The sequence below is a fragment of the Fictibacillus nanhaiensis genome, assembly GCF_023715445.1.
Taxonomy (GTDB): Bacteria; Bacillota; Bacilli; order Bacillales; family Fictibacillaceae; genus Fictibacillus; species Fictibacillus nanhaiensis_D.
The window spans coordinates 1496667-1542717 of the sequence record NZ_JAMBOD010000001.1 but is presented as its reverse complement, the minus strand read 5'-3'; the positions used below and the strand labels follow the sequence as shown (position 1 = coordinate 1542717).

Annotated in this window: 48 protein-coding genes and 1 pseudogene (1 of these 49 running past the window's edge); 37 read left to right on the top strand and 12 right to left on the bottom strand. The window is 40.0% G+C overall.

Features of this window, described 5'->3' with window-relative positions:
* Positions 1-240: 240 nt before the first annotated feature.
* A complete protein-coding gene (locus M3196_RS07975; RefSeq protein WP_251321678.1) occupies positions 241-2043 on the bottom strand; it encodes an ATP-binding protein in 1803 nt (600 codons plus the stop codon).
* A gap of 153 nt (positions 2044-2196) precedes the next feature.
* On the opposite strand from M3196_RS07975, the gene M3196_RS07970 reads away from it, so the two are divergent.
* From M3196_RS07970 to M3196_RS07900, 15 genes and pseudogenes are all read left to right on the top strand, one after another.
* Entirely contained in the window at positions 2197-3117 is a 921-nt protein-coding gene (locus tag M3196_RS07970; RefSeq protein ID WP_251321677.1) for an ROK family protein, read from the top strand.
* Positions 3118-3254: 137 nt separating this feature from the next.
* Positions 3255-4103: a DegV family protein gene (locus M3196_RS07965; protein WP_251321676.1), complete on the top strand. Its 849-nt coding sequence runs from the start codon at positions 3255-3257 to the stop codon at positions 4101-4103.
* A 48-nt stretch (positions 4104-4151) separates the two neighbouring features.
* Positions 4152-5648, top strand: a complete 1497-nt coding sequence (locus tag M3196_RS07960) for a DEAD/DEAH box helicase (RefSeq protein WP_276531262.1) — start codon at positions 4152-4154, stop codon at positions 5646-5648.
* Positions 5645-6355, top strand: a complete 711-nt coding sequence (locus M3196_RS07955; protein ID WP_251321675.1) for a ComF family protein — start codon at positions 5645-5647, stop codon at positions 6353-6355. Before M3196_RS07960 ends, M3196_RS07955 begins: the two co-directional genes overlap by 4 nt.
* 80 nt (positions 6356-6435) lie before the next feature.
* Positions 6436-6831 (top strand): TIGR03826 family flagellar region protein, encoded by a 396-nt coding sequence (locus tag M3196_RS07950; RefSeq protein ID WP_251321674.1) that lies wholly within the window; start codon positions 6436-6438, stop codon positions 6829-6831.
* Between the two features lie 89 nt (positions 6832-6920).
* On the top strand, positions 6921-7184 hold the full coding sequence (flgM, locus tag M3196_RS07945) for a flagellar biosynthesis anti-sigma factor FlgM (protein ID WP_251321673.1): 264 nt from the start codon (positions 6921-6923) through the stop codon (positions 7182-7184).
* Positions 7185-7197: 13 nt separating this feature from the next.
* Positions 7198-7656: a flagellar protein FlgN gene (locus tag M3196_RS07940; protein ID WP_251321672.1), complete on the top strand. Its 459-nt coding sequence runs from the start codon at positions 7198-7200 to the stop codon at positions 7654-7656.
* A 20-nt stretch (positions 7657-7676) separates the two neighbouring features.
* Entirely contained in the window at positions 7677-9137 is a 1461-nt protein-coding gene (gene flgK / locus M3196_RS07935; protein ID WP_251321671.1) for a flagellar hook-associated protein FlgK, read from the top strand.
* A gap of 9 nt (positions 9138-9146) precedes the next feature.
* The gene (gene flgL, locus M3196_RS07930; RefSeq protein ID WP_251321670.1) at positions 9147-10025 is read left to right on the top strand and encodes a flagellar hook-associated protein FlgL; all 879 of its coding nucleotides are present in this window, start codon (positions 9147-9149) and stop codon (positions 10023-10025) included.
* 66 nt (positions 10026-10091) lie between these two features.
* On the top strand, positions 10092-10643 hold the full coding sequence (locus M3196_RS07925) for a DUF6470 family protein (protein WP_251321669.1): 552 nt from the start codon (positions 10092-10094) through the stop codon (positions 10641-10643).
* 35 nt (positions 10644-10678) lie between these two features.
* Entirely contained in the window at positions 10679-11122 is a 444-nt protein-coding gene (fliW, locus tag M3196_RS07920; protein WP_251321668.1) for a flagellar assembly protein FliW, read from the top strand.
* A gap of 2 nt (positions 11123-11124) precedes the next feature.
* Entirely contained in the window at positions 11125-11352 is a 228-nt protein-coding gene (gene csrA, locus M3196_RS07915; RefSeq protein WP_251321667.1) for a carbon storage regulator CsrA, read from the top strand.
* Positions 11353-11497: 145 nt separating this feature from the next.
* The gene (locus tag M3196_RS07910; RefSeq protein WP_251321666.1) at positions 11498-12214 is read left to right on the top strand and encodes a flagellin; all 717 of its coding nucleotides are present in this window, start codon (positions 11498-11500) and stop codon (positions 12212-12214) included.
* Positions 12215-12560: 346 nt separating this feature from the next.
* A pseudogene (locus tag M3196_RS07905) lies at positions 12561-12674 on the top strand (flagellin); the annotation flags it as partial.
* A 390-nt stretch (positions 12675-13064) separates the two neighbouring features.
* A complete protein-coding gene (locus tag M3196_RS07900; RefSeq protein ID WP_251321665.1) occupies positions 13065-13418 on the top strand; it encodes a hypothetical protein in 354 nt (117 codons plus the stop codon).
* 273 nt (positions 13419-13691) lie between these two features.
* Here the strand turns inward: M3196_RS07900 and M3196_RS07895 are convergent, their stop codons facing one another.
* A complete protein-coding gene (locus M3196_RS07895) occupies positions 13692-14450 on the bottom strand; it encodes an endonuclease (RefSeq protein WP_251321664.1) in 759 nt (252 codons plus the stop codon).
* Between the two features lie 155 nt (positions 14451-14605).
* Here M3196_RS07895 and M3196_RS07890 point away from each other — a divergent pair, with 155 nt between their 5' ends.
* On the top strand, positions 14606-14914 hold the full coding sequence (locus M3196_RS07890; RefSeq protein WP_251321663.1) for a DUF5658 family protein: 309 nt from the start codon (positions 14606-14608) through the stop codon (positions 14912-14914).
* Between the two features lie 40 nt (positions 14915-14954).
* Here the strand turns inward: M3196_RS07890 and M3196_RS07885 are convergent, their stop codons facing one another.
* Complete coding sequence (locus M3196_RS07885; protein ID WP_251321662.1) at positions 14955-15434, bottom strand: hypothetical protein; 480 nt, start codon at positions 15432-15434, stop codon at positions 14955-14957.
* Positions 15435-15538: 104 nt separating this feature from the next.
* Between M3196_RS07885 and M3196_RS07880 the strand changes: the two genes are divergently transcribed.
* The gene (locus M3196_RS07880) at positions 15539-15778 is read left to right on the top strand and encodes a hypothetical protein (protein WP_251321661.1); all 240 of its coding nucleotides are present in this window, start codon (positions 15539-15541) and stop codon (positions 15776-15778) included.
* A 52-nt stretch (positions 15779-15830) separates the two neighbouring features.
* Here the strand turns inward: M3196_RS07880 and M3196_RS07875 are convergent, their stop codons facing one another.
* Positions 15831-17741 carry an acyltransferase family protein gene (locus tag M3196_RS07875; protein ID WP_276531261.1) on the bottom strand — a complete coding sequence of 637 codons (1911 nt, stop codon included), beginning with the start codon at positions 17739-17741 and terminating at the stop codon, positions 15831-15833.
* Between the two features lie 268 nt (positions 17742-18009).
* Between M3196_RS07875 and flaG the strand changes: the two genes are divergently transcribed.
* The 4 genes from flaG to M3196_RS07855 are packed head-to-tail and all read left to right on the top strand — an operon-like array spanning position 18010 to position 20619.
* Positions 18010-18348, top strand: a complete 339-nt coding sequence (gene flaG / locus M3196_RS07870) for a flagellar protein FlaG (RefSeq protein WP_251321660.1) — start codon at positions 18010-18012, stop codon at positions 18346-18348.
* Positions 18349-18369: 21 nt separating this feature from the next.
* Positions 18370-19836 carry a flagellar hook-associated protein 2 gene (locus M3196_RS07865; protein ID WP_251321751.1) on the top strand — a complete coding sequence of 489 codons (1467 nt, stop codon included), beginning with the start codon at positions 18370-18372 and terminating at the stop codon, positions 19834-19836.
* 31 nt (positions 19837-19867) lie between these two features.
* Entirely contained in the window at positions 19868-20269 is a 402-nt protein-coding gene (fliS, locus tag M3196_RS07860; RefSeq protein ID WP_251321659.1) for a flagellar export chaperone FliS, read from the top strand.
* Positions 20209-20619 (top strand): flagellar protein FliT, encoded by a 411-nt coding sequence (locus M3196_RS07855; RefSeq protein ID WP_251321658.1) that lies wholly within the window; start codon positions 20209-20211, stop codon positions 20617-20619. The genes fliS and M3196_RS07855 overlap by 61 nt, the downstream gene beginning before the upstream one ends.
* A gap of 169 nt (positions 20620-20788) precedes the next feature.
* Here the strand turns inward: M3196_RS07855 and M3196_RS07850 are convergent, their stop codons facing one another.
* Positions 20789-21052 (bottom strand): YqhV family protein, encoded by a 264-nt coding sequence (locus tag M3196_RS07850; RefSeq protein ID WP_251321750.1) that lies wholly within the window; start codon positions 21050-21052, stop codon positions 20789-20791.
* A gap of 294 nt (positions 21053-21346) precedes the next feature.
* Between M3196_RS07850 and M3196_RS07845 the strand changes: the two genes are divergently transcribed.
* Complete coding sequence (locus M3196_RS07845) at positions 21347-21544, top strand: cold shock domain-containing protein (RefSeq protein ID WP_066245425.1); 198 nt, start codon at positions 21347-21349, stop codon at positions 21542-21544.
* 62 nt (positions 21545-21606) lie between these two features.
* On the opposite strand, the gene M3196_RS07840 is transcribed toward M3196_RS07845, so the two are convergent.
* A complete protein-coding gene (locus M3196_RS07840) occupies positions 21607-22065 on the bottom strand; it encodes a GNAT family N-acetyltransferase (RefSeq protein WP_251321657.1) in 459 nt (152 codons plus the stop codon).
* 192 nt (positions 22066-22257) lie between these two features.
* Between M3196_RS07840 and hpf the strand changes: the two genes are divergently transcribed.
* Together hpf and M3196_RS07830 are read left to right on the top strand one after the other, a co-directional pair.
* The gene (hpf, locus tag M3196_RS07835) at positions 22258-22812 is read left to right on the top strand and encodes a ribosome hibernation-promoting factor, HPF/YfiA family (protein WP_251321656.1); all 555 of its coding nucleotides are present in this window, start codon (positions 22258-22260) and stop codon (positions 22810-22812) included.
* A gap of 296 nt (positions 22813-23108) precedes the next feature.
* Complete coding sequence (locus M3196_RS07830) at positions 23109-23591, top strand: DinB family protein (RefSeq protein ID WP_251321655.1); 483 nt, start codon at positions 23109-23111, stop codon at positions 23589-23591.
* Between the two features lie 28 nt (positions 23592-23619).
* Here M3196_RS07830 and M3196_RS07825 read toward each other — a convergent pair whose 3' ends face one another.
* Positions 23620-25482 carry a dihydroorotate dehydrogenase gene (locus M3196_RS07825; RefSeq protein ID WP_251321654.1) on the bottom strand — a complete coding sequence of 621 codons (1863 nt, stop codon included), beginning with the start codon at positions 25480-25482 and terminating at the stop codon, positions 23620-23622.
* A gap of 221 nt (positions 25483-25703) precedes the next feature.
* On the opposite strand from M3196_RS07825, the gene M3196_RS07820 reads away from it, so the two are divergent.
* A complete protein-coding gene (locus tag M3196_RS07820; RefSeq protein WP_251321653.1) occupies positions 25704-27329 on the top strand; it encodes a long-chain fatty acid--CoA ligase in 1626 nt (541 codons plus the stop codon).
* Between the two features lie 228 nt (positions 27330-27557).
* Here M3196_RS07820 and cspC read toward each other — a convergent pair whose 3' ends face one another.
* Together cspC and M3196_RS07810 are read right to left on the bottom strand one after the other, a co-directional pair.
* Positions 27558-27758: a cold shock protein CspC gene (gene cspC / locus M3196_RS07815; protein ID WP_066292827.1), complete on the bottom strand. Its 201-nt coding sequence runs from the start codon at positions 27756-27758 to the stop codon at positions 27558-27560.
* Positions 27759-27912: 154 nt separating this feature from the next.
* Entirely contained in the window at positions 27913-28506 is a 594-nt protein-coding gene (locus M3196_RS07810; RefSeq protein WP_251321652.1) for a hypothetical protein, read from the bottom strand.
* Positions 28507-28718: 212 nt separating this feature from the next.
* Here M3196_RS07810 and secA point away from each other — a divergent pair, with 212 nt between their 5' ends.
* A complete protein-coding gene (gene secA, locus M3196_RS07805; protein ID WP_251321651.1) occupies positions 28719-31235 on the top strand; it encodes a preprotein translocase subunit SecA in 2517 nt (838 codons plus the stop codon).
* A 139-nt stretch (positions 31236-31374) separates the two neighbouring features.
* A protein-coding gene (prfB, locus tag M3196_RS07800) for a peptide chain release factor 2 (RefSeq protein WP_251321650.1) occupies positions 31375-32473 on the top strand; the annotation gives its coding sequence in 2 pieces (ribosomal slippage) (positions 31375-31437 and positions 31439-32473; 1098 coding nt in all).
* A 354-nt stretch (positions 32474-32827) separates the two neighbouring features.
* Here the strand turns inward: prfB and M3196_RS07795 are convergent.
* Positions 32828-32980 carry a hypothetical protein gene (locus tag M3196_RS07795; protein WP_251321649.1) on the bottom strand — a complete coding sequence of 51 codons (153 nt, stop codon included), beginning with the start codon at positions 32978-32980 and terminating at the stop codon, positions 32828-32830.
* Positions 32981-33339: 359 nt separating this feature from the next.
* Here M3196_RS07795 and M3196_RS07790 point away from each other — a divergent pair, with 359 nt between their 5' ends.
* The 3 genes from M3196_RS07790 (at position 33340) to tatC (ending at position 36030) form a co-directional block, all read left to right on the top strand.
* Positions 33340-34971 carry a PhoX family protein gene (locus M3196_RS07790; RefSeq protein ID WP_251321648.1) on the top strand — a complete coding sequence of 544 codons (1632 nt, stop codon included), beginning with the start codon at positions 33340-33342 and terminating at the stop codon, positions 34969-34971.
* Between the two features lie 30 nt (positions 34972-35001).
* Positions 35002-35187 (top strand): twin-arginine translocase TatA/TatE family subunit, encoded by a 186-nt coding sequence (gene tatA, locus M3196_RS07785; protein WP_197129014.1) that lies wholly within the window; start codon positions 35002-35004, stop codon positions 35185-35187.
* A 96-nt stretch (positions 35188-35283) separates the two neighbouring features.
* Positions 35284-36030, top strand: a complete 747-nt coding sequence (tatC, locus tag M3196_RS07780; protein WP_276531306.1) for a twin-arginine translocase subunit TatC — start codon at positions 35284-35286, stop codon at positions 36028-36030.
* Positions 36031-36066: 36 nt separating this feature from the next.
* On the opposite strand, the gene M3196_RS07775 is transcribed toward tatC, so the two are convergent.
* Together M3196_RS07775 and M3196_RS07770 are read right to left on the bottom strand one after the other, a co-directional pair.
* Positions 36067-37311, bottom strand: a complete 1245-nt coding sequence (locus M3196_RS07775; RefSeq protein ID WP_251321646.1) for a helix-turn-helix domain-containing protein — start codon at positions 37309-37311, stop codon at positions 36067-36069.
* 421 nt (positions 37312-37732) lie between these two features.
* Complete coding sequence (locus M3196_RS07770; protein WP_251321645.1) at positions 37733-38710, bottom strand: nuclease-related domain-containing protein; 978 nt, start codon at positions 38708-38710, stop codon at positions 37733-37735.
* Positions 38711-39148: 438 nt separating this feature from the next.
* On the opposite strand from M3196_RS07770, the gene M3196_RS07765 reads away from it, so the two are divergent.
* The 7 genes from M3196_RS07765 to M3196_RS07735 form a co-directional block, all read left to right on the top strand.
* The gene (locus tag M3196_RS07765; protein ID WP_251321644.1) at positions 39149-40021 is read left to right on the top strand and encodes a YitT family protein; all 873 of its coding nucleotides are present in this window, start codon (positions 39149-39151) and stop codon (positions 40019-40021) included.
* Between the two features lie 579 nt (positions 40022-40600).
* On the top strand, positions 40601-41287 hold the full coding sequence (gene ftsE, locus M3196_RS07760) for a cell division ATP-binding protein FtsE (RefSeq protein WP_251321643.1): 687 nt from the start codon (positions 40601-40603) through the stop codon (positions 41285-41287).
* Positions 41277-42170, top strand: coding sequence for a permease-like cell division protein FtsX (ftsX, locus tag M3196_RS07755; protein ID WP_251321642.1), 894 nt, complete (start codon positions 41277-41279; stop codon positions 42168-42170). Before ftsE ends, ftsX begins: the two co-directional genes overlap by 11 nt.
* Before the next feature lie 64 nt (positions 42171-42234).
* Positions 42235-43443 carry a murein hydrolase activator EnvC family protein gene (locus tag M3196_RS07750; protein ID WP_251321641.1) on the top strand — a complete coding sequence of 403 codons (1209 nt, stop codon included), beginning with the start codon at positions 42235-42237 and terminating at the stop codon, positions 43441-43443.
* A 135-nt stretch (positions 43444-43578) separates the two neighbouring features.
* Complete coding sequence (locus M3196_RS07745; RefSeq protein ID WP_251321640.1) at positions 43579-45036, top strand: S41 family peptidase; 1458 nt, start codon at positions 43579-43581, stop codon at positions 45034-45036.
* A 98-nt stretch (positions 45037-45134) separates the two neighbouring features.
* Positions 45135-45314: a hypothetical protein gene (locus M3196_RS07740; RefSeq protein WP_251321639.1), complete on the top strand. Its 180-nt coding sequence runs from the start codon at positions 45135-45137 to the stop codon at positions 45312-45314.
* Positions 45311-46051: the 5' portion of a PDZ domain-containing protein gene (locus tag M3196_RS07735; protein WP_251321638.1), read on the top strand. It continues 459 nt past the right edge of the window; 741 of the gene's 1200 nt are visible here — the first part of the coding sequence; its start codon is at positions 45311-45313; its stop codon lies off the right edge, out of view. The genes M3196_RS07740 and M3196_RS07735 overlap by 4 nt, the downstream gene beginning before the upstream one ends.

Here is a 46051-nt window from a genome sequence, read left to right as displayed (position 1 = left end):
AGCTTCAAAAACTCGTTCCATGGTCAACAGATCTACCCGAATCATGTTATTTAGCTAATCATAAGGAATAACAAAAGTTTAAATGATCCACACCTTGAAAAGCAGGTGTGGATCATTTTACGCTTACAGTTTATTAGCCATTTTCGTGGATTCGTGTAAATTCTCGTGAGATTAAATCAAAATCTCGTAAGAATATCATCCTTTTTCGTGAAATTATGAGCTAGACTTCATAATTACCCACTATACTAAGCTCGTTTCAAGCAATTCTGCTTCTTTGTTTGCAACATTCGCCGGAAATTCAATAGAAACAGTCGTGCCGCAGCCTTCTTTTGACACAATATTCATCTTTCCGCCATGATACTCAACGATTTGGTAACAGATCAGGAGGCCAAGACCAGGATTTCCTTCCTTTGTCGTATAAAACGGCTGGCCGATCAAAGGCAAAATGTGATCAGGAATTCCGTGACCATCATCTTTTATGATGATCTGAAGGGCGCTATCACCCTGTTGAAGTGATACAGAGATCGTTCCCCATGAAGGGGTTGCTTCCACCGCATTCTTAAGTACATTTAAAAATAACTGAGTCATTAGGTTTCCTTCACATTTAAAATAGACAGGTTTACCCGGCAGATCCAAATTAAAAGTAGGTGTACGAGAGTCTATATCATCCTTTAAATATTTTATGGAACAATTGATGACATCAATTAAATTATGTTCGTGCTTGATGATCATATGAGGCTTCGCCAGGATCATAAGCTGGCTGATGATAAAATTAATTCGCTCGGTTTCCCGCAGCATGATTCCTAAAAAGTGATCCTTTTCGTTAGAAGCATAATGTGATTTGAACAATTGTGCAAAGCCTTTAATGGAAGTTAACGGATTACGGATTTCATGGGCAAGTCCAGCTGCAAGTTCACCGACGTAAGATAACGTTTGCGCGCGTTGCTTAAAGTTCTGAGCCTCATTAATAGCTGTCATGTCTTTTGCGATGCCAATAACCGCGGTAATCGTATTTTTGATAGAGTAAGGAATACTTGTAATTTCAAGTTCCACTTCATGTCCATCCTTATGGTAAATGGTCAATGGATGCTTAACGGTCTCGCCTTGCATGACTCTTTTTAAAAAAGCGAGGGAAATCTCTACATCCGTTTCTTTTAACAGGCTGGTATACGGCATTTTTTGAAGCTCCTCGAATGAGTAGCCCGTAATCGTTTCAATGGAATGATTAGCTTTAATAAAGTTTCGGTCAGGTCCGATTACAAAAACCCCTTCAGGATTTAGGTCGAAAAGGGAATTATACCGATGTTCACTTTCAAGGAGGTCTATACGCTGCTGAACGATCTTTTTTTGATCAAGCTGTTCTAATATATATAATATCAATACGATAGTCGTTGCGCCCAATACAAGTAAAGTAGTGAGGATATTGATGTTTGTAAGTGGAAACTCGTTGTGCCAATTAAAAGTAGGTGTACTGCCTACTAAGGCCATCTCGCCGATATAATGCATGAGACTGACTCCGCTTGTAAAGGACAAACTTGCCAAAGTCATTCTCAATTTAAACGGGTTCAATAGTAGAATTTGAAAACCGATCCAAGAAAAAAGAAATGCTGTACCGACAGATAAAAAGATCAAAACTGGGTCTGTCTGTAGGGGCATATGAATATGCATAGACAATATACCAATTGTATGAACCGAAATGATCCCAAAAACAAAAGTAATAACAGGCGTTAAAAGTTTTTTCTGTTGTTTTTGCAAGTTATACTGAAAAAGATAGAAGGAAACATAGGAAAAAACAACGCCTACCACAAAAGCTGATATCATAGTCAGCAGGTCATAGACAAACGGGACAGGACTTTGAATAGAAAGCATTCCCATGTAATGTGTAGCCCATAAAGCTAAACCCATTGTCACGGAACCTATTATTAAAAATCGTTGCGGTGTTTTATGTTCTCCTGAATTTCTTTGTGCCCATTCAATAGATATAAGGGAGAAGAGAAAACAAACGAAAAGAGATAATACTACTATATATAGATTATGGTCCAATAGTCCCGTCCCTCCTTTAATTCTTAGGTCACATTGTAAATTCTTCCATATCCGACAATATCCTTCTTTGTTCGGAAAATTTTTTTTGATAAGTTTAATCTTTATTGTGTTGAATAAAACAGAAGGTGTATTTATTAGAGAGTGGTGAAACCTTTGGAAACGAAATACATATTAGCGGCTGATGTTGGGGGAACAACCATCGAATGTGGTTTGTTTGAACGTAATGGAAAGCTCCTGAGTAAAAAAACACTTATAACAAGTGATGTGATCAAGTCGGACGTTGCAGAATGTATAGCAGACGAGATGAAACGTACATTGAACGATCACGGAATATTATTGGACGAAGTGTGCTGTATCGGTCTAGGGGTCCCTGGATTAGTGGATGCGACAGGAATGATTTTGAAAGCCCCGAGCTTAAAGTGGAACCGTTATCCATTGGGTGAAAAATTGAATCAATTGCTTCGTATTCCGGTGTATGTTGGAAACGATGTAAACACAGGTCTTTTAGGAGAAGTGGAAAACGGAAATTTGCAGAATGTTAAGCATGCCGTGTATTTTATGATCGGAACGAGCATCGGAGCCGGTTTGCTCATAAACGGAGAAATTTATGAAGGAAGCCGTTTTTCTGCAGGTGAAGTCGGCTTTATCGTGACGAATTACGATGTTTTGAAGGACGGATTCACACCGGCCCGGCCGGGATACGGCTATTTAAGCACGCAGGCAGGCGGGTTTGGAATGGCTATAAAATATTCACTTGAAACAGGAAATGACGTCCCAACTAAACAGTTGTTTAAGTTAGCTGAGAATGGAGATGAAACGGCTGTGAAAATTATAGAAGAGGCAGTTAAACATCTAACAACAGCAATCATAAATCTATCAGCCATCTTAAATCCGGAAGTCATTCTGCTTGGAGGCGGGGTTGGAACTGAGCTTCACCCTTACTTGGAAAAAATAGAAGAGAATCTCGAAAAATACGTGCCGGTTAAGCCTGAATTGAGAATATCGACTATGCAAAATCGCTCCGTTTTGTACGGTGCTTATGCGTTATGCAGAAAACAGTTAGATCAGTCCTGAAAAAGGGTTAAAGGATACTGGTGACACTACGAGAATATAAAACGGTAGGGAAACTATATTTAAGTGAATTCGTTTACGCGATGGTGTAGACTGTTTAAAGGTAACGAAAACTTTTTTCATAGAGAGGAACTAAAAACATGAGCAAGGTAGCCGTCATTACAGACAGTACTTCATACATACCCGAGCACATCCGAAGCGAAAAAAACATTGTAATGATTCCGCTCAACGTTATTTTCGACAATGAAACATACAAAGAAGAAGCTGAAATAAAAGTAGATGACTTTTATGAAATGGTCAGCCGTGAAGAGAAGCTGCCGAAAACATCACAGCCAGCGATTGGTGAATTAGTCGAGCTATTAGAAGAACTTTCTAAAAACTACGATGAAGCAGTTATGATTACATTATCAAGCGGCATCAGTGGAACGTACCAAAGTGCGGTCGCTGCCGGTGAAATGGTAGAAGGAATCACACTTCATGTATTTGATTCAGAAATCAGCTGTTCACCTCAAGCATTTTATGTGTTCAAAGCAGCAGAACTGGCGAATGAAGGTGCAAACGGATACGAAATTATGAATGAACTGTTGCAGATGAAAAGTAACGGTATTCCGGCGTACTTTTTGGTGGATGATCTGAATCACTTGCACCGTGGAGGCAGAATGAACACAGCACAGCTTTTTGTAGGAAATCTGCTGCAGATCAAGCCAATCCTTCATTTTGTTGATAAAAAAATCGTTCCTTTTGAAAAAGTCCGAACGAAAAAGAAAGCCTTAAAGCGTATTTTCGATCTGATGGATGAAGATTTGAAAGCAGTTGAAAAAGTGACGATCAGTGTGATCCACGCAAAACGTGAAGATGAAGCTGTTGAAATTGCAGAAGAACTTCGTGGAAAGTTTGTTAATGCAGATGTATCAATCAGCTATTTCGGCCCCGTAATCGGTACCCACCTGGGTGAAGGATCACTCGGAATCACCTGGATAAAAGAATAAAATTGGAGAGAAAAATATGCATTCTCTAACACATCAGGAGACAACTCAATGAGGTTTGTCTCCTTTTTATTAAACAATCGTTTAACCATTGCCCCTGAAAGATTTATGAAAGACCCTGATTTAAAGCCAGTTCCGTTTAGTGAGCTTCCCGAAATTGAACCCCAGCCTCTGAATTCCGCGTATAAGTTTGATGAAAAACTTAAGCAACTCCTCTTTGGCAAGATGCTTCTCCTTGATGAAATTCCTTTTTCTTTAGAAGAAATTCATGAGCATTATGAAAATGGATATTTAGGTTACATTGCTGGGATTATGAAAACGAAGTATGGCTGGAAATGTAATCGATGCGGAAATGAGAAAGACCGTTTGTTTGCTTCGTTTTCGTGTTTTCGATGCAAAAACGAAAAATGTGTTTATTGCCGGAACTGTATCATGATGGGTAGGGTGAGTATGTGCACTCCGCTTCTTTCATGGACAGGTCCGAAAGTGAAATGGGATTCCGAAAATGAGTTAGTGTGGCAAGGAGAATTGTCGGCAGGTCAGCAAGTTGCTTCTGATCGATTTGTCGAATCAGTCGGAAAAAGAGGAGAACTGCTGATTTGGGCTGTTTGTGGAGCAGGGAAAACAGAAGTGCTTTTTAAAGGAATTGAAAAAGCTTTGAAGATGGGACTTCGGGTTTGTATCGCAACTCCCAGAACCGATGTGGTTCTGGAACTCACTCCACGGCTAAAGGCTGTTTTTCCAAATACCGTGATCGCCTGTTATTATGGCGGATCAGAAGAACGTGAAATACCTGCCCAACTTGTTATTACAACAACTCATCAGCTGTACCGGTTTAAACACGCGTTTAACGTTATGGTCGTCGATGAAGTCGATGCCTTTCCCTATTCCTACGATCAAACCCTTCAGCATGCGGTGTCATGTGCGGTCCAACACGAGCATCTTTTCATCTACCTGTCAGCAACACCTTCTCGAAAAATGAAAAAAGCCGTTAAACAGGGACAACTATCTTGTGTGAAAATACCAATCAGATTTCACGGATTTCCTTTACCGGAACCGAAAATGGTATGGAGCGGTGAGTGGAAGAAACGTTTGGAAAGAAGAAAGTTGCCTCCAGCTTTTGTGGCATGGATAAAGGAACAAGCTGCCAGCAGAAGACGGGCGATGATTTTTGTTTCTTCTGTATCCATTATAGAAAAGGTTACTACGATCATTCAAAAACATGTAGATGTATCGGTCGATTTTGTTCACGCTGAAGATCCACTCAGAAAACAAAAAGTTGAACAGTTCCGGCAAGGGGAAATACAACTATTAGTCACAACAACGATTTTAGAAAGGGGAGTAACGGTTCCTTTTCTTGATGTAGCTGTATTGGGGGCTGATCATGAAGTGTTCACAGAAAGCGCACTCGTCCAGATGGCAGGTCGTGCTGGGAGAAGTAAAGACGATCATATCGGGCAGGTGTTATTTTTTCATTACGGGAAATCATTAAGCATGTTGAGTGCCATTCATCATATAAGGGAAATGAATAAGGAGGCCAAGTTATGAGTTATTGCTTGTTTTGTCACGTATCGTACACCGATACATGGTCATGGGCGTCATTGCTTGGTTTGTCATCCGCACCATTACTGTGCCAACCGTGTGAAAGGAAATTAACGTTGATACAAGGTGATATTTGTAGAATATGCGGTCGATCGTTTTCATTATTTCCCGAGGAATATCGACAAGGTGATTGCTGCTACGACTGCATTCGTTGGGAGGAAGATGAAGAATGGAAGGGAGTTTTGCAGCAAAATCGGTCACTTTATGTCTATAACGATTTCCTGAAAGAAGTGATCGCAAAAATTAAATATCGCGGGGATGCTGAATTGATTAAGGCATTTTATCCAGTTGCCCATACGAATATGAAAAGCATTTCCCAGAATGCAGTTATAGTTCCGATACCATTAAGTAATGAACGTCAGTATGAAAGAGGCTTTAACCAGGCTGAGTTATTCGCTTTAAGTATGAATCGGAATGTTAATCTGCTATTAAACAGAAAGACGCATGAAGAAAAACAAAGTAAAAAAACGCGTAACGAAAGAATGGAAAAGAAAAACAACCCTTTTGTCGTGGAGGAACCATCTAAAGTAAATGGCAAAAGAATAGTTTTAGTGGATGATGTATACACGACAGGCACCACATTAAGGTATGCGGCTAAAGTCCTGATCGAAGCAAAAGCAAAAAACGTGTCATCAATAACACTGGCGAGATAAATAAAGCGAATGTCCCGTTAAAACCTTCTTTGCATTTTCCGATATAAAGAAAAGATAGAAATGCTAAGGAGCGGAACTTTATGGGTGATTTAATGAACTGCCCGCAGTGCGGAAAACTTTATATCAAAAGGATTCGTAATACTTGTGATGCCTGTTATTTTGAAGAAGAACAGCAATTTGACAAAGTTTACCGATACATCAGAAAGAGTGAAAACCGAAATGCGACAATTGTTGAAGTTAGTGATGCAACAAAGGTCTCTGAAAACAAGATTATTTATTTTATCCATCAAGGGAGAATCCGTGTTAAAGGGTTTCCGAATTTCACTTATCCTTGTGACGGATGCCAGAAACCAATAAATGATGGACGGCTTTGTCAGCAATGTAAAGATAAGCTTAAATCAGAACTTTCCATTGAGGATTTTATCAAGAAAAAACAAGAAGAAGCATTACCTTCTTACCATACCGATGACAATTAACCTAATTTCGTTTCACACTTTAAAGATTTTCAAGCTTTTACCGATATAATGAATAAGAGAAAACAGTCTCTAAACGAGGTGACTATATTATGCGTATTAATCATTTTAATTCTATACAAAACAATCCTTACAAAAATCAGGTGCAGGATATGAAACAAGAAAAGATGCAGTCTAACTTCAAAAAAGATGAACTGCAAATTTCAGATGAAGCAAAAAAATTATTATCTTCCTCTAAATTTGATCAAGAGCGTGCTGAAAAAATAAGTGAAATAAAGAACCAAGTAGATAAAGGAACGTACAAAGTTAATGTTTCTGAAACGGCGAAATCAATTATTAACTTCTGGCAAAAGTGATAGGAGGTCATTCATGGAAACGGCACAAATGACATCTTTACTTGAACGTTTGCTTACTTCCCATGAAGAACTTCTTGCGTTAGGAGAACGGAAAACAGAAGTTCTTAAACTTGGGGACATGAAAGCACTCGATGTTCTATTAAAAGAAGAAGATCTTCAAGTAAAAAAACTGCAGCTGATTGAAAAAGAAAGAATGCTTAAGTTTACGAATGTGACACTTGGGGATGTTCTGGAGCAAGCGGATGAAGCTGATAAAGTAAAACTGCTTCACCTTCAAGATCAGCTGATTCAAACCTATGAAGCATTGAAAAGCAGAAACGAATTGAACCAGGAATTATTGGAGCAATCCCTGCAATACGTGAACATGTCTTTAAGTATGGTTCAGCCGCAAAGTGAACCATCAACATACAGCAACACAAAAAAGAACCCTTATGCGAATCAATCTTCTTCACTTTTTGATTCGAAAGCTTAAACCTTACGGAGGATATTACTATGCGCTCAACTTTTCATGGATTGGAAACAGCCCGCCGCGGGATGTTCACCCAGCAATCTGCATTGCAAACAACAGGACACAACATAGCAAATGCAAATACACCAGGGTACACTCGTCAGCGTGTTAATTTTGTACAAACTGAGCCATACCCAGCAGCATCTAGAAACCGGCCGAACATTCCTGGACAGATGGGTACAGGCGTACAAGCTGGTTCCATTCAACGTGTGCGTGAAAGTTTTTTAGATGTTCAGTTTAGAACGGAGAATAATAAATTTGGACATTGGGAAACGAGAAGCAACGCAATAGCAAAGATGGAAGACATTTTAAACGAACCTTCTGATACAGGCTTATCAAAAACGTTGGACCGTTTCTGGCAATCACTACAAGACTTAGCGGTTCATCCTGAAGATGAAGGAGCACGTTCCGTAGTTCTCCAACGAGGTATTGCACTTTCCGAAACTTTTAACCACATGTCAACTTCTCTAGACGGAATCAGAAAAGATATGGGATACCAGGCAGATGTAACAGTTAAGGATATCAACTCAATTATTGATAAAATTAATGATATTAATATCCAGATTTCAGAAGTTGAGCCACATGGATATTTACCGAATGATCTATACGACAAGAGAGATAGTTTAGTAGACCAGCTTTCAGGTCTAGTAAATATTAAAGTTGAGCGGGTTCCAACCGCCGATCCTAGTTTGATTGATCTTAATTTTAATCCGGATGGAAAGTATAGGATTCATCTGTTAGATGATAAAGGCGCATCACTTGGATTATTGGTAGATGCCGATACGAATACCATTACAGAAATTAATAGCATATTAGATCCAAGCACAGGTGAATTAACCACACTTACATTCGGAGGAAATAACCTTTTAGATGGAAGTGTAAAAACACAAGGTAAATTACAATCATTAAGAGATGCATATCATGAAACTTATCCTGATATGATGAAGAATTTAGACGATTTAGCTTATAAGTTTATACAAGCGTTTAATACCCAGCATAATTCCGGGGTCGGCTTAGATGGAGCTGCTTCTGGTAACTTTTTTAACCCTGGAACACAAATAGGCGCTGCCAAAAATATGAAAGTAATCTTAATCGATGTGAAACAAATAGCTGCTGCATCATCAGGCGGGAAAAATGGTGATGGATCCAATGCATTGAAACTTGCTGATGTAAGGGACGATGTTAATTTCCAAAGTACATATGAAGGATATATCGGTTCCATGGCAGTTGACGCTCAAAAAGCTGTAGGAATGAGTACAAACTCTATTGTCTTACTAGACTCGGTTGAAAAGAGAAGACAGTCAATTAGCGGTGTTTCATTGGATGAAGAAATGACAAATATGATTCAGTATCAACATGCGTATAATGCAGCAGCACGAAACATTACAGTTGTTGATGAAATGTTAGATAAAATCATTAATGGTATGGGTGTCGGAGGAAGGTAGGTGTAAATAATGCGTGTAACACAATCAATGTTATCGAATAACATGCTGCGTCATATTAGCCAAAGTTATGAAAGAATGGCCAAGACACAGGAGCAGCTTTCGACCGGTAAAAAAATCAGCCGTCCATCAGACGATCCAGTTGTAGCCATGAAAGGGATAGCATATCGAACAGATTTAACAGAGGTAGAACAATATAAACGAAACTTATCGGAAGCATATAACTGGATGGAGAATTCGGATGCTGCACTTGATAAGGCAACAAGTGTACTTCAAAGAATACGGGAACTAACTGTCCAAGCTAATAATGGAACTCTTGAAGAATCCCAAAGAGGCATGATAGGAAAAGAAATTACTCAATTAAAAGAGCATTTAGTTTCAATTGCAAACACAAAAGTGGCAGGAAAATATATCTTTAATGGAAACGATACTACAAACCCTCCAGTTTCATCTACAGGAGGAACTGTTACCGTTTCGACTAACAATAAACCTGTAAATATTGAAATGTCGAATGGGATTGAAGTTCCTGTTAATATTGATCCAACTAAAGTATTTAATGATAACCTATTTAATGATTTAACCGATCTAGAAGATTCACTAAATGGGAAGAACACTATGCCTGTTGGAGACTTTCTTGATAAACTAGATACAAATATTAATAACCTTGTAGCTGAGCGTGCAGAGTTAGGTGCCCGTTTTAATCGGGTGGAACTGATTGATGCTCGTGTTAGTGAGCAAGAAGTCATCGCAAACCGAATTCTATCTGATAATGAAGATGCGGATATTGAGCGTGTTATTACAGACTTAAAGATGCAAGAAAGCTTGCATCGTGCTGCATTAGGGGTAGGTTCTCGCATTATGCAACCAACACTTATGGACTTTTTACGATAAATCTAAGAGAGCTATCCTCGTGATAGCTCTTTTCTTGCAATAGACACTTTTTTAGGAGGGCATCTCATGAACGTTCCTCAAATTAGATTGGAATCAATTTCTGCTAAAATTGGATTAACAATTTATAAACCAGTACAAGAAATTCAACAGCAACCCGCAGACTTAATGATTAAGCAACCGAAGGCAGAGTTGCAAATTGACCGTACCCCTTCACAACTAACGATCGATCAAACCGAAGCTTGGGCAGATATGGATTTGAAACATATTTCTCGTAGAATAGAAGAATTTGCACAACAAGGGTACGAGGATTGGCTAACAGGACTTGCCAGAATGGCTCAAGAAGGGGATGACCTCATGAAGATCGAAAACGGGGGTAATCCGATTCCGGAACATGCGAAAATAAACAGTGGAAGTCCAATCTATGAATTTAATATTGGTTTCATACCCTCGGCTAACAGTGTAAAAATAAACTATCAGCCAAGTATCGTGAAACTAAATTGGCACACGCATAAACCGGAAATAGATATTAAAGTTAATAAACCTGTCCATCAGTATACACCTGGATCGGTAAATATTGATCTAATTCAAAAACCTTCACTATTGATTGATTTCGTTTAATTACATGTTGATGAAAAAAGTAAAGGATGGCGGCTATGATACTTTATACAAAGTTTGAAGAAACAATTGAAATTAACGAATCGGATATTTTACATTTTGCACATGGATTGCCGGGATTTGAAGATGAAAAACAGTTTATCCTTCTTCCGATGGAAGGGACCCCTTTTTCAACACTACAATCTGTTTTCACAAAGGACCTCGCATTTTTCACAACAAATCCATTTCTTTTCTTTAAGAAATATGATTTTGAATTACCAGAATCCGTTCAAGAACAATTAAAGATCAAAGAGGAATCAGATGTGCTGGTTCAAGTTATCTTAACTATTCAAGAACCTTTAGATAAGTCCACTGCAAATTTACAAGCTCCAGTCGTAATTAATGTGAATGAAAACCTTGCAAAACAAGTGGTATTAACAGATAACCGATATAAAACAAGACATGAACTTTCAGAATCTAGTCTATTAGGGCAGGAGGGTTAAGCATGTTAGTATTAACCCGCAAATTACAAGAAGCCATTAAAATTGGTGATGATATTGAACTAACTGTGTTGTCTATTGATGGAGAACAAGTAAAGTTGGGAATTTCTGCACCTAAAAACATAGAAATACATCGTAAAGAAGTGTTTCTAGCTATTCAACAAGAAAATAATAAAGCTTCCGATACTTCGATAAATGTCTTTCAACAATTAAAAAAATTAAAAAAGATTTAAATCTAGTTAAACAAGTTTCTTTTTTTTCCGATATTAATAATGTAGAAACAAGCAGTACTTTTAACGGCCGTAAAAGTAAGGCGAGTTTCAATAAAGAATCCAACCACAAGGACGTGGGAGGAACACATTCAAGGAGGAAATTAAAATGAGAATTAACCACAATATCGCGGCGCTTAACACGCACCGTCAGTTGAATACTGCAAACAATGCACAATCAAGTTCTATGGAGAAATTATCTTCAGGTCTTCGTATCAATAAAGCTGGAGATGATGCGGCTGGTCTAGCAATCTCTGAAAAAATGCGTGGACAAATACGTGGACTTGAAATGGGTTCAAAGAATGCTCAAGATGGTATTTCAATGCTTCAAACAGCTGAGGGAGCACTAAATGAAACGCATTCAATTCTTCAGCGTATGCGTGAACTTGCTGTTCAATCTTCGAATGATACGAATATAGCTGAAGATCGTGCTGCTCTGGATAAAGAGTACCAAGCATTAGCTACGGAAATCACTAGAATTTCTGATGATACGGAATTTAATAAACAAAAACTTTGGGATGGAACTACAACGGCAGTAGATTTCCAAGTAGGACCAAATGCTGCACAAAAAATCACATATACTTTTGAAGACATGGATGCTGCAACAATTACAGGTGGGGTTGGAGACTTATTAGATAAAACTAAATCACAAACTGCAATAGGCGCATTAGATACTGCAATAGCGAAGGTTTCTACTGTTCGTTCTGCATTAGGTGCTACCCAAAATCGTTTAGAGCATACTATCAATAACTTGAACACATCTTCCGAAAACCTAACTGCAGCGGAATCTCGTATCCGTGACGTAGATTATGCTTTAGCTGCTTAACAGCAGTGACAAGCACAGTCGTCCTGGCTGGTAACGGCTAGTGATTATTATCGGGTGAATTGCTGGAAAACCCTTAGAGCTTTTCTTGCCACAACGTAGTTGGAAACGACAAGCGTGAAGGCTTGAAAAAAGAAAAGATTGGGTAATCAGCAGCCAAGCTCCTTTCTTGAAAAAGTGGAGAAGGTTCAACGACTAGGATAGACCATCTAAGGCTTAAGCTATGGTGATGAAATCCGTAGGTGAAACAATGTACATCAGTATTGTGAATCCGAAGTGCCCGACCCCTACTAGAATACTAGAGGGTGAAGATATAGTCTGGTCATTTATGAAAGTAAATGTTCGCACGATGGCGAAAGAAATGATGAACCAAACAAAGAATTCTATTCTTTCTCAAGCAGCACAAGCAATGTTGGCTCAATCTCAACAAACACCTCAAGGAGTTTTACAACTCTTAAGGTAATGATGAGAAGGGCGTCTAACTTGGTAACGAGTTAGAGTACCACTGGGTGAATTGCTGGAACTTCCTTAGAGCCTTTTATCCCACAACGGGACTGGAAACGGTGAGCGTGAAGGGTTGAAAAATAAGAGGATTGGATAATCAGCAGCGAAGCTCCTAAGAGGAAACTCTGGAGAACGTTCAACGACTAGGAGATACTGTCTAAGGCAACTGCTATGACAATGAACTCCGTAGGGCGGTAACAACCGTTCGAAGTGCCCAGCCCCTTAAATGTAAGGGTGAAGATATAGTCTGTTCTGCAGTTGAAAGACGCAGCGGCAAAGCAAGCCAACCAACAACCACAAGGAGTTCTTCAACTTCTTCGTTAATAGTTTGATAGAAAGAGGCTCTAGTTTGCTAGAGTCTCTTTTTGACTTTCTAGAAAGAAGGGATAAAATGTTACTACACACAAAATTAGTGAATTTATTTGCAACTTTAAATAACTTGTTGAGAATTGAAATACAAGAAATAGACAATAGAATGCCACCTCTTAATAGTCCAAAAACTAACGTTGTTTATGAGGGGATAACAGATGTTAATAAATGTGTTGCCATTGTTGAGCATGAATTTGAAAGATTAGAATCAATGGGCTATGAACCAATTATTAATGTTTATAACCAAAATAAAGAGATAAATAAACTCTATGAACCGACTGAAAAAATAAGAAAATCAATAAAATATTTGATAAATATCTATATAAAAAATTGATATCTGCATTTAGCAGTTTTGAAAAATCATTGAAATCCAAAGCTCTAGGCAATAAATTGATCTTAAACTTTTATAAGACCTTTATCAGGGTCTTTTTTAGTTAATAAACACCAATGAACAATCTCACTCAGTTTTAACCCGGTGATAGTTCGGCATTTCTGTAAATCAGACAAATGATTTTCTAGCAGGGTCACCTGATAACTAAAATTATTGTGTTTCTTCAGTGCTAGGTCATTTAATATTCCTAAATACAAATCAATATACTTTGTATCATCACACAATATCAATCTTATCTTTTAGTGAAAATAAAGCTTCATGAATTTGCTTAGTAGGAAAAGTTAGGTTAATAGGAAGGTAGATTGTGGTTCTCTTAGGGGCAGTTATTTTGGTTATTGAACTTTTTTGTAGCGTTTTTCTATACATACAATGGACGAGGTAGGGTTGTACTAACCTTAAGAAGTAGTAAATCTGCATTTTGTTATAAATTATTAATCGGTTGGCATTATCTGCCTTCAATTCTAACTGGAATTTACCTTTTAAAAGCAGGGATAAATTCTTAATTTCACTGGTGTTAAATGATTCAGTTGAGAGGATAATTTTAGTGGGTTGATCGTTTTCTATTTTTAAATGGCCGTCATCCATAAACCACCAGGCTAAAGATTGTCTTGTGAAATTAGTTTGTAAGAGGTGAAAAGGAATGGTTTTAACACCTGAGGGATACCAGAGTTGTTTTAATAAATCTAACGCTTTATGTGTATGAGATTGAGCATAATAGATTTCCGTAAATCCATTGGTTACTCGAATATCGTTAACTTTTCTATATTTTATGGAAGGAAAAGAAAGAAATGGTGCTAATTGATCACGAGAATGCTGACACCACTCTTTATCTTGTACTTTATGAGAAAACCGCAATCTTGGACGTTTGTTTTTCTCAATTGTTAAGTTGCCATCTCCCAATAATTTTCCGATTAACATAGCTATTACATGGGAAGGTAACAGAGTATTTAATTGTTTTACTAAAGAGGATTCCATGCTTATTTCAAACCTCCTCTACAAGAATATATGTTCGTAATAATTGTAGCACATTTTCATTGGTTCATTCACTCATAAAAAGACTTTTTACTACAAAATCACACATACTAACAAGCATCATTTGGATATACTCCTAATAGGAGAGGAGGCATACCATGAAAACACCGTATCAAATCCAGCCTCATTTTTGGATCTGCATGGGATTAGGTATTTTAAATATGGTGGATGCGATTGTCACACATTTTTTATTGATAAATGGAGCAAGAGAACTCAATCCTTTAATGAATGCTCTATATGCTTATCATCCTGCCATGTTTTTAATTTTAAAGTTCATTTTCTCCATTGTTGTCATTTGGTTTGGATTCATTCCCGTCCATAAAAATGTTAAAAGGTTGAGTGTCCCTGTACTGATTATTTATTTTGTTGTCGTTGCGTGGCAGCTATTCTTATTCTTGTCGATATAAAAAGTCTTTCCGAAGTTAGGAAAGACTTGATGTTATTGCTTTATTGTATTTCACGCTTCACAACCGACACTGCTAAATCTTTTACAATAGGAAGTCCATCTGGCGGATTCTTAATGAGATTAGGATTATAAATCACTCTCAGTCTGGATTCAGATGGAGAGATGTTATGCTGATTTTCGGCGTAATCTTCTTCATATCCTATGAGGAGCTGTCCCCAATAGATCGGATTTCCACGGCTAACTGAACCTTTTGTTGCGTTCAATACTACTTTTCTTCCAAAGATACCTCCTTGAATTTCTATGTTTGATGCTACGCCGAAAATCTCCATTAATTCTTCAGAATAGACAAAACCTAGGATGATATTCGGTTCATCGCCATAAACGTTCATATTTGAAATTTCGATTGCATCTTTTCCAAAAACGACAAGCGAGGATTCTGTTCCATCATCTTGCAGTCCTTCTATCCTAGAAAAACGTATTGTGGTTTTTCTTGTTACATAGATGGTAGAGTTGAATTTCACGTTTGCTCTTATAATTTCCAGGTCTCCATCTACATATATAGGGCCATCGATTTCGAATTTTTGATAATGATCACTGTCATTTCTGAATTCGAATGGGTTTCCAATTGTTAAATCACCACCAATTAGATTTCAAACGAGTAACCGTCATAGAAGCTATCACATTTTCAGGACAAGATGAACTGGTGATTACCTCTGCAGAAGCGACTCTTGGTCAACTAAAATATGAGGTTACTATCGCTGCTTACTATTTACCTGAATTGACTCAATATTTAAAAGACCTGCCAAGAGTTGAATTTCCTGCACCGAACGGAAAAGAAAACCCTCTAATTGATGGATGGAGATAAAGAAGAATAGAAAAGCCAAGCACTTATACAATTTGTGATTGGCCTTTTCCATTTATTCAATATGGTTGATTAGATATTTAGCATAAGCCTTTGCACCCGTTAACGTAAGGTGTACACCATCGTTTCCGATATACTCGAGGTGAGATTCACTAAATGAGTACCAATCTACCACTTTTACGTTCTTATAATTTTCCGGAACATTTTTTATCGATTCATTTACTTCCTGCTGCCACGGTTTTGGTACACGTGTTGTTATCATGTAAACATCACGCTCTTTTCCGATTTGCTCAATTAGTCCAGCCATCTTTTTATCAGATAGGGGACCATTGGCTCCGAGTTCGATAATTACGATTTCCCCCAAATCCCCACTGCTTTTCTTTTGCTGCACAATCTCTTCAGCTTCCCTAAATTGCCGGCCGATTTTTGCATCAACGTCCACTTTTTCAAACGCTTCTTCAAGGTGCGGTGTAACATCAATCATTACGGAATCGCCAATCACAGTGACAGACTTGTTTTCCGTAACGGGTGGATCTTCAATTGGAGGTGTTTCCTCTTTCGGTTTTTCCTCTACTTTTGGTGTTTCAGGTTTAGAATCTGGTTTATTTATCTTATTCTCTGTAGGCGGTTCATCTTCTTTACCGACCTTTTCTTGGATCGCATTAATCACGTTGTCTTTACTAAGCGCAACGGATGTTGTTGTGAGTCCAATGGTGGAAATGGCAAGAAAAACGCACAGGATACTTGCTGTTGTGACAAAGCGTCCAATAAACGATTTTTCACGTCTCCATTCGCCGTGTTTAACTACTCTCCAGAATCTTGTTAAAGCCCCTTTTCGAATCGGGTTTTCGATAAATGTCCACGAAAGGCTCGCTAAAGTCAGAATTAAGAACAGCTGTAACGATGTACGCACTAGACTTGGCGCATCTGCTCCCCATTGAGGACTTGTTAGAACGATAACCGGAAAGTGCCACAAATAGATTCCGTATGAACGAACACCAATCCAGCGTAACGGTTTGAAGCTTAACACAGTATTCAGCTTGCTTGATGGATGCACGATAACTGCAACAACCAGCATCGAGGCAACTGACATCGCTACCATACCGCCTTGATAAAGAAAGTCTTGATACTGATCCGTACTCCAGAACATATAGAAGATGAAAGCTAGCGTGAACAGTCCTACAAAGTCTAGTTTCCAGCGAATTTCAGGAGGTAAGCTGGTTGATAGTTTTCGGCTCGGCCAGATGACAGCCAGACTTGCTCCAAGTAATAATGAAAATACGCGGGTATCTGTTCCGTAATAAACCCGGCTTGGATCTGTCCCTGGTTCATACAACATGGTCATCGCAGCAGCTGAAGCGATAGCACCTAGGAGAATAATAGAGAACAGCGATCCTTCTTTTACTTTAAGTTTTAACATTAAAACGATCAGGAGCGGCCATAGAATATAAAATTGTTCCTCCACCGCTAACGACCAAAAGTGCGTCAGAAGGGAAGGAGGCCCGAAACTCTCAAAATATGAAAGGTCCTGGAAGATGTACCACCAGTTACTGACATAAAGAATAGCAGCAACTGTATCTTCCTCTAGTCGATCTAACATGGACTGCTCAAAGATCGTAACCCACGTGATGACTACAAGGAGCATCGTAAACATAGCTGGCAGGAGCCTGCGAGCTCTCCGTATCCAAAAGTTTTTAAAATTTATCCGACCGGTAGTGACAAATTCCGCAATTAATAGATCTGTAATCAGGTAACCAGATAATACAAAAAAGACGGTTACCCCAAGTAAGCCTCCAGCTGCCCAATCAAAGTTTAAGTGATAGGCAATAACAGCAAGAACAGCAATGGCCCGCAATCCATCAAGGCCTGTTATGTACCTATTTTTCAGAGGTTGTTCAATGGCTGTTCTCTGTTTCTTAGTAGACCGGTTGCGATTCTTTTGATGTTTTTTTTGATGGTCTTTCATTACTGCCATTATCCTCTCGTTAGAATTATTTTAGGATTTTATTTTTTAGTAGGTTAATTTTTATATTTTAAGTAGAAAGTCATTTATTGTTATTTTTATTTCATTAATCTTCTTCAACATCAACTATTTTACAATAAAAAACTGATTAGTAGAGTAGTTTCATAGAATTTTAATAAAATTTCTGTTGTTTTTCTTTTACCCTACTTCCTCAACAATTATTTGAACAATCCGATATAAGATTTAGAGAAAAATTAAAGGGGCGATGAAGGTGGAACTACAAAAGATTAGTTCTCCCGTTTTTCAAAAATCTGAGCCTGTGCTTACTAGCCAAAAACAACAAGAAAACACTCCGCAAGCCGAAGCTTCAGTACAAGTAAAGCCGAGTAAAGAAAAGTTGGAAAAAGTTATTGTAGCAATGAACGATATGCTGAAGCCAGCACATACTTCATCAAAGTTTGTTCTGCATGAAAAACTGAACGATTACTATGTGCTGATTGTGGATGAAGTAACCCAAGAAGTTGTGAAAGAGATACCAAATAAAAAGTTCCTTGATATGTATGCAGAAATGATTGATTTTATGGGTATCTTTGTTGATAAAAAAATTTAGGGACGGTGATTAACCGTGGTTATGAGAATTGGCGGATTAGCTAGTGGAATGGATATTGATACGCTCGTTGGAGATTTGATGCGTGCAGAGCGTATTCCACTAGATAAATTAGCTCAGAAAAAAACGAGGTTAGAGTGGCAGCGTGATGACTACCGGTCGATGAACCAGCTGTTAAGCGATTTAGACAAGGTGATCTTTGAGGGAATTAACTTGCAAGGAAGTTATTCAAAAAAAGCAGTAACCAGTTCCAACCCTGGTGTTGTATCGGCAACGGCTAATGGAAGTGCAGTGAATACGACGACTTCGATAAATGTAACCAGATTGGCTAAACCTGCGATTTGGGTATCAGAAGGAACAGTCGTGAAAGATTATACGGCTCCTAAGGATGTAAAACTTTCTTTCGAAGTAACAAGCGGTGATGGGTTAACTAAAACTACTCAAACGTTTGACATCGCAAAGGGAGATAGCCTGAACAAGATCATCTCCAATTTCAACACTTCGGGCCTTGGTGTAACTGCTTTTTATGATGAGCAACAAAATAAATTTATAATCACTAAAAAAGACACGGGTGATCAGGCAGCACTTAAAGTGAATGACTTAGATACTGAAACCTTCATGAAAGATTTAGGCTTTACAAATGCCGTATTAGGTGGAGAAATTGCTACTACGGGTAAAACAATTGGTGATACTGCAGAATATACGATCAACGGTTATAAAACAACAAGAGCTACAAATACATTCCCAATCTCGGGCGTAACATACACCCTTCAACAAGAAGGAACGGCAAACATTACTGTTGCAAGTGACACAAACGCTACAGTTGACACGATAAAAAAATTCGTGGATAAGTATAACGAAACGATTGAAGCGATTAATAAAAAGACAGCTGAAACGAAATACCGTGACTTTCCTCCTCTTACCAACGAGCAACGTAAAGATCTTTCTGAAAAGGAAGCCGAAATGTGGGATGAGAAAGCAAAGAGCGGGATGCTTCGCGGTGATTCCATTCTATCAAGCGGTCTTAATGCGATGCGTTCAGATCTATATACAAAGGTTGATGCAGGATACCCCGAATATGATCAGCTTTCAGAGATCGGCATTACCACTTCAAAAAATTATTTGGACAAGGGAAAGCTTGTGCTTGATGAGGAGAAGTTGCGTAAAGCACTTGCTGATAATCCTGATGCCGTGATGAAGCTTTTTACAGGCACTGATTCCGTTGAAGGGATAGCAAAAAAAATTCGTAAGTCTATCGACACCACCGTTGATAAGATTGAATTAAAAGCAGGAAATTCACTTCGAACAAACGCTCAGTTTACACTTGGCCGTGAGTTAACAGATGTTGATAAGCGTATATCTGCCTTTGAACAAAGACTGGCTGATGTAGAAGACCGCTACTGGCGACAGTTCTCTGCCATGGAGAAAGCGATTCAGCGTTCCAACCAGCAATCGATGTACTTAATGCAGCAGTTTGGCGGCGGACAGTAATCTTTAAATCAAAAAGGAGTGTTACCTTTACATGTCCATACTTAACGCGAACAAGGCGTATCAAAACAACTCAGTCCAAACAGCGTCTCCCGGCGAATTGACGCTTATGCTCTATAACGGATGTTTGAAATTTATCGGTCTCGCGCGTACGGCGATCGAGATGAAAAATACAGAAGAAAAGAACAAAAATTTATTAAAAGCGCAGAAGATCATTCAGGAATTGATGGTTACGCTCAACATGGATCTTGAAATTTCAAAGTCTATGATGCAGATGTATGATTACATCAACCGTCGTCTGATCGAGGCGAACATTCAAGGTGATGTTGTGATTTTGGATGAGGTAGAAGATTATGTGCTGGATTTCCGCAATACGTGGAAAGAAGTCATTCAGATCAACCGCCGCTTGCAGCACGGCGAGGCTGGACGCGTGTAATGTCAGCGGTTAAGATTTTGCTGGAAGTTACGAAAAACATGTTCGACCATGTAAGTGGAGGGCTTCCCAAGGAGGAGCGTGAACCTTACATTGAGCGGTTGAATGAGTTGCTTGAACAGCGTCAGGTAATTATGGACAAACTGCCTCCTGCGTATTCAAAGGAAGAGCAGCGAATGGGTCAGATGATCGTAAAGATGAACGAGACGATCGAACCCTTACTGGTGCGCCAGTTTGAAGAGATCAAGCATAATTTATCCATGATGAAGAAAAAGAAAGAAAAGAACGTTCAATATGCCAATCCTTATCAAACGCTTTCGGCGGATGGGATGTATTTTGATAAGAAGAATTAAGGAAACCTTAGCTCAAGTAGGCTAAGGTTTGTTTTTTATTAGGTGAACATGTCGAACATTGTCGATCTGCGAGTATATTTTTATTTTCGTGAGATTATCATGTAGTGGGCACTTCCAATGGGCTCTACAAAGAAGTAAGTTACAATAGTGGAATTTTTCTGTGAAAAATTCACCTCTTAATCCCATAAACAATACAAATAATCCCCAGCATGATCCACAACAGGCTTGAGAATGATAGTTTCGTAGATAATCCATAGATTCCTATTGTCATTGTGGAGAAAAAGATGATGGGTCCGACAATGGAAAGCAGGGAATTGATGACGAGTGCGCGTTCGACGGTATTGTAATGCAGCATGAATAGCGCTGCGGTAATTTCGAGAGTTCCGGATAGAATGCGGATTGCGGCCATGCTTAGGACGACTTTTTCAATCATGTTCAGCAACGTCCATTGCCTCCTTTAAACACTTGTTTAACTTGTCTGAGTTTGTATATTGCATTATATGTGGTCAAGCCTGAAATAGAAGTGTAAAAAACAGTAAAAGGAACAACCGGATATTTTGTGCATATTATGTATATTTATTCGCAAACAGCAATCAATATTTTTCGACAAAACTTCTTATAATTCGCTAAACTTAAGCCTTTGACAACTTTTTTGGGTATGTGTCATACTATGAAGTGTATAGATTTTCTATACAAAGATTCGCATGATGAAGGGATTGTGAAAGGCATGTTAGGAAAAGTAAAATGGTTTAACGCAGAAAAAGGTTTTGGATTTATCGAGCGCGAAGACGGGGACGATGTGTTCGTACATTTCTCCGCAATCAACACTGACGGATTCAAAAGCCTTGACGAAGGTCAGCAAGTCGAGTTTGATATTGTAGATGGCGCACGTGGGCCTCAAGCGGCTAACGTAACTAAACTATAATTCAAAGCATTTATGACCATAATTGAGATCCCGCTCAGGTTACTGAGCGGGTTTTTATTTGTTTACAAATGATTTTTCTCAATGATCTCGGGATTGATCGGGCGCTCAAGCCTACTTTCTGGCGACCTCAGTTCTTGAAAACCAAACTGCTTGTAAAGACCGTGAGCATCTTTTGTAGCAAGCTGAAAAGACGTTCCTTCTAAATGGGGATCCGCGGTGATAACCTCCATCAGCCATTTGCTTAATCCTTTTCCTCGATATTCCGGTAAAACAAAAACATCGCTCAGCCAGGCGAATCGGGTAAAATCCGTAATCACGCGGGCAAACCCGACTTGCTTAGAATCTTTATAGATCCCGTAGCAAAGAGGGGTGTGCTGAATGGATGTAAGCAGCACTTTTTTAGATAATCCTTTTGCCCAATAGGTATTGGCTAGAAAGCGATAAATCACCTCGAGATCGAGCTTTTCTTTATCTGTACTAATCGTGAATCCGTCATCTCTTTTCCACTCTTCTATCTTCATAATTGTTCGGCTCCTTAAACATTTGCTTATGGTTAATTCCACTATAAAGTGACTTCCTATTTTCTACAATTAAGTTATATTAAGAAGATGTCGAGAATGTAAATAAATTGTCAATATATTTTAAAGGTTACAAAGGAATTCTTTTAGGGTATATCGAAATATATATACATCACCGAAAGGAGGAGTTAAGTTATGCATTTTAACATTCGTGGAGAAAACATCGAGGTGACCGAAGCTATTAGAGCTTACGTGGAAAAAAAGGTGACAAAACTCACAAAATATTTTAACGAAACTCCGAACTCTGAAGTGCATGTCAATTTGAAAGTGTATAACAATGAACAATCCATTGAGGTTACAATACCGATGAAAGGACTCTTGCTTCGTGCAGAGGAACGTCATTTGGATTTATACGCTGCGATTGATCTGGTGGTAGAAAAATTAGAGCGTCAAATTCGAAAACACAAAACAAAAGTAAACCGTAAATTTAGAAATGCTGAAGGCACAAAGCACATGTTTACTAATGGGACAGAAGGAGTATCCACTGCTCTGCTAGAGGAAGAAGATGACTTCGAAATTGTCCGTGAAAAGCGTTTTGACTTTAAACCGATGGACACTGAGGAAGCGATTCTTCAAATGGGCTTACTCGGCCATAACTTCTTCGTTTATAACAATGCCGAAACTGGTGAGATGAACGTCGTGTACAGACGTAAAGACGGCAAATATGGACTGATTGCAGGAGATATGTAACTTAACAAAATTTATGAAAGCACGCTCTGCATGAGTGCGTGCTTTTTTTATGGAGTAATTGGCGTCAAGCATTTTGATTTTGTCGAAAATTCGATATATCTGAATTAACGTGGGATTTTTTCATTTATTGTGGGATTTTCTGAAATAACGTGGGATTTTTGGAACTCGGGTAATCTATAATGACTCTTTCACACCTAATAATGGCCAGTATTTGGACAATTTTTAACAAATCAACAGGATTTAACAACTTTTCAAGCGAAAATGTATAGCAAAACACTGTTTAGGAGGCTTATGTCATGAGAAATGAGATTCTTTTAAAACAACTTGCGTCTTTTCGTCATAATACATTGAGCGCGGTGGAAGGTTTGACGGAAGAGGAAGCGGATTTTGTTCCAGAAGGTTTTAATAACAACATCCGTTGGAATCTGGGTCACATTTATTTGGATCAGTATGACTGGCTATATCATAAAACACGCGAGGATAACCCTGCGCCGCGTCATTATCGTGAGCTGTTCGGATATGGAACAAAGCCGGAGAATTGGCAGCAAACTCCACCAACGCTTGAAGAACTGCGCAACCGTTTGATGGAGCAGGTGCAGTTTATTAAGCAGGAGTTCGGTCACCGGCTCGATCAGGAGCTTGATGAACCGACTGAACTTGGAATGAGTACGTTTGCGGAAGTTCTGCCGCGAACATTTTATCATGAAGGAATGCATATGGGCGCAATCCTCGCGATCCGAAAAGCTATCAATCTACAAAAACAAACCCAAGTAAAGTAAAAATAAAAAAGTGCAGATGCAAACGCGTCTACACTTTTTTTGCTTCATAAGAAGTTAATGACATAGATTGTTTCTTACTTCCGCATAAGTAAGGATATGAATAAACCAAACCGACAAGATAAAAGACAAACAACAGATACGCAGGTGAGAGGTGGAAATGATTGTCGTAACCGATCATAAAATGGGTACCGACTCCTGTCAGGAATCCTGGCAATCCTCCAATCGCCAGTGTCCACCAGATCCATTTTACTCCTTCTCGGTAACCCCATAATGCAATCAGCAAAAGAAGAAACCCTTCTGAAATCAATGCTCCGCCAAAACCAGCCCGGTCATGAGCGATCAATGGAATCAGCCTCTCGTTAAATGCTGAAATCTGCTCAGGGGTCAGTGAAAAGAATGATAGATCTTCGGGTACAAAAACGCCATTCATGCCGATGATCGAAATAACAATTCCAGCAGAAAGCAGGCATATTCCGGAAATAATAAACATGCTTTGCCCAAGCTGGCTCTTCTTCCAAGAGGTACTGTTGTATAAATTTATACCTTTACTGCCGATTGGCATGTTTCTTGTTTTATATAGTCCATAAATAAAAAATGGAAGGATAATGGCGTAATAGATAAAGTGAAGCTTATCGAAATAGCCAAAGCCCACAAAGTAAAAAAGATTTAGGAAACCAATGGAAGCCGCGATAACGAAAGCCTTTCTTGCCCAATGTTCGCCTTTTCGTATGCCATGATAAGAAAGCTGCATAAACATAAAACCAGCCGAGATCATGACGCCGGCTAGACAAATCCGGTCATGTGACATGAAATGAAATAATTCGTGATTATAAGCGATAATTTCCTCGCTTTTTATTCCTAAAAAAGCCTCATCATATGGTAAAAGTACGTGGGTCAGGCCGATGATCAAAGCAATGATTCCAGCAATAAACACACCCATCCCCATTAAAAATAATGAAACCCATCCATATGTTTTCTCCAGTGTTTTCTCATCATTTTCATATACATACCGTTCGTTGATCCTTTTCGGAAGACCTGGACCAGAAAAGACGAAACCGCTATGTAGCTGAACAAGAGACGCCCCACCTCGAAAAAGTTCCATGGCATCATTTGGATCATGGACACCGCCTGAAGCGATAATTGGTTTTTCAAAAGGTAAAAGCTGCTGAATGCCATTTTTTAGATAAGGAATTTCAGATTTTCCAAGTTCCCATCCTTCGTCCTTTTGAATACCTTCTCGAATCAAAAATCCATCAAAATCCAGGTGGTTATATTCATTTACATCAAATTCTGCCATAGTACTATGAGTTACTTCCAAGAAAATGGGCTTCCCCGTGATCTTTCTTATTTTCTCAATATGATCAGCAGCATCAAGACTCACAATAAAATAATCGGCAAGCTTATCGAGCATCTCTGCCAGTTGTGTTAACTCATCATAAGTTCCCTTGATCCCTATACCAATCGGAACCGACTTCTTTACCTTTTGAAGTTTTAACTGTGCTTCATCTAACCCCATATTTGAATAAAGATGTTCATACCACAATGTTTCTTCAACTGGATTGCGTGCGGTAGGCTGCGTCATAGTACAAGGTTCTAATGAGATTGGCCCGACTTCTATAAAACCAAATCCAAGATGAGAGTAAGCAGTTGTCCCTTTTAAGTTAGAATCCAATGCACCGCTTATACCGACAGGAGAAGGAAACCTGATCCCGGCAATCTCACGCTCTAATTCTGAAGGCGGCTGCATATGACCAAAGAAGTTAATGATTTTATCGCCTAGCGGAAGTCTTGCTAATGTGTTCATAAGCTGCAGCGTAAAATCACGGCTAGTTTCCGGTTTTATCCGAAACAGCACGGGTTTGAAAAACGTATGATACGACCAATCTGGCATAATTGTCACTCCTTTTTATGCCCTTTTTTATAGTTTAACGTAAAAATCTCACAGATTTTCAAAATATTTTTCCTGAAAAAAACTCTTTGTTGTATAACCCATAAAACCCCTGCAATAAATGTGTTTTAGAGGCAGGATTTCCTCTTAGGTAAGGTGAACTAATCATTATTGGGAGCGCTTACAACAGTGATTTTGTTTATATTAAAGGAGGAGAAGCAGTTATGATGATGAATGTGCCATTTCGAGTTACTAGTATGCTGGAACATGCGGAGCGTTATTTTGCTAAAAAAGAAGTAACGAGCCGTACGATGTCGGGGATTCGTAAGTTCAGTTACCGGGAGATCGGTGAACGGACTCGCAGACTTTCAAGTGCGCTTAAGCGTCTTGGTGTCCAAAAAGGGGAGCGGATTGGAACTCTCGCGTGGAATCACCATCGCCACTTAGAAGCGTATTTTGCTATTCCGGGCGTGGAGGCAGTCCTTCACACGATTAATATCCGACTTTCCCCTCAGCATATCGCATACATTATCAATCATGCCGATGACCAGATTTTAATGATCGATCAGGACATTCTACCTCTTGTTGAAGCCATAAAAGACCATATTCCGAACGTAAAAGCTTTTATATTGATGACCGATGAAGATGAGCTGCCAAAGTCACCGCTTCAGCCTCTTTATCATTATGAAAAACTTCTTGAAACCGGTGACCCAGCTTATGAGTTCCCGCAAAATGTGGATGAAAATGACCCTGTTGGAATGTGCTATACGTCTGCGACTACTGGCAATCCAAAAGGTGTAACCTACACGCATCGTTCGACGGTTCTGCATTCTATGTCACTTGGACTGGCTGATGGTGGAGCGGTTTCGGAAAGCGATGTTTGTATGGCAGTCGTTCCGATGTTCCACGTAAATGCATGGGGTCTTCCATATGCTGCAACGTGGTTTGGCTCTAAGCAAGTCATGCCTGGACCGCAGTTCACACCAAAACTTTTAGCTGAACTCATCGAAATGGAAAAAGTTACGGTGACAGCGGGCGTTCCAACGATTTGGATGGGTCTTCTTCGTGAACTGGATGAAAAGAGCTATGAAACATCCACTCTTCGTGCAGTCCTTTGCGGTGGTTCGGCTGCCCCTAAAGGAATGATCAAAGCGTTCCAGGAAAAACACAACATTCCGTTCAGGCACGCTTATGGCATGACGGAAACGAGTCCGCTTGTCATTTCAACACGGCTTAAAACCTATCAGGAAGATTTGGACGAAGAAACAAAACTAGATTACCAAGCGAAACAAGGCTATGTTGTACAAGGAGTTGAAATGAAGGTTATTGGTGCGAACGGTGAAGTGAAATGGGACGGGAACGAGATGGGAGAACTCCTGTTGCGTTCCAACTGGATCGCAGATGAATATTACAATGACGACAGGACGGAAGGAACGTTCGTCGATGGCTGGCTTCATACCGGAGATGTTGTAACAGTGGATGAGGAAGGCTTCGTGAAAATTGTCGACCGGACGAAGGACCTGATCAAGAGTGGCGGGGAGTGGATTTCGTCGGTAGATTTAGAAAATGCGATTATGGCTTATCCGGATGTGTTTGAAGCGTCCGTCATAGCGGTTCCGCATCCGGAATGGCAGGAGCGTCCGCTCGCGTGTGTCGTGTTGAAGGAAGAAGCGAAAGGCAAAACCGCAAAAGAAGATATTCTCGAGTATTTAAAGCCACAGTTTGCGAAGTGGTGGATTCCTGACGATGTGGTGTTCATGGATGAGATTCCGAAAACCTCGGTTGGGAAGTTCCTGAAACGAACCCTTCGTGATCAGCTGAAAGATCATTATATGACACCGGCTACTTAAGAAACGAAAAAAAGCATTGCTATCATACAGTTTGGGGGCAATGCTTTTATAACACTATTAAAGCGATTAGTGTGTTATACTATTCATAACCTTTAATGCATTAAATTTTTTACTTTGCCTGTACCATCTCCCTGCTCAACTTTTTGAGCGGGGTTTTTTTATTGATTATTTTTATAAATAATAAAAAAACAGGCTCTAAAGAGAGCCTGTTCATATAATCATGTAAGATTATGCTTTTTGAACGTTAGCAGCTTGAGCTCCACGAGCACCTTGCTCAACATCAAAAGTTACTTTTTGGCCTTCGTCTAAAGACTTGAAGCCATCAGTTTGGATTGCAGAGAAATGTACGAATACGTCGTCTCCATTTTCGCGTTCGATAAATCCAAAACCTTTTTCTGCGTTAAACCATTTTACTGTACCTTGTTCCATTTTTGTTGCCTCCTAGTGCGTTGCCACACAATGTATTACTATCCTTGCCCAAATCTACTCTCAAGAAGAAAAATTATATTTCAAACTATTGATTACACCGAACAAAAATAATTCTAGATTCATCATAACAGTAATCTTATGAAGTTGCAAATCCCTAATGTGCTTTCTGATACCATTCCCACGTTTCGGTTACTTCCCAGAATGTAGTTGCTTCGTCATAGTCGTTCAGCGTAATATCTAAATCATGAAAAATACGATGGACTCCTTTTAGCGGTTCTACACTATCTGATTTCATGCTTAAATCTATTTTAGCAATCGCAGTTTTCATATCTGCCTTCAATGGACCCAACACAAAAGGCTGGATTTTGTTCTGTATATCTTCCTTCACATTCATCAGTTCTTCCTTATTTCTCGCAATACTATAGTTATTCCACGCATTAAACCCTAGCTCGCGGTTCCAGTACTCATGCATGACGTTAATTCGCCGCTGTATTTCAGTTACGGGTACTTTTATAGTAGGTTTGTAGATCGAGGTGCCGCTTGTTTTTTCAGCGTCCATCACGTCTTCACTTGTAGGCAGGTTCATGTCTGAGGCCATTTTTGGACCAAACAGCTCGTAATACCCCCACGTACCGATTCCTCCAATAAAAAAGAAACTCAAAACAAGTGTTAGGATAATGGTTTTACTTTTTTCGCTGCGTACTTGCTGCTGGCTCGTGCCATCCCTCTCCAACTCCGCTTTTTCCATTAAGAACCTCCCTAAATCACCTTTTTATTATTTTACCAAAATTTAGGGTTCGTGTCCTCCTTAAACTATAGAAAATTTCACATAAATAGGAATTCACATTATTCATAATGATACAATTCAAATGAAAAGATTTGGGATTTCTTGTGGCTCGTTTCACAAACTGGTAGAATAGAAGTGGTATATAATTCTCGAGAACAGGGAGCGTTTATCGGATGATTAGCATTTTGAAAAAGATTTTTCCAAGTTCCAATGATCGGACGCTAAATAGATATGAAAGAGTTGCTGAAAAAGTAGAAGCTCTAGCAGAAGAGTTTAAAGCGTTAAACGATGAAGCTCTTGCGAATAAGACGGCTGAATTTAAAAGCCGCATTGAAAAAGGGGAGTCACTAGACGACCTGCTTCCAGAAGCATTTGCGACTGTACGCGAAGCGTCAGAACGTGTATTAAAAATGCGTCATTATCCCGTACAGATCATGGGTGCGGTTGCGCTTCATGAAGGTAATATTGCAGAGATGAAAACCGGTGAAGGTAAAACGCTAGTTGCGACCATGCCGGTCTATTTGAATGCGCTTGATGGAAAAGGCGTTCATGTTGTAACAGTCAACGAATACTTGGCTCGCCGTGACTCTGAAATCATGGGGCCATTATACAATTTCTTAGGTCTTACGGTTGGATTGAATGTGTCTGACCTTTCAAAAGAAGAAAAGCGTGAAGCGTATGCTGCAGATATCACATACGGAACGAACAACGAGTTCGGCTTCGATTATCTCCGCGACAACATGGTAGTTTATAAGGAGCAAATGGTTCAGCGCCGCAATTATGCGATCGTCGATGAGGTTGACTCCATCTTAATCGATGAAGCGCGTACTCCGCTGATCATTTCTGGCTCTGCACAGAAATCTACCCAGCTTTATCAGATGGCAAACATGTTCGTACGCCAGCTGAAAAAAGATACGGATTATACAGTAGATGAAAAGACGAAGAACGTTCAGCTGACAGAAGAAGGAATCAACAGAGCTGAGCAAATGTTCTCTATCGATAACCTTTATGATTATCAGCATGTAACATTAAATCACCACATTAACCAGGCGTTAAAAGCCAACATTATCATGCATCGTGATGTGGATTACGTCGTTCAAGACGGCGAAATCGTTATTGTTGACCCGTTCACAGGCCGTTTGATGGCAGGACGCCGCTACAGCGATGGACTTCACCAGGCGATTGAAGCGAAGGAAGGTTTGGAGATTCAGCGCGAGAGCATGACGCTGGCGACGATCACGTTCCAGAACTATTTCCGTATGTACAACAAGCTTGCGGGTATGACGGGTACGGCGAAAACGGAAGAAGAGGAATTCCGCAACATCTACAATATGGATGTTATCGTGATTCCGACCAACCGTCCGATCGCACGTGATGATAGACCAGATTTAATCTATAAAACGATACAAGGAAAGTTCAAGGCGATCGCAGCTGAAATCGAGGAGCGACACAAAACAGGACAGCCTATCCTTGTTGGTACGGTTGCTGTTGAAACATCAGAATTGCTTTCTCAGCTTTTATCAAAGCGTAAAATTCATCACAATGTCTTGAACGCGAAAAACCATGAGCGGGAAGCTGAGATCATCGAGAACGCAGGTCAGCTTGGCATGGTTACGATCGCGACAAACATGGCCGGCCGTGGTACGGATATCAAGCTTGGTGAAGGTGTTATTGAAGTTGGCGGGCTTCACATTCTTGGTACTGAGCGCCACGAATCTCGCCGTATTGATAACCAGCTCCGCGGCCGTGCTGGTCGTCAAGGGGATCCAGGTTCTTCCCGTTTCTACATCTCGATGGAAGATGAACTGATGAAACGCTTTGGTTCCGATAACCTGATGACGATGATGGAGCGTCTTGGTATGGATGAAGATACGCCGATCGAATCTAAAATGGTTACAAAAGCCGTTGAATCTGCACAAAAACGTGTAGAGGGATCTAACTTTGATGCTCGTAAACAGCTTCTTCAATATGACGATGTTATGCGTCAGCAGCGTGAGATCATTTACGCTCAGCGTCAGGAAGTGTTGGATGCTGAGAAGTTGAGCGATATCGTACTGCGTATGATCGATTCAACGATTGACCGTATCGTAACGGTTCACACGCCTGAATCGGAAGTGCAAGAAGAGTGGAACACGAAAGAAATTACAGATTATGTGAACGCGGTCATGTTCACAGAGCCTGTGTTCACGGAAAAAGATTTCTACGGTTTAGACCGTGAAGAGATCATTGAGAAGATCCAAGCGAAAGTTCATACGGCATTTGCGGAAAAAGAAAAGCAGCTGCCTGCAGAACAAATCGCAGAATTCCAAAAAGCGGTTATCCTTCGCTCTGTTGACAGCAAGTGGATGGATCACATCGACCAGATGGAACAGCTTCGCCAAGGAATTCATCTTCGTGCTTACGGTCAAACGGATCCGTTGCGTGAATATCAGTTCGAAGGCTTCGAGATGTTCGAAGCGATGGTTGCTGCGATCGAAGAGGAAGTTACAACTTACATCTTAAAATCGCAGATCGAACAAAACATGCAGCGTGAACAGGTGGCGGAAGGTAAAGCTGTTGTTCCAAGCGACAAAGCTGAATCTACGAAAAAGAAACCAGTACGCAAAAAGCAGGACATTAAGCGTAATGATCCATGTCCTTGCGGAAGCGGTAAAAAATACAAGCAATGTCACGGAGCTGAGCAAGAATAAATCAAGGTTCGTGAGTGAAGAGAGTCTTTTACAGGACTCTCTTTACGCATGTTTTTAGCCCATATGAACGGGTGGATTTTTTATTGATCAATAGCATACGTTAAACAGTGGCTACAAATATAAATGAGGTGCAGAGACTATGGATTTAGTAGAAGTAAAACAGGAACTCAACGTGATAGAAAAACGTATCAACGACTTTAGGGGGTCTCTTTGACCTCGATTCAAAGAAAGCAAGAATCGCTGAACTAGACGAGCAAATGAGTGCACCGACATTTTGGGATGACCAAAATGCTGCACAAGTCGTTATTAATGAAGCGAATGGATTAAAAGAGCAGGTCAATGAATTTGAGGAACTTGCTGCATCCTATGAGGATTTGGAGATCGCACACGAGCTTGTTAAAGAAGAAGCAGATGCTGATATGCAAAAAGAGCTTGTTAAAGATACGAAAGAACTGATCGCAAAACTAAACGACTTCGAACTTCAGCTTTTATTAAACGAACCATACGATAAAAACAATGCGATCTTGGAACTTCACCCAGGTGCGGGCGGTACGGAATCTCAAGACTGGGCATCCATGCTCCTTCGCATGTACACTCGTTATGCGGAGCGCCAGGGCTATAAAGTGGAAACGCTCGATTACCTCCCTGGTGATGAGGCTGGGGTAAAATCAGTAACATTGAGTATTAAGGGACATAACGCATACGGTTATTTGAAAGCCGAAAAAGGGGTTCACCGTCTTGTGCGTATCTCGCCGTTTGACTCGTCAGGACGCCGTCATACTTCTTTCGTTTCGTGTGAAGTAATGCCTGAGATCACTGACGATACAGAGATCGAAATTCGGACAGAGGATTTAAAGGTCGATACGTACCGTGCGTCTGGTGCAGGCGGTCAGCACGTAAACACGACTGATTCAGCGGTTCGTATTACACATACGCCAACAAACACAATCGTTTCATGTCAGACAGAGCGTTCACAGATCAAGAACCGTGAACGTGCGATGAAGATGCTGATGGCGAAGCTCGTACAGCGCCGTTTAGAAGAACAGCAGGCACAGCTTGCTGAAATTCGCGGGGAACAAAAGGAAATCGGCTGGGGGAGCCAGATCCGTTCTTATGTTTTCCACCCGTACAGTCTTGTGAAAGACCATCGTACAAACACTGAGGTGGGTAACGTTCAATCTGTAATGGATGGCGAAATCACGCCGTTTATTGATTCGTATCTGCGTTCTAAACTATAAAAAGCTATGGTTCTTTTCTAAAAAATTATTGCTTTTGATTGTTAAGACTTCATTTGCAAGTTGATTGGAGCGTAAGGTGCGAGACTCCTGCGGGACCAGCGTGCCATCTACCTGACTATTCTTCTTGCAAGGCATGCGACGAGGAAGCCCGTTTCGGCAGAATATGCTTGCAGACGCAGGAGCACACATACTTCCTTGAATATGAATCTCTCTATCCATCTTCCACCAAAGCTCACTTACCCCCCGCAGAAAGCGAGCATCCTGGAGCGGAAATCAACCGGCCCTAGTAGCAACGAAGCTTACGAAAACAACCAAAAATAAAAAACTTCCGAGCCATATGCTTCGGAAGTTTTTTTAGCCTATTTTTGTGAGCTCTTTCTTAGGAACAAGTTCGATCTTTCTTTGTTGCCCTTTTTTTGCAATTTCCACATTACCATTCTCATAAATCCACACCACTTGGTACTCTACACCTTTATAAACGACACGACTTCCCACTTCTATATCCATCGCTTCACCTCAATATAAGTACCTTATGGTTAATTATACCTATAACCAACAGGAAGTAAATTGGGAAAATCATAGGATACTGATATCATTTAGCGTTACATCTATAAAGCTATTTTCCCAACTTAGAAGTTTTACAAACGATACCTTCATGTGTAGAAATGTTTTTTAAACAGTTGTTCAATAGTCGGGACAGATGTTATGTATCGCCAACAGTTCGGAATTTTCGACCGCCTTCTCACAAATTTTAGAAAAAGCTAGAAAACCTTAAACGTTTGTTTAAATGTCCTACATATTAGCTTAATAATTTGGCTTTATTCTTAATTGTGCAAGATAAATATTTGGTCTAGGGGGAAAATGGAGTGGAAAAGAAACCATTGGACAGAAGAACCTTTTTAACATATTTAGGAACAGGCGCAACAGCACTGGCAGCAGCTACATCTGGATTAGGTGTTTTAACGGAGAAAGCTAACGCTCAAACAGACAGCTTAATGCGCATGAAGCCTCGTAAACAAGGTTTTAAGTTTCACCCAATCGCACCAACTGATAAAGACGACCTTGTTCTTCCAAAAGGCTATAAATATGAAGTGATCGCATCTTACGGTGATGTGATCAACAAAAAAGGCGACACATTTGGTTATAATAACGATTTTACAATGTACTTTCCAATTGAAGAGTCAAGCGAACAAGGATTGCTTTGGGTAAATCACGAATATACGAATCCTTTATATGTAGAAGGCGAAAAGGCAGGGGACAAGTATACAGCGGCTCAAATTGAAAAAATGCTATACAACCAAGGTGGTTCCATTATTGAAGTTCAAGTAACAAACGGAAAATGGACGCTGAACAAGGATTCTGAGTATGCCCGCCGTATAACAGGTTTAACACCTTTCGCCTTAACCGGTCCAGCCAAAGGAAACGCAGCAGTTTCTGGAGCAACTTCTGTTCAGGGTACATTTGCAAACTGTTCAGGCGGACGTACACTTTGGAACACAGTAATGTCTTGTGAAGAAAACTATGAAGATACTTCTGAAGCAGCTGGTTTAGACCAAACACACTACGGGTGGGTGATTGAAGTAGACCCTTTCGATCCAAACTTCAAAGTAAGAAAGCATACAGCTCTTGGCCGCTTCAACCACGAAAATGCAAGCATGGGCCTCTCTAAGGATGGACGTGTAGTCGTTTATATGGGCGATGATAAAAAAGATGCTTGCGTGTACAAGTTTGTAAGTAAAGGCAAGTACGTGGAAGCAAACGGCAAAGCGAACAGCAAGCTATTAGAAGAAGGAACACTTTATGCAGCAGACCTTCAAAAGAGCAAGTGGGTAGCATTAACGATCGAAGCCGTTCGTGAAAAAGCAGCAGGTAAAGCGGAACTTCTCGAAAAGTTTAAAACACAAGCTGATGTGGTTGTGAACGCACATGACGCTGCAATCCTTTTAGGTGCAACACCTACGGACCGCCCTGAAGACGTCGAGATTTCGCCTTTAGACCAAACGGTGTTCATCGCACATACAAACAATGACAAGCATGGAAACATTCATGGACACATTACACGCTTTTTTGAAAAGGACGGAGACCATGGAGCAGAGGAGTTTGACTTTGAAATCTTCGCGGCAGGCGGACGCCAAAGCGGATTCAGTGCTCCAGATAACTTGACGTTTGATTCAAACGCCAACCTTTGGACCGTGACAGATATCTCATCAAGCAAACTGAACTCAGATGCGTGGACAAGCTTCGGAAACAACGGAATGTTCATGATTCCGACAGTTGGACCCGACAAAGGGGTAGCATTCCAGTTTGCATCAGCACCAAAAGAAGCAGAGTTGACGGGACCATCCTTTACACCGAATGAAAAAACATTATTCCTTTCTGTACAGCATCCAGGAGAGGAAACGGAAGATAAAGCAAATCCAACAAGCACATGGCCGCAAGTTCGCGGAGGCAACACACCGCGTCCTTCAGTTGTGGCAATCACTGGCTTTAAGTTTTAATGAGTAACAAATTCTAAGGAGGCGATCCACATGGGTTTCACTAACATCGGAGTACCTGGATTGATCTTGATCTTAATCATCGCGCTTATCATCTTTGGACCATCAAAATTGCCAGAGATCGGACGCGCATTCGGAAGTACGCTTCGTGAATTCAAGCATTCTGCAAAGGATTTAATGTCTTCTGATGAAAAAGAAGAAAAACCGCAGTCAAAATAAAGAGTGATATTTGGAGGGAAGATGCGGGCGCAGTTGAAAGCTTGCATCTTTTCTCTTTTACAAAAGGAAGGAGGCTAAAGTGTGAAAGCGGAAGAAATGTACTTTGTGGAGCATCTTGGTGAGCTACGAAAACGGATCATTATAACGCTTGTTGTGTTTATGACAGTTCTAACCGTTTCGTTCTTTTACGTTCAGCCGATCTACAGCTGGCTGATCCGTGATTTAGATCAGCAATTAGCTGTCCTCGGACCAAGCGAAATTCTTTGGGTGTATTTTATGATATCTGGCGTGATTGCGATCGCACTCACCATTCCGGTAGCCGCTCATCAAACGTGGCTGTTTATTAAACCGGCGTTGAGTAAAAGGGAGCAAAAGGTGACGCTGTCGTACATTCCAGCCTTATTTTTATTGTTTTTGTTAGGATTGTCATTCGGCTATTTTATTGTCTATCCGATGGTGCTGAACTTTTTGCTTGGATTATCAGAAGGGCACTTCCAAACCTTTTTCACATCGGAAAAATATTTTAAGTTCATGCTGAACTTGACCCTGCCATTTGGATTCCTGTTCGAGATACCGCTTGTGGTAATGTTCTTAACGTCATTAGGTATCATTAATCCAGTGATGCTGACCAAAGCAAGAAGGATCTCTTATTTTGCACTCGTCGTCGTAGCTGTTTTGATCACACCGCCAGATCTCGTTTCTGATTTTCTTGTGGTGATTCCGCTGCTCGTCCTGTATGAGATCAGTATCATGCTGTCAAGATGGGTGTACCGGAAGAAGCTAGTCACTGAACAATTAGAGGAGCAGGAAGAGAAAGTCGTACAAATGAAAAGACCTTCATAAAGACAAAAAGGAAGCCTGAAAACGGGCTTCCTCTTTTTATACAAAATGATTAATGCGTCTGTTCTTATCGGCTATTAACATCGCATACTCATTTGCTTTTTGAATATTTTCTTTTTCCATATGATAATCAAACAGCTTGATTTCATAATGTTCAGCAGGAAGGACATATCCTAATTTTTTCAAATAGGGATACATTTCTTTCTCAAGGTAGTCATAATAACGTTCGTCTTGCTCTGTCAGACGATAATAATGAAGCTGGAAAAAATGGGTGAACGTTGTTGAATCAATGTCCTTTGATAGTTTTAATCCTTTTTCAGCAAGTGATATGAGCTCGTTTTTAGATTTTTTCCCTAATTGTACGGAAGCATTAATGAATCCTTCTAGTGAACCAATATATTCTGGGGTAGAAGGGTCTTTTAAGTTCATCGATTCATGATAATACTCACAAGCTTTTTCAAAGTTTTCATGAAGGATGCAGTGATAGCCATAGTTGTGAAGAAGAAGTGCTTTTTGCTTTGTTAACCCAAAGTTATCACACATTTCAATCAGCTGTTCATATTTTACATCTTGAGGACCGCACGTAGTGTCATGTCCTACTTGTATGAGCATCAGCATCTCCGTTTCAATCACTCTCACATAGCAATGAGCTTTTTCAAAAAAACGAAGAGCCAGACTGGCGTAATAATAGGCGAGCACACGAGAATTGATAGAATGATACGCTACGGCCAAGTGATAGTAATATTCGGTGTTATGGTAGTGAGCTGGATCAATCTGCTTTAATAATTCAATAGCTTCCAAATAATCATGTTTGCATTGAAGCCCGTAGATCCCTTTTATATGGAGAATCATATTTTTATCAAGAGGCGTAGGGTTCTGCCATTTGTCCATCTCTTGGATGATGGATTGCGCCTTGGTGTGATCTCCAGTCATCAAATAGAACCTGGCTAATAGAAGGGTGTGCGACCGGTAGAAATCAGGAATCTGCAGCAAAGCAATTTCCTCAAGCTGCTGTTTAAGAGTTTCTGCCTTCGCATGAAGCTTCATGATAATGGCTTCTTCCCATTTTTTTAAAAGGGTGTCTAATCCTTTATAGGTTTTGATCTCGCTTTCTATGTCGATCTCAAGCCTGTCCGCTAAAAATTGGATCGTTTCCTTGGAGACTTCCGTTAAACCCCGTTCGATTTTGCTGACATGCGTAATCGAACAAATGCCGTCTCCGAGCTCCTTTTGCGTCATATTTTTGCGTTCACGATAGAACTTAATGATTTTTCCTTCTAGCATGACTTCATCTGCCCCCATCATAAACCGCTAATATTTGATACTTCTATTCTACTAAAGAAAACCCCAATTCGGTTTTACGTTTCTTAAGTCTAAGTTCCTATTTCTCTCTTTGAGTTACTGTGATTTACCGTTAAGTTATTAGTTGAAATAGGCTGTGAGTCATGGGTAAAAACCCGATAGCGTACATCTGGTGTATGCTTTATAATTTGAATAAACGAAATTTTCAAAAAAGAGGACGGAAAGGGATGCAAAGGATATGAAATATGTACAAAAAAATTATCTTAAGCAAAACCAGCATATGGATGACTCACCAAGTCCAAGAAAACAACATCAAGGCAAACATTAGAAACCATCCTGGCAGAACTGGGGATTCAGCAATAAGCGATTTTTGTGGCAGCCTTTAAGGGCTGTCTTTTTTCATTTAATCATCTAATAGAGAATTTAAATGGTAGGTTCGATCTTTTGTTGTACCACTGAAAGGGAGGTTGAGAGAGTGCAGGAGATGATAAGATTGGCTGGTTGATGGAAGATTCAAAAATTGCATACATTCTCTGTTTGTAATTCCTGTAGAGATGAATCTTGCATAATCTTGTAATGCAGAAATATGTGCACGGTGATATATTTCATTGCAAGTGTAACAAAACCAGCTTCTTTTTTTCCTAACGAGCAAAACATTTTCGCATCTGGGACAAAACACACCTTTGAGTAACTCCTCACTTTTGATATTAAACAACCCGCATAGGTCAGGATTGTAAGGTGTATGTAGTTTATTTAATCGTTTAACGAGCCTTTTAAGTTCCTTTTTCGTTAATTGATCTTCATTGTATTTTTGTCTAAATCCATCAAACCGCTTCTTTAGTTCAGCGCTTTTTATCACTTTATAAAGAGCATCCGTATGAGAAGGTGCACTTTCAATGAGAGTCTTTGGATTCGTTATCACTACAAGCGTTTCAATCGGAATGAATGGGGTCTTGTAAAGTTTCATAATTTCCGCAAGATGATGGGCTTGTCTTTGAACTTGATAAATAGGATCCTCGAATGACTCTTTGATATCATCAATCTTTCTGATGATTTGTGAATAAAGATTATCGAAGAAAATATGTCCTGAAAGATTTTTAATCTCTAAAATAAGGAGGAATTTTTGGGTAAGTATGAGAGTATCAATTTGAAAGTAATATTTTTCATGCAGAATTCTAATATTATGCAGAAAGATAATTTCGTTTAGGGGTAAATACCTGTAGAAGTATTCTAATGAAAGTTCACCTTTAAATCCTGCTATTTGACGGGCTAAATAATCCTCAATTTCTTTTCTTTTAGGATGAGCAGGTAATCTCTTTAAAAAAGCAGACAAATTATCGATTAAAAGGGGAGTTTTTCGCTGATTTTCTATCGTTTTCACTTCCTATCAATAGTCTATAAAAGATAAAACTTATAATGGTGCATTCTTTCGTTTTATACAAAAAGCAATTTTCTTAAATTTGACATAAGAATTACCGGAATCCCACGTTATTTAGGATAATCCCACGTTAAACCACTTAAATCCCACGTTATTTTCAAGAATCCCACGTTAATTTGCAAATACACGATTTTCGACATCGCACAACAAAATCCGACACCCTCAAACATCACAAAAAACTAAGTGATCGAACTTCCCGGACCAGTTCGCACCATATCCCACTCCTATCGATTGGACTGGTCACGCCAGTCCATACCACTCAACATTACTTCACTTCATTACCGCGGCACTAAGGTCTCATTTACAAGGGCATACTAGGCTTGGTATACTTTTTTCGTTTCAAAGAATCCCTTATGAAAGTTCGAGGTTTAACAGACAGCTATGATGATGGCAATACGTAAAAGACGCGGGTTCTTACACCCAACATTTGAACTTATTCTAGAATATATTTATGTTGTAATCGGTTCAGGGCTGGTGGCTCTGGCATTCTCTGTATTTCTCTTACCGAACCAGATTGCTTCAGGTGGAGTAAGTGGAATCTCGACCATTCTGTACGGGCTCTTCCAATGGAAGCCTTCCTACGTGCAATGGAGTCTCAATATACCTCTTTTCGTCGCGGGGCTTTTCTTTTTAGGAAGACGTTTTGGCGCGAAAACGTTAGTCGGAACACTTGTGCTGCCGTTCTTTGTTTTTATTTTTGAAGAGTGGGGACCAGCAACAGAGGAACCACTTCTAGGTGCCATTTTCGGCGGTCTAGGGATTGGAGCCGGGCTTGGAATCGTATTCCGTGGTAAAGCCTCAACAGGTGGAGTGGATCTACTTGCACAGATCATCCATAAATATATCGGTATCTCACTTGGAACGATTATCCTCCTTATTGATGGTACGATCGTTCTTGCATCTGCATTTATCTTTGGAATCGAACAAGCCCTTTACGCACTGATCGCCATGTTTATTACAGCAAAAACGATCGATGTTGTGCAGATTGGACTCGGTACATCTAAAATGGCGCTTATCATTTCTGATCACGAAGACGAGCTGCGCCAGGGAATCCTGACACATATCTACCGCGGGGTTACAAAGATTAACGCATTAGGCGGATACACACAGGATGAGCGGCCGATGCTGATGGTTGTTGTTGCACAATATGAAGTTACGAAATTAAAACAATATGTAAAAAGCGTGGATCCATCTGCATTCGTAATCGTTGTAAATGCGACCGAAGTGCTTGGTGAAGGGTTTAAACGCGGATAATTCCATAAGTCGATTCTTGCCAGCCGTTGACACTTTCGGCTGGTTTTTTGCACTATAAACAAATAACTTGTTCGCATCATGATAAAGATCGACGTGGAAACAAGATTATGGAATATGGTACAAGTGCAACTAAGGTTGAATGAAAAATGATGTCAAACAAGTTTTCTTTGTACATTTTGTAGGACTTATTACACAAACGCACCCATCTTACTACAGAATATGTAAGACAAGCCGATAAAATGAAGCGTGCATACAGGTCAAAAGTGCCTAATTTTCTAATCGATGGTCGACTTTCTCGACCGAATGTCGAAAAGTTTACATGCAGGTTTTTTCTGAAATTGAAGGATATCAGCGAATCATGTCGTATTTTATCTGTTACAACTGCAAGAAAACACTACAAAGGTCCCTTGTTTGCGACAAGATGAAATACAACTGTAATAAAATTGTCAGTCACAGATGTTATAATAGTTATTGCGGAAAAAAACTGACAATTATTGCGTTTTTGTCGAAAGACTTTATAAATAGAATGTTGATTGATCAGGGAAATATCTTTTTGGGGTAGTAAGGAAGTGATTTAGTTTGATAGAAATGATTGATGTGTGGAAAACATATCCGAATGGTGTTATGGCACTGAACGGGATTGACGTCTACATAGAAAAAGGTGAATTTGTTTATGTAGTCGGACCAAGTGGTGCTGGAAAATCTACATTTATAAAATGTATGTATCGTGAAGAAAAGCCAACACAAGGATCTATTATTATAAACGGCACGAATCTTGCTAAAGTAAAAGAAAGACAGATTCCAAAAGTCCGCAGAAAAATGGGAGTTATCTTTCAGGACTTTAAACTTTTACCGCGTTTAACTGTATATGAAAATGTAGCATTTGCGCTTGAAGTTATTGAGGAATCACCAAAAGTGATCAGAGAACGCGTTATGGAAGTTCTTGATCTTGTTAAGTTGAAAAATAAAGCCCGCATGTTCCCGGATGAGCTTTCCGGAGGGGAACAGCAGCGTGTATCGATTGCACGTTCTATCGTGAACCATCCGCCAGTTGTTATTGCGGACGAGCCTACGGGGAACCTGGATCCTGAAACCGCGTGGGAAATCATGGACATTTTTAAAGAAATCAATGCTCGTGGCACAACGGTTGTCATGGCGACTCACAATAAAGAAATCGTAAATACAATCACAAAGCGCGTAATTGCCATCGAAGGCGGCCGAATTGTACGTGATGAGGCGAAGGGGGATTACGGCTATGAAGATTAGAACATTAAAACGTCATTTCGTTGAAGCATTCAAAAGTATGGGAAGAAACGGCTGGATGTCATTCGCTTCGATCTCTGCAGTAACCGTAACACTTTTATTAGTAAGTGTATTCCTGGCAATTCTTCTAAACATCAACTATATTGCCAGCCAAATAGAAGATGATGTACAGATTAGAGCATATATCGAACGAACCGAAAAAGCTGAAAACTACGATACTTATCAGAAACAGCTTGAACAGCTTGATAAAGTAAAGACGGTTAAATATCAGTCCAAAGAAGAAGGATTAGATGAATTAATTGAAAGTCTTGGTGATGAAGGGGAAGCGTTCTCCTCATTAAAAAATGAAAACCCGCTGCGGGATGCGTTTATCATCTATACAGATAAGCCGCAAGATACAGCTGCGGTAGCGAAAGAAGTAGAAAAATTAAAATTCGTAAACAAAGTTGAGTATGGAAAAGGGACAGTTGAAAAACTCTTTAAAGTTACAGATGCTGCCCGCAACGTTGGGATCGTACTTGTTTTAGGACTCGTATTCACAGCGATGTTCCTGATCTCAAATACAATAAAATTAACGATTGTTACCCGCCGCCGCGAGATTGAAATTATGAAACTCGTTGGGGCAACAAATGGATTTATCCGCTGGCCATTCTTTATTGAAGGATTTGCATTAGGAGTATTTGGCGCTTTCCTTCCAATTGTTGTAATTGCAGTAGGATACCAAGCAATCTTTGATATCGTTAATCAGAAGCTTGGGACAGTGTTTATTGAGCTCTTGCCAGTAACACCACTTATTCCACAGTTATCTATATTGATGCTGCTAATCGGTGGAGTGATCGGCGTATGGGGAAGCTTAACGTCTGTCCGTAAGTTTTTGAAGATCTAATAGATAGCAGAAGTAAAGATTCATGAAAACGAAACAAATTAATAGGGGTTAGGGAGGAAAACGAATGAAACGTAAAGTGTTTGGTACAGTGTTATCTTTAAGTTTAGCACTGAGCGCTTTTACTGTGTATCACTCTGAATCCGTCGTTCACGCGGAATCTTTATCAAGCATCAAGAAAAAACAACAAGAGAATGCAAAGAAAGCAAAAGATTCAAAATCAAAGCTTGATTCAAACAAAAGCAGTCAGGCTTCACTAGAGACAGAAATCGCAAGAATCGATAAATTATCTTCTGATACAGATCAAAAAATCGAGCAGAAGCAAGCCGATATCAAGAAAACAAAAGATGAGATCGCTCAATTAAAAGATGAGATTGCAGTCGTTCAAAAACGAATCGACGAGCGCGACAAGCTCTTAAAAGAACGCGTTAACTCTATGTATGAATCTGGCGGAGCAGTTTCCTACCTAGAAGTTGTACTGGGTTCTAAGGATTTTGGTGATTTTCTTGACCGTGTACTTGCGCTGAATATGATTGCAGAACAAGACCGTCAGCTTTTAGAAGAGCAAAAGAAAGATAAAGAATTACTTGAAACCAAAATGGCTTCTGTTGAGAAGAAGCTTAGCAATCTTCAAAACGCAATGAAAGACTTGCAAAAACTTCAGCAGCAGCTGAAAGCACAAATGGCTGAAAAAGACCGTTTGATGGCTTCTCTTGTCAAAGAACAAGGGGCTTTAGAAGCTGAAATGCATAAAATCGAAAATGAAGCTGAAATCTTGAAGTCTCAAGAAGAAGCCTTTAAAAGAGAGCAAGAACGTGCAAGACAACGTGAAGCAGCTAAGCGTTCAAGTGGTGGGGGATCATCAGCAGCACCGGTAATCGGTAACGGTATGATCATTAAGCCAGCTGCCGGAAGAATCACATCTGGATTTGGTATGAGAAGCAGCGGTATGCATGAAGGAATTGACATCGCTCAAGGCGGAACAGTTCCAATTTATGCAGCAGCAGACGGAACAGTAATCAGAGCAGAGTATTCTTCTTCATACGGAAACGTAGTTTATATTTCTCATTCTATTGCAGGCCAGCAGTGGACAACTGTTTATGCGCATATGTCCAGCCTTTCTGTATCAAGCGGACAATCCGTTTCAAAAGGTACAAAACTAGGAAATATGGGTAACACAGGACGTTCTCATGGTCAGCATCTGCACTTTGAGCTTCACAAGGGACCTTGGAATGCAGGAAAAACAAATGCTGTAAATCCTGCGGCATATTGGTAAAATAAACACATAAAGTAAACAAGCTATTCATATAGTGAAGTAGGAGACAGGCTTCTTTCGTCGAATCTCTTACAATGGAAGGCATCGCACTTTGCAGGGTGTGATGCCTTTTCCTGCAAAAATGAGGTGAGCAGAATGAACGTAAATAAAAAGATGTTGGCCCTGCTGATTGTTGTTTCCTTGCTTGTTGGTGCTGGTGGTATGTACGGCTCAATGGCGCTGTTTGGAAATGACTCGAAATTTGTTCAAAACGGTGAAGTTAGTGATCTGCCAAAAACGAAAACAAAGATTAACAGCGAAGAAGAGTTTGCTAAGCTTCAAAAAACGTATGAGATCATTTCATCCCGATATGTAGAAGATGTAGATCGCGAAAAACTTCTTGAAGGTGCCATTCAAGGAATGGTGAAAACCCTAAAAGACCCGTATTCTGTTTATATGGATGAAGAAACCGCAAACCAGTTTACACAGTCGCTTGATTCATCTTTTGAAGGAATCGGGGCAGAAGTGAGCATGGTAGACGGTAAAGTAACAATTGTAGCGCCGTTTAAGGATTCACCTGCTGAAAAAGCGGGCTTAAAGCCGAATGACCAGATTGTAACGATCGATGGCAAAAGTATAGAAGGATTGGACCTCTACAAAGCCGTATTAAAGATCCGCGGGGAAAAAGGCTCAGTTGTTACATTAGGCGTAAAACGCAGCGGTATGAACAATGTGATGCCGATCAAAGTAAAGCGTGACGAGATTCCGATTGAAACCGTTTATTCCGACATCGAAAAAGCTAACGGAAAAAACATCGGTGTCATCGAGATCACTTCATTCTCCGAAGATACTGGGACAGACTTTAAAAAACAATTAACTGAGCTTGAAAAGAAAGGAATCGACGGGCTTGTGATTGATGTCCGTGGAAACCCTGGCGGATACTTAGAAGCTGTTGACAGTATTCTGCGCCAGCTCATTCCAGAGAACAAGCCATTTGTTCAGATTGAGGACAGAAAAGGAAACAAAGAACGTTATGTTTCCACGCTGAAAGAAAAGAAAGACTATCCAATTGTTGGACTAATCGATAAAGGGAGTGCTTCTGCTTCAGAAATTCTAGCAGCTGCGCTAAAAGAAGCTGGCAGTTATGATCTGGTTGGTGAGAAATCATTCGGTAAAGGAACAGTTCAGCAGTCTATCGACCTTGGTGATGGTTCGAACATCAAGCTGACATTGTTTAAGTGGCTGACTCCAGACGGAAACTGGATTCATAAAAAAGGTGTGAAGCCAACGTACGAAGTAAAACAGCCTGAATACTTCTATACAAATCCAATTTCAATTGAAAAACCGCTAGAATTTGATATGAATAATGAGCAAGTGAAAAATGCTCAAGTGATGCTGAACGGATTAGGTTTCCAAACAGGCCGTGAAGATGGTTATTTCGATGAAAAGACACAAGCTGCCGTAACAGCGTTCCAGCGTGCGAACAGTTTGAAGGCAACAGGTAAAGTCGATGAAAAAACAGCAGGGAAAATGGAGTCGAAAGTCATCGATTCCATCCGTGATGATAAAAATGATGTTCAGCGTAAAACAGCCATTGAATTGCTTGCAAAATAAGGGATAATGGCAGGAAAAAACAACCGAAACACGAATACTATCCGTAGAGGAATTATTCTCTGCGGATTTCTTTTGCACATCATAAAGGGGTAAAGTAGATGGGATCATTTAATGGTGGAGACATACTGTTTCAGCTAGTAGCTTTCTTAATGCTTGTTTTCTTCATCAGCTTAATCGGGATGTTTGTAAAACGGGCAGTTAAAACAGATAGAAGACTAAAAAGAATGGAAGAAAAAGTGGATGAATTGGAAGAAGAGAAAAGGAGAGAACGCCCATGACAGACACCTTTGTGAACGAACTGATAGAAGGCATCGGGCTGCTTTTTTTACACCCGCTTTTTTATGGATTTATTCTTGTCGCATTCTTAATCGGGCTTAAACGTGTTAAACGTGAACGAAAAGAATTCAAAGTTAAAGTTCATCCGGTAATTGATAATCTGATATTTTCATTGCTGCCAGGTATCCTTATCGGGCTCATCGGTTCCGTTATCTTTATTGCAGCAGGCGTAACATTGCCGGTCGGCATGATCGCTTTAATCGGTTTGATGTATCTTGTCCTAGCCCTGACGATGAAAACGCGGTTTATGGCGCCGGCGTATGCGGTGAGCTTAGCAGCTATCGCAGGTCTTTTACTGCCAAAAGTAAATACAGGTATGGAATTTTTGGATAAGTGGATTGAAGATATTCAAAGTACGCCGCTTGATTCCTTAGCTGTTATATTAGGAGTGTTATTGATTCAGGAAGGTATCTTAATCTTGTGGAAAGGTGCGGACCGTACATCACCACGGCTTTTCAAGGGAAAAAGAGGTCATTATGTAGGCGCGCATGAAGCGACGCGCTTCTGGATCGTACCTCAGTTCCTTGTTCTTCCTGTTGGTTCGATTCCGGTTTTAGATTGGTGGCCGTTGTTTCCGATGGGAGCAGTCGGTTTCTCGTTTTTCTTAGTTCCATTTGCGATCGGATATCGCCAGCTGGTTACGCACACACTGCCGGTTGAAGCGATTAAACATCTTGGT

Excerpts from the sequence above, each read along its gene's own strand:
- M3196_RS07950 (WP_251321674.1), top strand. The coding sequence starts at position 6,436 with ATGGGTGATTTAATGAACTGCCCGCAGTGCGGAAAACTTTATATCAAA.
- M3196_RS07875 (WP_276531261.1), bottom strand. The coding sequence starts at position 17,741 with ATGAAAGACCATCAAAAAAAACATCAAAAGAATCGCAACCGGTCTACT.
- M3196_RS07765 (WP_251321644.1), top strand. The coding sequence starts at position 39,149 with ATGATGATGGCAATACGTAAAAGACGCGGGTTCTTACACCCAACATTT.
- fliS (WP_251321659.1), top strand. The coding sequence starts at position 19,868 with ATGTCCATACTTAACGCGAACAAGGCGTATCAAAACAACTCAGTCCAA.
- M3196_RS07845 (WP_066245425.1), top strand. The coding sequence starts at position 21,347 with ATGTTAGGAAAAGTAAAATGGTTTAACGCAGAAAAAGGTTTTGGATTT.
- hpf (WP_251321656.1), top strand. The coding sequence starts at position 22,258 with ATGCATTTTAACATTCGTGGAGAAAACATCGAGGTGACCGAAGCTATT.
- tatA (WP_197129014.1), top strand. The coding sequence starts at position 35,002 with ATGGGTTTCACTAACATCGGAGTACCTGGATTGATCTTGATCTTAATC.
- M3196_RS07750 (WP_251321641.1), top strand. The coding sequence starts at position 42,235 with ATGAAACGTAAAGTGTTTGGTACAGTGTTATCTTTAAGTTTAGCACTG.
- M3196_RS07965 (WP_251321676.1), top strand. The coding sequence starts at position 3,255 with ATGAGCAAGGTAGCCGTCATTACAGACAGTACTTCATACATACCCGAG.
- M3196_RS07775 (WP_251321646.1), bottom strand. The coding sequence starts at position 37,311 with ATGCTAGAAGGAAAAATCATTAAGTTCTATCGTGAACGCAAAAATATG.
- M3196_RS07960 (WP_276531262.1), top strand. The coding sequence starts at position 4,152 with ATGAGGTTTGTCTCCTTTTTATTAAACAATCGTTTAACCATTGCCCCT.
- M3196_RS07940 (WP_251321672.1), top strand. The coding sequence starts at position 7,198 with ATGGAAACGGCACAAATGACATCTTTACTTGAACGTTTGCTTACTTCC.
- M3196_RS07810 (WP_251321652.1), bottom strand. The coding sequence starts at position 28,506 with ATGGAAAAAGCGGAGTTGGAGAGGGATGGCACGAGCCAGCAGCAAGTA.
- tatC (WP_276531306.1), top strand. The coding sequence starts at position 35,284 with ATGTACTTTGTGGAGCATCTTGGTGAGCTACGAAAACGGATCATTATA.
- M3196_RS07925 (WP_251321669.1), top strand. The coding sequence starts at position 10,092 with ATGAACGTTCCTCAAATTAGATTGGAATCAATTTCTGCTAAAATTGGA.
- M3196_RS07850 (WP_251321750.1), bottom strand. The coding sequence starts at position 21,052 with ATGATTGAAAAAGTCGTCCTAAGCATGGCCGCAATCCGCATTCTATCC.
- secA (WP_251321651.1), top strand. The coding sequence starts at position 28,719 with ATGATTAGCATTTTGAAAAAGATTTTTCCAAGTTCCAATGATCGGACG.
- M3196_RS07825 (WP_251321654.1), bottom strand. The coding sequence starts at position 25,482 with ATGCCAGATTGGTCGTATCATACGTTTTTCAAACCCGTGCTGTTTCGG.
- M3196_RS07795 (WP_251321649.1), bottom strand. The coding sequence starts at position 32,980 with ATGGATATAGAAGTGGGAAGTCGTGTCGTTTATAAAGGTGTAGAGTAC.
- M3196_RS07745 (WP_251321640.1), top strand. The coding sequence starts at position 43,579 with ATGAACGTAAATAAAAAGATGTTGGCCCTGCTGATTGTTGTTTCCTTG.
- M3196_RS07830 (WP_251321655.1), top strand. The coding sequence starts at position 23,109 with ATGAGAAATGAGATTCTTTTAAAACAACTTGCGTCTTTTCGTCATAAT.
- M3196_RS07840 (WP_251321657.1), bottom strand. The coding sequence starts at position 22,065 with ATGAAGATAGAAGAGTGGAAAAGAGATGACGGATTCACGATTAGTACA.
- M3196_RS07820 (WP_251321653.1), top strand. The coding sequence starts at position 25,704 with ATGATGATGAATGTGCCATTTCGAGTTACTAGTATGCTGGAACATGCG.
- flgM (WP_251321673.1), top strand. The coding sequence starts at position 6,921 with ATGCGTATTAATCATTTTAATTCTATACAAAACAATCCTTACAAAAAT.
- M3196_RS07740 (WP_251321639.1), top strand. The coding sequence starts at position 45,135 with ATGGGATCATTTAATGGTGGAGACATACTGTTTCAGCTAGTAGCTTTC.
- M3196_RS07955 (WP_251321675.1), top strand. The coding sequence starts at position 5,645 with ATGAGTTATTGCTTGTTTTGTCACGTATCGTACACCGATACATGGTCA.
- flgK (WP_251321671.1), top strand. The coding sequence starts at position 7,677 with ATGCGCTCAACTTTTCATGGATTGGAAACAGCCCGCCGCGGGATGTTC.
- M3196_RS07865 (WP_251321751.1), top strand. The coding sequence starts at position 18,370 with ATGAGAATTGGCGGATTAGCTAGTGGAATGGATATTGATACGCTCGTT.
- M3196_RS07910 (WP_251321666.1), top strand. The coding sequence starts at position 11,498 with ATGAGAATTAACCACAATATCGCGGCGCTTAACACGCACCGTCAGTTG.
- fliW (WP_251321668.1), top strand. The coding sequence starts at position 10,679 with ATGATACTTTATACAAAGTTTGAAGAAACAATTGAAATTAACGAATCG.
- flgL (WP_251321670.1), top strand. The coding sequence starts at position 9,147 with ATGCGTGTAACACAATCAATGTTATCGAATAACATGCTGCGTCATATT.
- ftsX (WP_251321642.1), top strand. The coding sequence starts at position 41,277 with ATGAAGATTAGAACATTAAAACGTCATTTCGTTGAAGCATTCAAAAGT.
- csrA (WP_251321667.1), top strand. The coding sequence starts at position 11,125 with ATGTTAGTATTAACCCGCAAATTACAAGAAGCCATTAAAATTGGTGAT.
- cspC (WP_066292827.1), bottom strand. The coding sequence starts at position 27,758 with ATGGAACAAGGTACAGTAAAATGGTTTAACGCAGAAAAAGGTTTTGGA.
- M3196_RS07890 (WP_251321663.1), top strand. The coding sequence starts at position 14,606 with ATGAAAACACCGTATCAAATCCAGCCTCATTTTTGGATCTGCATGGGA.
- M3196_RS07895 (WP_251321664.1), bottom strand. The coding sequence starts at position 14,450 with ATGGAATCCTCTTTAGTAAAACAATTAAATACTCTGTTACCTTCCCAT.